Below are 57,671 nucleotides of genomic sequence, written 5' to 3' on the forward strand. Positions count from 1 at the left end.
GACGGAAACGGGTTAAAGACCATTCCTAGTGAATAGGATAAGCGCGGTATTTGTAATCTAAACCTCAGAACACGAAACTCGAACCTCGAGCCTCGATTCCACAACTCATAATTCATAACTTATAATTTATAATTCGTCTCCTCTCCTAGCCCTGATAGAAATGGTTACCCCGCAACTTGCGTGGAAGAACCAGTGGATTTGAGCTAGGGAAAGCCGGGCGTGAGGAGTAGGAATGGATAGCAGGTAAAAGCTTCTAAGAAAGTATAGGGGTTTGAAGGTTTAAGAAAGCTTGAATTTTCTGTATAGAAAAAAGATGGGAATGAAATGGTGCTCTTACAAGGTATGGTTAAAAGAAACGTTTGATTAACACCTTATATATATAGTATCCTAATAGACATCCGATAGTATCTGCTACGATATCCAATGTTTCCATAGATCTACCGAGTCCCATCTCTTCCTGTAGAATTTCTGTAAGGAAAGCATAAAGAAGAATGATCTGAAAAAAGTATGAGAATTTTATTTTGGGGAAAGCCGCAATGAAAGCGAATCCCAGAGCTCCAAATATGCTTAGATGCAATACCTTGTCGATACCGCTGAACATAAACCAATATTCATGGTTCTCTTCTCCGGGCTTGAGAAGCATATAAGTAAGAAATGCCCAATAAATGGGCAATATCTTACTAAATATTTTTGAAATCTTATCCAATGATAGCTTTGTAATCATCTGCAGAAAGTAATTCAGACTGATCTGCCCCATCAGCAATTTCCAATTTGATAATCCATCCGTCTCCATAAGGATCTGTATTTAACAGTTCAGGCTGAGCTTCCAATTCTGAATTGAACTCGATAACCTTTCCAGCAATAGGCAAGAATAGATCTGAAACAGTCTTCACCGCTTCTACACTTCCGAAAACATCTCCTCCATTAAGATCATCATCTACAGTATCTATGTCTACATAAACGATGTCTCCAAGTTCTCCCTGAGCGAAGTCTGTAATACCGATTGTAGCAACGTTACCTTCGATCTTGATCCATTCGTGATCTTTGGTGTACTTTAATTCTGATGGTGTGTTCATTTTTTAATTTTTATTTTGTACAAATGTATTCAAAAATACAGTAGCTTCAAATATTGGATATAAAAAAAGTCCTTCAAAACTGAAGGACTTTTAAGTTTGTATCATTTTTAGAATCCGCCTCCGGACTCTCCGAATGTAAATGTGGCAGAAATACCGGCTCTCACTGTAGACAGCGGGAATGCTGTGGAGATCTTATACTTTGAGGTCATCTGTTCATAGAATACTCTCAAATTCAGATTCTCGGAAACATTATAGTCTGCGGAAAGTTTGATATTCATCAGTCTTTGTCCTCCGGTAACCTGAGCATCATTCAACAGGATATTCATAATGGAGGTTTTACTGTCTCTTAATGAAATATCTCCTCTGATGTTAAGGTCACTTCCTTTTCCTCTTGTTCCTCTACCTCTGATGTTGGCTGTTCCCAATCTGAAGTTTCTGATAATATATCCAAGTCTTACTACATATTCTGTGTTGGCATCTTCGGTAAGAGTTTGATTTACTAATCCCAATACCATCATTCTTGTTTTATTGTACTGGATCCCAAACTGCATATTATTTCTCATGGTAACATCTACCCCGATAAGTGGTGAGAAAGATTCTACATATCCTACCTGTGCAAATGTATATGGATTGATCTTGTCACCATCGTTTTTGATTACAGTTCCTGCATCATTGACTGTCTGATAGTATCCATCCGGATTACCGTGATAATCCACATTGCTTTGAATACCTGTTGCTGTATATGTTGCTGTATAACCATGTAAAATATCAAATTTGGTGAACTGCCCACTGATTATAGGAATATTTTTTAATCCCGAATACGTAATTCTCCAGTTTGGTAACGGGAATCCTGTTTTCTTAGGACTGCTCATAGGAGACACAGATTTCCCTTCCATAGCTGCTCTAAAGGCAGGAATCAAAACATACGCATTTCCGATGCTGTAATGCTTGGCAAACCCATTGTTGTCCAATACCGCTCCCGGACCTCCCAACTGTTGTGAAAGTGCTCTTGCATTTTCTCTGATAGACTGGTAAACCGCCTGTCCATCCTTAAATGATGTGCTAAGAAGTACTGCAGAGTTGGAATACGTTATCATTTCGCTGGCAAATGTAAAGTTAGGATCTGAAACTCCATTATTTGTATAATTAAATCCTGTGTGTGAAAAATTACTGTTGTAATTGTGCAACACATTAAGATCAACTCTTAAATCATTCATTGGCATCACCTGTAAGTCTGCCCTCAATTCTTTGGTAGACATTCTTACATACGGATCTGTCATATAGTTGGAACCACTCACCCATCCGTTTTCCATTACTGTTCTTCTGATGTCAGCCTGTGATCCAAAAAGGAATCCTAATGTTGGTCCTCCCAATGTCTGTCCGTATCCATAAAAGTTTGGAGCTGATATTAGACCTGGAAGTACTGTTCCATTCGTTTCGTTATAACTTACGTTCAACTGTTTGAAAGAAGTAAGGAAGAATGCAGCACTTTGAAGTGGAGTAAGTTTATTTTTAAACTTATACTTCTTGTATCTGTATCTGTTTTTCTCCCATTGCTTCGTATAAACATTGTTTAGAGAATCCATCTCCTGTCTGCGTTTTTGCAGTTTTGCGTTGATGTTTTTAAAGTAATTAAACTGTCCAAAGAACTTAGGTAGATCCGCTGAAGCTGTTGCCTGAATAACGTTGGTATTCTGTCCTACAGATCCCAAACTTGCAGGCTGATTCGTATTAGGATCCACAAACCCAAGCAATGAAGTAGATCTTGCAGCCCAGTTATAAGTAAATCCATATCCTACTTCTGCATCAATGAAATCCAGATAAGGCAGATATTGGAATGGCAGTTTATAGTTCAGCTGTGCTCTGTGGTTATACAACACTGGTCTTCCGGCTCTGAATACATTTCCGAAGATCGATTTGTTATCCATTGAATTTACATCCAGATTATCATTAAGGGTTCTGGTTGCTGAATTGATTTCCAGTTTTAATGATTTCGTGAAATTGAATCCTAACCCGTACTGCCATCCAAAGAAGAAGTTTCTGTTTCTGATGGCATCAAAGTCACTATTCATATTCCCATTCAGGATCGCTTCCACGTTTCTGAACTCAAGTTCGTTGTAATTTCTATCAATTTCAGTTCTGAAAGATATTCTTGTAGGAATCGGATTAAAATTGAATTCTTTAACCCATCTTAAATATTTCGTCGACTTCGCAGTATCACTGATCATTTTATTGAAAGGCTTGACTACCCATGGCTTAAATGTGTAGTTATAATCAACATATCCTCTCAGATACTGTCTGTAATTTCTCTTGGTATAAATATCCCTGAAATAATCATCGTTATAAACAGCCGTTACCGAAACGTTTTCGATGTCATAAAACTTAGGCTTTTTATTCGGATTTACTCTTTCTTTATGCATATTTACGACTCCTATACTTCTTTGCTGAGTATAGGTTCTCGCTACTTTTTTCAATTGCTCCCTGTTTGGCGCCTTACTGAATTCTACGTCGGTATCCAGAGGATTGTATTTCGGATCTTCAATAGTTTGTGAGTAAGAATAATTTAAAGGAATCTTCACCCCTGTTTTTTCAGGAAGGAATTTATCTACATTGATCGCCGTATTAATACTAAACGCTGATTGAGTAGACTGAGTTCTTTCCGCAGGTTTTGAATCTATATTTCCGAAACCAACAGATGTATAAGAAGCATTGGCATTAACCGTTGCCAAATCACCCATATTAAAGTTTAAGCTGGCATTTCCTGCATATCCTCCATCATTCTCAATTTCAGAAAGTCGGATTTCGTTTACCCAAAGAACTCTTGTTATGGTGGATGCATCTCTTGGATCAGAATTTCTTACCCCAATCATAATGGTGGTAATATTTCCTAAACTAGGTCTACCTTTGATATAAATATTTTTAAAAGGCTGCTGATATCCCGGGTCAACTGTTCTATTGGTAATAACAACCCCTGATTTGTCTCTTCTTATTTTAGCATCTACAAAATTCTGAACATCAAAATCTACCTCATTTTCCATTGGCCAGATCTCCATAGGAGCTGTCGCTGTGGTAGGAGTCAAATTTAATGATGATTCATACTCATAATAGTTATCGGTAGCATCACTTCCGAAACGGATAAAGAATTTAGTTTTCTCATCCATTCCTATTACTCTGTTCAATGGATCATGAGCGTGTACAAACAACTTAAGCTTTTTGTACCTTCTCATATCCAAAGTCGTGTTTTTGAAAACTCCTCTTGCCTCAGTTTTAAGGTTTGTTACTTTCATGTAAAGTGAAGCTTCATTCTGTCTTTGTGCCCCTGCATTTCCACTTAATACCTGTCTGTCAATTCCCGGAGGCAATACATATGGAGGCTGGTTCAGTGCATTTTCTTCAATGTTTACGCTTCCTACTTCAAAATTCGGATCTGTCACAGAACCTACTCCTTCGTCAGAACCAGGAACATCATTACTGGCAATTTTACTATCATACTTTCTCCAGTCTGATCTTACAAGATCCATTGTTCCGAATCTTAGAGTAGAGGTCTGATCAAATCCTGCCAACATTAATCTTGCAAACCTTACATTGTTCAATACAGATGGATCTGCAGTACCTTCAGCTAGATCATAATTCGCCACAGGAATTCTGAACAAGTACCATTTTACATCTGCAGACTGCCCGTTCTGGAAACTTGCTTTTACTGTTTTTACATCTACGATATTGTTTCCTCCCAATGCTAAACTTGGCTGATCAAGCTTGATTACATACTGATTATAGTTTTCAGTCTGATCAAGGTTATAATCTTTATTGATATCTTCGGCATCCGGAGTTTGTGAAGCCACATTCAGAGAATTTGCTTCTGAGTTTCCTTCCGGATTTCTGAAATATTTGTATCTCTCTACCACTGAAGCAGCCTGGCTTCCTGTAAATTTATCTGAAAGATAGAATACGAAGTCATCCACTGCAGGGTCAGCAATATTGGTAACCGGATTTACAAAAGTATTTCCGAATCTCATTGCTTCCTGATCAGAAGTAAGACCGTCATATCCGGCATCCTGTACTTTTCTGTCTTCTCCTTCCGTAGAGAATGCATAAAGAATTGGGGGTTGTTTTGGCTGTATTCCCCAGTTTGAATTTGTGGTAGAAGATGGAGTACCAGGAGTTGGTAATCCGTTTTCATACTGCATTTTTCCATCCTTCAATACATCTTCAGAAACGTTTCCTAAGTGAAGTAATAATTTTGGATCAGTACCCAGTGTTTTACCATCTGCGTATGGATCCATCATCCAGAATTCCACATATTCAATGTTTGAAGTAACAAAGTTCGGAACGCTGATTGATCTCATGATCCCCGCCCATCTGCTTTGCGCCTGTTCTGTTACCGGGTTTACGTTATAAGGTCCTTTTTCTTTAGGGAAATAAGAGATATCGAAAGTATTGGTGAAAGTTTGTTCTCCTGCTACGAAATCTCTGTTGTTGTAAATCTCAGAATACTGTACTCTTCTGGAAGCATGGTTGGATACAGACTGCGGTGTAATTCCTGCAGGTGCTTTACCTCCAACACCCCAGAATCTAGGGTCAATATTATACCATGTTAATAGTCCTCTTCCATATCCACTTGTTATATCGTCATTTCCTGGTACTGTATTAAATGGCGGTAATTTATTTTTTTCCGGTTTTGAAGCTAAGCTCCATGCTGCCGGTTCTTTTAATGATATCTTAGAAGTTGTCTGTTCAAAATCGTCAATATAAGACTGATTATTTGTTCCCTTATTCAATCCAGGGATCAGATACGCAGCTTCCATCTTAAAGTTTAAGTTGGATGGTGCTTCGGTTTTTACCATTGGAAGCTTATTGGTAAGCCTTGTCAGATAAGGAGCCTGATTGTTGTACATCAAGTTGATCCCTGCCATGGTATTGTTTACCGCTTCTTGTCCGAAGTTTACTTTCTGGGTAAGTGGGGACTCTGAATAATTGATCACAGTACCTCCCAAGATAAAGTTTTCGCTGAATCTTCTTTCTAAATTTAACCCTAAGAATCTTTTTCTTTGGGTATTAAATGTCAATTGGTTTTCAAGTGAAATATTGATAGCCTGTCCGGACTGTTTTACATTTTCGTTGATAATGGTAACGGTACCCAGCATATAATCTACGGTGTAGTCTACCCCTTCTGTAAGCTGTACTCCATTTGCTGCAACTTTCACAGATCCCTGAGGCACGTTTACTGCACCTAAAGAAATACCTTGTCCCTGAGTTCCTTTATAACGGCCTTCCATTGTATACCTCTGTGCAAGGTTACTGGAAAGAGCCTGTTGTTTTTGCTTGGTATAAAGATCCTGGAAAACGTATTGAGGATCAAATGTCCCTCCTAAAACCTTTTGCATATAGCTACCAAAAGGCTGTACTTTGGTAAAGATTATTCTTCCGGTTTCCGGTCTGATGGTAATCCCGTTGACAAAGTCGAAAATACCATCTCCTTTGCTTCCGTCTTTATTATTCTGGATATCTCCGTTCATGTTAAGACGATCCCAGTTGAATAATTTCAGTAAGTTCTGATCTTTTACAGGAGTATCCGGAAGATAATTGACTTTACCTCCTGTTTTTGGGTCTCTGTAGTATGCGTTAAGTATAAATCCATCCTGTGCTACCTGTCCTGCATCTATCGAATAGATATTCTTCATCATCAGGTCCCACATTGGAGATTGAGTGTTTACTTTATTGTTCACTCTCAGTACTTTAGTAACTAGTACAGGACTTTCTTCAGAAAATTCCCCTACTTTGTATACTTTGTTACTTCCGTTAACCGTATAAGAGTATGAAACAGCCAAAAGCTGTTGGTCATTCAATTTTTGATTTAATGAGATATATCCTAATTGCGGCTGAAAGGTAAATTCGTTAGCATTCAGCTTTCTCGCTTTTGTGGCAAGAAGAAATTCTTCTCCGTTATCGTAGGGAGAGGGTGTGCCTGGGAAGACATGCCCCTGAAAAAGAGTATTGTAATTTTTCCCTGCTTCTCTCGTTCCGGCAACTGTAGACACAGCATCATATAACCCATTCAGAGAGTTATCTGGCAAAGTAATTCCTCCTGCAGCTTCTCCCAAATCTCTTATCCCAATAATACTTTTCTGGTAAGCCAGATTACTGTTCCCTTGATCAAGTACCCATACTTCCATTCTGGTAATATTGATCGTTGAGTTGATCTGTGGATAATTAAGTAAGGCATCATCATATTTGTTCAGGAAATAGTGTCCTAAAAAGTAGTGCTGGTTTTCTTCATAGTCAATGGCGTTAACTTTAAAATTGTTCATAACACCACCACCCTGTACTACAATATTTCGGGCCTCACCCTGTTGTTGGGAAAGGACAACAGTTCCAAATGTTTTTCCAAGCTGGAATTCTGTTTTCACCCCAAACAGTGATTGTGAACCACGGATCAAACTGGTTGAAAGCGGCATATTTACGTTACCAAATTCAACTCTTTTAATGATTTTATCTTCTCCTCCTTCGTTGGGTTTATCAACATTTCCAAGGCCTTTGCTTTGGAGGTCTTTCCAACTTCCTTTTGCCTGCCAAACGAGATTCATTCGGTTTTCAAAGGCAAAACCACTTTGGGTATCATAATTGGCTTTTAGCTGCAGGTTTTCTCCTACTTTTCCCAATAGTCCCAACTGAATTCTCTGATCAATATCAAAAGTAAAACTGGTCCTGTTTTGTGGCAGGATCAATGGGTTGTCTATTTTCTGGTACAATCCGGCAAAATCCAGAGATGCATACCCTGAAGGAATGATTTCAATTTTATTACCTCCGAAAATCGTTTCGAAAAGCCTGTTATTAATCAACAATGAAGGGATAAGTCCCTTCTTCCTTGCATCTGATCTGTCCCTTCTGAAAAGAAGATTATATTTATCAGACTTCTCCTTGTAATAAGCTTTTGTCTGGGTAGCAAGCATATATTCTTTATACTCTTGCGGAGACATGGCTGTAGGAGGGCCTGTAATGGTATTTCCGATTTTAGGATATACATAGTACATCCCGGTTTTTATATCGTAATAGGCTTCGTACCTCGTAGGGTCGGCCACTTCATATTGTTTTCTTATGATCGCCGTATCTTTCTGCACCTGTGCAAAAGCACCGACAGACATACACAGGAACGACAGGAACAAAAATATGTTAAGATGCTTAATATTCGCCACCAAATGTTAAATGTTTTTTAAGATTTGTTTAACCAATTCTTCTACCGAGATGTTTGGATTTTGTTTTATAATTTTATCCGCAATCTTCTCGCTCGCTCGTTTAGGAATCCCTAAAACTTCTAATGCAGATAACGATTCTTCCTTAATTTTATTATCTACCATCACAGAAATATTCGCGTTTGGATCGCTGTATTTCTGTACTTTATCTTTAAGATCTACGATAATTCTTTCAGCAGTTTTTGCACCGATTCCTTTTGCTTTTTGAATCAGCGCACTGTTTCCAGAAAGTATTGCAGAAGCAATTTCATCAAGAGTCAATGTTGACAGCAGAATCAATGCAGAAACAGCACCCACTCCATTAACACTTATTAACAGATTGAACATTTCTTTTTCTGAACGTGTGTTAAATCCGAAGAGAAGATGGGCATCTTCACGGATGATCTGTTGGATAAATAAAAAAGTCTGCTGATTCAAAACCAGCGTCTGTGAGGTCATCAAACTGATTCCCACGTAGTAACCAACCCCTTGTACATTGATAACAGCGTAGGTAGGCGTAAGTTCTTGAACGTTGCCTTGTAAAGAAAATATCATTATTAATTTTTAAAACTCCCAAATATAGCAATTTAAACTAATTAATGTTTTCATTTAACGTGCGAATGATTTTTAACTTAAATTTCAAATAAGAATTCAATGAATTAACACAAAAGCAAAAGACTCCAAAATATGGAGTCTTTTATTATCTCAACACGGTTTAAAGTGTCATTTTTTAATAAGAAAATCTGATCAGAGGTTAGGATTACTAATCACGATCTTAATTTTTAGTTTGATTTCTTTTCTCTTCTCTGAGCATCAAGAACAGCAATCGTAGCAAGATTTACGATCTCATCTACGCTTGAACGCATTTGAAGAACGTGTACCGGTTGTTTTAATCCCATTAGGATAGGTCCGATAACCTGTGCTACTTTCATTCCTCTTAGAATTTTGTAAGAAAGGTTGGCACTTTCCAGATTCGGGAAGATGAATGTGTTCGCGGGTGTTGTTCCTAATTTGGAGAATGGGTAATCGCTCAAATGATCTGCATTCATTGCAAAATCCGGCTGAATCTCCCCATCTACAATCATTTTAGGGTATTTCTCATGAAGGATACTTACTGCTTTAGCTACTTTCTTGGAAGTTTCAGAAATAGCAGCAAAGTTTTCAAAACCAAGCATTGCAATTCTTGGTTCTATAGCAAAAGATTTTACTGTAAATTCTGCCATTTTAGCAATATTCACAAGATCTTCTGAAGTAGGATTCTGGTTAATGGAAGTATCTGCGAAGAAAATAGGTTTCTTTTCAGATAGAATCATCATCATTGCTGCTACTTTGTCTACTCCTTTATCTTTTTCAATAACTTCCAAAACAGGACGTAAAACTGAAGTATAGTTTTTAGAGAATCCTACGATAAGACCATCGGTATCACCATGTCTCAACATAAGAGGCCCGAAATAATCTCTCTGACGAACATATCTCTTCGCTTTGTACTCATTCATCCCTTTTCTCTGACGGAGTTTCCAAAGAGTTTCTCTGTATTTTTTTCTGTTTTCTTTCTGATCATCATCACTTGGATCAATGATTGGAACATCCAGAGTAATTCCGTAACGCTCCATCTGCTCCTTGATGTATTTTTTATCTCCTAAAAGACTTGGAAAAGCAATTCCTTCTTCATAAAGGATTTGAGCTGCTTTCAATACGTTATATTCTTCAGCATTTCCAAGGGTAATTCTTTTCGGATTAGATTTAGCACGGCTCTGCATCATTCTTACCAATCTCTCATCTCGTCCCATTCTGTCTAAAAGCTGGTGCTCATATTCTTCAAAATCCGTAATGGTTTTTCTGGCAACACCACTTTCAATAGCTGCTTTTGCTACAGCGCTTGATACTTTTGTGATCAATCTGTTATCAAATGGCTTCGGAATGAAATAATCTCTTCCAAACTGCAGATTCTGAACATTGTATGCTAGAATTACAGCTTCCGGCACTGGTTCTTTTGCTAAATCAGCAATCGCGTGTACGGCAGCCAGTTTCATTTCTTCATTAATTCCTGTAGACTGTACATCTAATGCACCACGGAAGATATATGGGAAACCTAATACGTTGTTTACCTGGTTAGGATAATCACTTCTTCCTGTCGCTAAAATAACATCTTTACGAGTTTCAATAGCAAGATCGTAAGCAATTTCCGGATCAGGGTTCGCTAGAGCGAATACGATAGGATTTTCGTTCATGCTTAAAAGCATTTCCGGAGTCATTACGTTTCCTTTAGAGAGTCCAACGAAAACATCAGAGCCTTTTACAGCCTCTTCTAATGTTTCGATATCTGTCTGAGCAATGAAGTCTAATTTTTCAGGAGTAAGGTTTTCTCTTTTATGGTTGATCACCCCTTTACTGTCACACATCAGGACGTTTTCTTTTTTCAATCCCAATGAAATATAAAGCTTGGTACATGCAATAGCTGCAGCACCTGCTCCATTGACCACCATTTTCACTTTATCAATATCTTTATTGGCAATCTGCAAAGAGTTGATCAATGCTGCTGCTGAGATAATGGCTGTTCCGTGCTGATCGTCATGCATCAAAGGAATATTCAATTCCTCTTTCAGTTTTTGTTCTATATAAAAAGCTTCAGGAGCTTTAATATCTTCAAGGTTGATTCCTCCAAAAGTAGGAGCAATTCCTTTTACGATTTCAATAAATTTATCCGGATCTTTTTCGTCAATCTCAATATCAAATACGTTGATATCTGCAAAGATTTTGAATAAAAGTCCTTTCCCCTCCATTACCGGTTTTGAAGCTTCAGCACCGATGTCTCCCAGTCCAAGTACGGCAGTACCGTTAGAAATTACTGCTACCAGGTTTCCTTTTCCTGTATAATCATATACAGTTTCAGGTTTATCATGAATTTCCATACAAGGAACAGCTACTCCCGGAGAATACGCCAATGATAAGTCTCTTTGAGAAGAGTGTGGCTTTGATGGGATTACTTCAATTTTTCCCTTTGGTTCTGCTTTATGATAATCCAGCGCTGCCTGGCTAAAGTTCTTTTCGTCACGATTGTTGTTACTTGACATAAAATTTTGTTTTTTGTTAAAGTATATATTTAATGTGGTAATCTACTAAGCTTTCAATTGGTTTCTGAACAACATGTCCCACATTTAAATTAAGTTCTGTAGCTACAGAACGTAGTACGTTTTCATAATAATAAGCGATAGATCCGATAAAATTGATTTCAACGTCTTTAGCTTCTTCATAAGGGATTACCTGGTATTCAAAGAAGTTTTTCATTTCTTCAAAAACCATATCCCTGAAATAAGGATGATCTTTTCTTTCGATCACAAATTTGGTAAAGTCGGCCAAATAAGCATTTGGTCTTGTAGTATGATACATATTTTGCAATGCATCTTCTACGGTAAGCAGATAGTTTGCTTCAAATTCGGCGCGAAGGTCTGAAGGCAGTTTTTTCATGAAATATCTGCGCAGCAATTGTTTTCCTATAGCGCTGCCACTTCCTTCGTCTCCAATAATAAATCCTAATGAAGGTAATTCTATCTTTATATTTTCACCGTCGAAATAACAAGAATTTGATCCTGTGCCAAGAATGCACACGATAGCAGGTTTTCCGCTGTATGCTGCATAGGCTGCAGCCATCAGATCTTCCTTCACAATAAATTCTGCTTTTACAAAAACCTTCTTCAGCTCTTCCTCTATGGTTTCACAGTTTTTTTTCACTCCACATCCGGAACCATAAAAATAAACCTTGGTAATTGAATTTTTAAGGGACATCAGATTGCTATTTTTCTGCACCTCAGGAGCGATAAGTTCTCTGTTGATAAAATTCGGATTGAAACCGATTGTTTCTGTTTTCAGAAAAACTTTCTTAAAGTCATCAAGTATTACCCAATCCGATTTAGTAGAACCACTATCTACAATAGCAACCATATTTTAGATTTTAATTTAAGGGTGCTAAATTAGGAATTTATCTTCAATTAGCGTTTATAAACAACCTGGAAGCTGTCTAAAATCATTAATGTTTAATCTCTGTTTTTTTTTCGTTGAACTGTATTAGCCAATCTTCTATTTCATCTTCCAGATAGGAAGTCTGTAATACCATTGCATTGATAAAATCATCAGGCACTGGTTCTCCTTTGGAGTTTTCGAGATTCCATAATTCGTTTGACATATTTTCATATTCAGAATACACTCTTTTGAAGCGGGAATTTTCTTTCTCAAGAGCTTCAATATTTTTCTGTTGAAGCTGGAATTTTCTGTATTTGTTTTGACTTTTCATACAAATATTATTAATAATTGGGTCATAAAATGTTGGAGTATATGCGCTTAACCGCGCACTACAAGATAGAAAAAACCATCAACACAAGAAGTTGAAAATGAATTTATTATCAGGTCGTTATTACATCATTCTGAATATTAAAATTAGAAATAATTTTTATTAAAAAAAATATTTTAACAACTTTTTTCAGTGTTTAACATATAGTTATAAATTTGCATATTCATATTGTGAAGTTCTGACATTATTGGTATTTCAAAATGGTTATTAACAGCCGGAATACAGTAAAGTCTTTATTTTCTGAGATATAAATCATTTCAGCTCTTATACAATACGGACTTATATTTAGTTTTATAATCATTAAATGAAAGAAATACTCATACGCCAGAAACAGGTTCTGTTCTTCATCATTGCAGGAGGACTGAGTGCCATTGTAGAAATAGGCAGCTTTAAGATTTTCAGCACCTATCTTCCGCATTTCTTTGCAAAGGAAATTAACTTCCATGGTATACATTATCCTTTAAGTAACATTTTTTCCACCAGCTGCGGGATCATTACCAATTATTTTCTGAGTATCTGGTTTGTATTCGAAAGAGGAAAACATTCGAAGAGAAAGGAGTTCGTTTATTTTATGGTGGTATCCTTCTTTTCAACATTACTCAGTCTTGGTTTTTTCCAGATATTTTATAGTTTCATATTTAAAGATAATATCAACTTATTTTTTTATACCTTGAGCCCGGAAATGATCAGCAAAATTGCAGCAATATTACTGGTTTCCATTCTGAATTATTCGGTAAAAAAGAAAGTAATTTTTAACGGTTAAACTGTGACAAAAATTTTAAATTATCTCTGGAGATTCTGGCTGCTGCTGTTAGCATTTTTTCTAACAGTTACTATTGGGATCCCTGTTTATATTTTATCTTTTAACAAAAAGCATTATAAGTACGGTTATAAACTTGTCAGGCTCTGGTGTTTCGGAATGTTTTACGGAATGGGTTTCAGGTATGATCTCATTAAACTTTCGGAGCAGGAGAAGGACAAAAATATCCCTTATGTTTTTATATCCAATCATACATCCATCATGGATATTATGCTTACCTGCATTGTATTTCCGGATCACCCGATATGTTTTGTAGGAAAGAAAGAACTGGTAAAGATTCCTATTTTCGGAACCATTTATAAAAGGATATGTGTCATGGTAGACAGAACGAGCGCCAAAAGCCGTGCTGATGTTTACCGAAGGTGTGCTGAAAAGATGGAGGAAGGCAACAGCATTGCCATTTTTCCTGAAGGCGGTGTACCGGATGACACTTCTATCATCCTGGATGACTTTAAGGACGGAGCGTTCATGCTGTCCTCAAAACATAACTCTCCTATCGCTGTTTATACCTTTATCGGACTCAAGGAAATGTTCCCTTTTGAAAACTCAAAAGGCTATCCTGGAAGAGTAAAGGTGTATTTCAACGGAATCATTGAGCCTACCGATTCGCCAAAAGACTTAAAGGCAGAGGCTTACGAGAAAATAAAAAAAACCTTAATCAGCTATTCCGTTGAAAGGAAATAGTTATATTTGTTTGTGAAATCTATAATAAATATGTCAAATTATTCTAAACAAACCAATTGGGCCCAATTCATTCCATTGGTTACTGTATTCTTCTTTTGGGGATTTGTAGCAGCCAGTAATGATATTCTGATCCCCGTTTTTCAAAAAGCCTTCAATCTATCTCAAACTGAAAGTATGCTGGTACAGATATGCTTTTATGTAGCGTATACTGTAGGTTCTTTAATTTATATGATTGTATCAAAGAGCCTGAAACAGGATTTGATCAATAAAATAGGGTACAAAAACGGCCTTATTGTGGGGCTTCTTATTTCAGCAATGGGAACCTTGTTGTTTTACCCGGCTGCCAACATGCATTCTTTCCCTTTAATGATCTCAGGATTATTTATTGTAGGTTTAGGCTTCTCTCTCCAGCAGATTGTTGCCAATCCGCTTGCTATTGAGGTAGGTCCTACAGAAACAGGATCTCAGAGGTTAACAATGGCTGGTGGAATCAATAACTTAGGAACTACAATAGGACCGCTTATTGTTGCATTTGCTATTTTTGGTTCTGCAGGTGCAGGCAACACGGAAGCAAGTATAGAAAGTGTAAAAATACCTTATCTGATATTAGGAGCAGCCTTTGCCCTTGTAGCTTTAATGCTTAAATTCTCTTCCCTTCCTGCTATAACTCCAACCAATACTGAAGACACAGACGATTCAACTCCTGGAGAGCACAGAAAATCAGCATTTCAATACCCTCAATTGGTAATGGGAATGATTGCAATCTTCGTGTATGTAGGAGTAGAAGTTTCCACAGCCAGTAACCTTCCGGCTTATATGGAAAAAAACTTAGGCTTTGAAACAAAAGATGTAGCCCCTTATATCTCTTTATACTGGGCATCATTGATGATTGGCCGTTGGACAGGTGCTGTAGAAGCATTTGATGTGAATGCCGGATTCAAAAAGATCTTAAGATTCTTAGCTCCTTATCTTGCATTCGGTGTATTTTTACTTGTGAATGCTATCGCGAAGCATGATCTGTCTCCGTTCTATGTATATGGATTTATCATTATTGCTATGATTATCTGTGATATCTTAAGTAAAGGAAACCCGGCAAGAATGCTTTTAATCTTTTCTTTAGCAGGGATTACAGCTTTACTTGTAGGGATGTTTACTACAGGAATGGTATCTGTATATGCATTTACCAGTGTAGGACTTTTCTGCTCAACTTTATGGCCATGTATTTTTGCACTTGCCATCAATGGACTTGGAAAACACACCAATCAAGGTTCAGGATATCTTATTATGATGATTATGGGTGGAGGTATCGTAAGCTTTATACAAGGTTATATCGCAGATATTACAAATATTCATTTCAGTTATATCGTAGGGGTTATTTGTTTTGCTTATCTTGCATTCTATGCGATCCGTGTGAGTGGGATTCTAAAAGCCCAAGGCATTGATCTGGATAAAGTATCTAAAGGCAATGGTCATTAATATTACGAAAACAATATATAAAAAGAAAAGGTTTTGGGCAGGTGTATTACTTGCCCAATTTCTTTTGTTTTATATCTGCTCAAAATCCGGACTGATGATCTCGTTTTTTGAACGTTTTTTTGAACTTCAAAAAGGAACGCATCAGGCGTTATTCAGCTGGATTCCATTTTCTATGGGAGACCTTATTTATATTGTACTGGGTACTTTCCTTTTGTATTATTTCATCATGCTATTCAGAAAGCAACGAAGACAGGATTCTATGCTCAGGATTCTGATCATCATCAATATTTTTTATTTTATTTATCAGATCTTTTGGGGAATGCTGTATTTCCAAACTCCTATTATCAAGAAACTTTCAAGCCAGAAAGAACCGGATGTGGAAAAAGCAAAAAAACTGGCTCTTGATTATCTTGAAAAATGTAAAATAACCAGGCAGTCTGTCCATGAAGACGGCAAAGGAATATTTATTATTACGAACCTTACTTCTATACAACAGGAGATCCTGCATCAACAAACAAAACTACCTTCTCAGATTTCGAATAAAAAAGCGCCTCAGATTCTGGATATTAAACCCAGTTTATTCAAAAATGTAATGAGTTTTACCGGCATTCTGGGATATTACAATCCTTTTACCGCTGAAGCTCAATATAACGCTGAATTACCTTCTACATTCATCCCTTTTACAACAGCCCATGAAAGTTCGCATCAGCTGGGTTTTGCCAGAGAACAGGAAGCTAATTTTGTGGGGTATTTAATAGGCATTCATTCCAGTAATACTGAGTTGAGATACAGCACTGAGTTTTTCACTTTAAAAAGCCTTTTAAGGTTCATTGTGGAGGAAGATTCGGAGTTCGTTAAGAATGTACTTCACCAATATTCACCTGCTATGAAAAGAGACCGTGCCTATGAAAAGAATTTTGTAATGAGCCACCAGGGCTGGTTGGATGATTTTTTTGGATACACCAACAATCTGTTTCTGAAAAGCAACCAACAGGAAGGCTCAGTCACCTATTCTTACTTTATAGATCTACTCTTAAACTATGAAAAATAGATAAAAAAAGAATCGTATCAGGCGATACGATTCTAAAAACACAAATGATGAAAAAAAATTTATTACCTTGACTTGTTCCCTCATTCAAGGCGATGTAAAAGTACGACATATTTTATAAATACAAAAACATTTACATCCTTTTTTAAAACTTTATGAAAACTTTATGATTTTTTAAGTTTTTTTGAGTTCAAACCACTTTCTTTCAAATCGCAACCAACACTTGTATTTAATATGAAAAACACCATTTAACCCCGTATAGCCTATTAAATTACCATAGAATCAAACCATTGTTTAAATAAAAAACATTCCATTTTTACCCTTTTTTCATTGTTTTAAAAATTGGAGTTATCCGCCCTATTTTATGGTATATTTCTAACATTTGCTCTATAAAAATTTCAAGATATTCTGATCAAAAATATTAGACTTTATTATTCTATTTTGTTCGTTTTTTTAACAGGAATTTCTATACAATTGTCATTATATCATTTCTCAAGTGATCTACGCTCCTTGTTTTATTCTTCTTTTACCTAAAAATCTTCTTTCTTTTCAAAATATAGAACCTTCCAGGTTATTTAATCTACTCTCTTAAAACCATTCTTTTAAAAATTCGGCATTCTCAGCCAAAGCTCTTGTTTTATTGAATAATAAAAAGAACAAATTCTTCATTAAAAGGACGATAAAACCAACAATTTTTAATAGAATATCATATTCTAGGATTTACTTCGGAGCTTCAATTTTGTAAAATAAAATATTGAAAGTCAAATCTAATCTACTAATAGCCGTTTATATCTCACTAATAAAAGAAAAAAACTTTTGTATATTTAAAACATCTGTGTATTTTAGATAAAAATATTAATATGATTTTTGACAAACTAATTAACCACCTAAAACTCGATAAACAGGAATTCATTTTCCAGTTCAACTCACATCCCAATTACCCATCTGCACTGGCTTTCAGTGACACACTTAATTTTATGGGGGTAAAAAATGATGCTTATGAACTTGACAAAGAATATTGGGACGAACTTCCGGAAGAATTTATTGCCATTGTTGAAAATTCATTTTCTCTCGTAAAGAAGTCAGGAAGCAACTATTCAGTATATTCAGAAAAAGCAAAAACTCTCGGCAAAGAAGAGCTTTATACCAAATCAACTGATTTTGTATTGTTGTTTGAAAAGACTGAAAATGCAGAAAATAAACTGGCATTCAATTTCAAGCCGGTTCTTTATTTAATTTTCGCAGCTGTTCTTGCCTATTCATTGATAAGCCAGACCATTTATGAAGCTATATTCAATCTTCTTTCTTTGGCTGGAGTATACATTTCACTGGAAATCTTCAATCAGAAATTCGGGAATACATCTACCGTAATCGGAAGTATATGTGGCGGCGGAGGTGCTGCTGCCAACCAGACAACTAACTCATGTGATAAAATTATAAAACAGGATAAAACCAGTATCTTAGGTTTAAAGTTTGCAGACTTTTCTCTAATCTATTTTGCAGGACTTGCAGTGCTGGGATTATTTTTACCCGCTACAGCTTATATTGTAAAAGGATTTACCTTCGTTTCTGTATTGGCAATAGGATATTCTCTATACATTCAAGCTTTTGTAGAAAAGACATTTTGTAGAGTATGCCTTTTGATTATTTCTATTCTTGTAGGACAAATAGTAGTAAGCAGTTTATTTTTTGAGAATCTGTCTTTCAGTGTGGGAACACTTTTATTAACGGTTATTCTATGGGCACTGGTATTTTCCGCTGTTATTTATTTCAATACTCTTCTTGAGCAAAAAGAATCTCTTCAAAAGTCGAATGCAAAAAACCTTAGATTCAAAAGAAATTATGAGCTTTTCAAAAACCAGATGGAACAGAATCAAAAAATCGAATTTCAGGATACAGAAACTTTTGCTGTTGGGAAAAGAGATGCTAAACTTCGTATTTCTATCGTTTCCAATCCATATTGTGGATTCTGTAAAGATGCTCATAAGCTGGCAGAAGGTCTTTTGGAAAAATACCCTGATAATATCTCTTTACAGATGAGATTCAATTACAGTCCTGAAAGAGCTCCTGAAAAATACACACAGCTTATTTCAGATCTGACTCATATTTACCACAACAAACCTGAAAAAGAATTTTTACACGCTGTAGAAGAATGGTTTGAAACTAAGGACGAAAGCAAAATCAATATCCTTTCCGGAGGAAATGCTACATCGGAAAACCTGAACCCACTGGTAGAAATGTCTAATGAAAACAGTAACGCAGGATTAAACTTCACTCCAATCTTTATCATCAACGGATATCAGTTCCCTGATAAATACGATCGTGAAGACATTTTATTCTTTATTGATGAATTAATAGAAGATGATGAGATTTAGTAAATAAATATCATTCATTTGAAAATTTCACTATCTTAGGAAAAACAAAAACAACACCTGAAAAGGTGTGAAAGAGCAGAAAAACAGTGACCAATGGAACTATTTCCGGTTTACCATTTCATTGAATTATAATTGAATTAAAGTAAAAATGTCGTCATCCGCTGACGGCATTTTATAATGAGTAGTAGTTTTGAAAAAAAAATTCCCCTTTTATAAGCAACCAGACACTAAAGACTGCGGCCCTACATGTCTTAGGATCGTAAGTAAGTACTACGGTAAAAGCATATCTCTGCAGCAAATTCGTAACCTTTCCGAAACAACACGTGAAGGAAGCAGCCTTCTTGGGCTGAGTGATGCTTCAGAGAACCTGGGATTCCGGTCAATGGGAGTCCAAATCGATTTCAATACCCTCACAGAAGAAGTTTCTTTCCCGTGTATTGCACACTGGAATAAAAACCATTTTGTTGTTGTTTATAAAATTGACAAAAACAACAAAGTATATATTTCAGATCCAAGTTATGGACTGATTACCTATACCCGCGAGGAATTCATCAAATCCTGGATCGGAGAAAATGCCAACGAAAATACAGAAGAAGGCATTATTCTTATTCTTGAAACAACACCGGCATTTTTCCAGACCGAATTTGATTCTGAAGAAAGTAAAGCCAGTTTTTCTTTTCTTTCCAAATATCTCCTTAAGTATAAAACACTTGTTATCCAACTGGCCATAGGACTTCTGGGAGGAAGTTTACTATCCCTTATATTCCCGTTTCTTACCCAGAGTATTGTAGACGTCGGCATCCAGAATCAGGATATTAATTTTATCTATGTGGTTTTGCTTGCACAGATCATGCTATTCCTTGGAAGAATGGGAATTGAAACCATACGAAGCTGGATTCTTCTTCACCTTTCTGCAAGAATTAATATTTCCATCATCTCAGATTTCTTTATCAAGCTCATGAGGCTTCCGATAAGTTTCTTTGATACGAGAATGACCGGAGATATCATGCAAAGAATAAATGACCACCACAGAATAGAGCAGCTTCTTACAAGTTCATCATTAAATACGCTGTTCTCACTGGTGAATCTTATCATATTCAGTATTGTTTTGCTGTTTTATGATTACAGATTATTCATTGTTTATCTTGTTGGAGCGGTATTGTATATTGGCTGGATCAGTTTTTTCCTGAAAAAAAGAAAAGAGCTTGACTACAAAAGGTTCTCTCAGGTATCTCAGGAACAGAGTAAAGTAATTGAGCTTATCAACGGTATGCAGGAAATTAAAATGCATAACGCTGAAAAACAGAAACGATGGGATTGGGAATTTCTTCAGGTAAAACTGTTTAAAATCAGAATAAAATCGCTTTCATTAGAACAATGGCAGTCCGTTGGAGGTAACTTTATCAACCAGATGAAAGATATTCTGGTAAGTTTCCTTTCTGCAAAGCTGGTGTTAAGTGGAAACCTTACTTTAGGAATGATGCTTTCTGTACAGTATATCATTGGACAGCTAAACAGTCCTCTTCTTCAGCTTATCGATTTCATCAAGCAGACTCAGGATGCTAAGATTTCCCTTGAAAGATTAGGGGAAATTCATGATAAAGATGATGAGGAAGATAAAAATGAGCAGTATGCCACAGATGTTCCAAAGAAAGACATCGAGATCAAAGATATGTCATTCCGTTATATCGGTTCTGATGTTCCGGTTTTTGAAAACTTAAGCCTTACAATCCCTTATCAGCAGACTACGGCTATTGTAGGAGCCAGCGGAAGTGGAAAAACGACCCTGTTGAAACTGTTGATGAAGTTTTATGACCCTGATCAGGGTGAAATCAGAATCGGGAGTACCAATATGAAAAATATTTCTCCAAGATACTGGAGAGATCATTGTGGAGTGGTAATGCAGGAAGGCTATGTATTCAACGATACTATTGCCAATAACATTGCTGTAGGTGAAGATCATATTGACAAACAAAAGCTGAGACGTGCTGTAGAAATAGCCAATATCAAAGAATTTATTGAAAGTCTTCCGTTAAGTTATAATACGAAAATCGGAAATGAAGGTGTGGGTGTCAGCGGCGGTCAGAAACAGAGACTCTTCATAGCAAGAGCTGTTTACAAATCTCCTGAATATATTTTGTTTGATGAAGCTACATCAGCATTGGATGCCAATAATGAGAAAGTGATCATGGAAAACCTGGAGCAGTTCTTCAAAGGAAAAACAGCTGTGGTTATTGCCCACAGGCTTTCCACGGTAAGACATGCGGATAAAATCATCGTACTGGATCAGGGGAAAGTAGTAGAAGAAGGCAGTCATGCTGACCTTGTAGATTTAAGAGGAGAATATTACAGACTTGTAAGAAATCAACTTGAATTAGGAAGCTAGCAAACCTATAGCGGAACCGAAAAGCTTATAGAGTAGGAAAAATAAAAACTATAATTAATCATGAAAAATCTCAAAAAACTATCGAGAAAAGATCTGACATTTGTCAGCGGAGGTGTAGTTATTCCGGACAACAACTGTTGTGGTTCTTGGTGTCTTGGCAGCTGGATGCCATGCCGTCTCCACCATATTGCATGTCCGCCGGATGCAGATACTTCACCACCATCGTGGTATGACGGGAATTGCCCATTTGGTTAAATTATATTCCCCCTGAAACATTGGGGGAAATTTTATCTTAGAAAAATGAAAGAAGACGTTTTAGACAATATTGAACTCCGCTCAGAAAGCGTACAGGATATTCTTACCCAGCCGCCTCATTGGATGATCCGCTGGGGAAATACCGTTATATTTATTATTCTCCTCCTGATTCTCTTGATGAGTTACATTATAAAATATCCGGAATTTGTACCGGCTCCTATTATTGTGACTTCTCAGAATCCTCCGGAGAAGATTGAAGCAAGGACAAGTTCCAAAATTGAAAAAATATTTATAAAAGATCATCAGGAAGTTAAAAAGAATGATGTTCTGATGGTAATGCAGTCAGCAGCTAACTATAAAGATATTTTAGAGCTTAAAAAACTGATAGATTCTATTACTCCTGATAAGCTGTATTCCTTCCCTCTTGCCCAGGCTTCAAGATTTAAATTGGGCGAATTACAGGGTGAATATAATAGTTTTGCAAAGGCATTTCAGGATGAAGCCCTTTTCACAAGATTGCAGCCTTATGCGCCGGAAAACCTGGCAGCCAATCAGAGTATTTCTGAATACCGCGTAAGAATAGCTACCTTAAAACAACAGAAGAGCCTGGAATCAATAAAATATGATCTGACCAAGAAAAACTTCAACAGATCTCAGGAACTTTTCAATCAGGGAGTTATTTCGGCTATGGAACTTGAAAATGAAAAGATCAAATATCTTCAGGCCCAGCAAAATCTTGAAAATCTTAAAATCTCTATCTCACAAATGGATGAAGGTATTTCCAATCTTAATAAAACGAAAAGCGGAACTGCCATTAACACAGAAAAAGACAGAATTACCTACTCTTCACAAACTTTACAGCTTCTTGAGCAACTGAGAAAATCTTTAAAACAGTGGGAACTGAATTATCTTGTTATATCATCTACAGATGGTCTCGCCAGCTTCCAGCAGTTTTTTGGTGAAAATCAGTTTGTAAAGGTTGGTGAACCCATCCTTTCTATTCTTCCTAAAAATAAAGAGCAGCTGGTAGGCAGAATGTCTGTTCCTACAATAAATTCAGGAAAAATAATTCCGGGTGAAAAAGTACTGATTAAACTTGACAACTACAGATTCCAGGAATATGGTATCATTGAAGGAAAAGTACAGAATATCTCTCTTATTCCTGATGATAAAGGAAATTATTATGTAGATGTTGTTTTGCCGAAAGGATTAAAAACAAGCTATAATAAAACACTTACATTCGATAAAGAACTTAGGGGCAGCGCAGAGATTGTAACACAAGATCTTCGATTGATTGAAAGATTCTTCTATCAAATCAGAAAGCTTCTTGGATATCAGGTCTGATAAAGAACCCTTACAAAAAATAAAAGCCGTTTTGCATATTGTAAAACGGCTTTTTTTATAATGGTATTTTAGATTGGCGCCTCATAATTCATTTTACCTGAAAACTGATTAGTGTTATTCCTTTATTAAAGGCTTTATTCTGTGAAGAAAGGTTCTTGATCATAAATAAACAGATCGGTCAAAAAAAGGCCATAAGAAAGCGAATTCAAGGGAAGTAATGTACATCTATCCTAATCATTTTGATAAGAGAATATAATAAGATCGAAATCGGGGTACTTCCCCTAATTTTCTACTGAAAGGTGATAATTTCTAAAAAAGAAAAGATTGAGAAGAAATGAAAAGATAAATTCACGGTTATTATAAAATTAAAAACCGCAATCATTAAATCAATGATTGCGGTTTTTTGTAGCGAAGACGGGAATTGAACCCGTGACCTCAGGGTTATGAATCCTGCGCTCTAACCAACTGAGCTACCTCGCCTTTTTGGTGGTGCAAATATAGAAAATATTTCTTTACCTCCAAAATTATTTTAGCTTAAAATATTCTAAAACATCTCCAACATGATCTGGTTTGTTGATAATCTTATTGTTAGCATCTAAAATAAAATACGTTGGTGTTGCATGAATATTGTACATATCCGTATAACTGCTGTTCCACCCTCTCAATTCTGAGTCATTCACCCAAGGAAATGCAGCTATCTTTTTAGTATAAGAATTTTTATCCACATCTAAAGAGAATCCTACAACCTGAATATTTTTTGATTTCAGATCATTATATTTTTCCAAAAGTTTCGGAAGTTCACTTTCACAGTGAGAACATGTGGATGACCAGAACACAATAACTTTCTTATCAGCCTTTATATCGTATAATGACTTGGCAGTAGTATTTACAGGTGACTGAAACTTATAATTAGGGAAAGCAGCTCCCATTTCAATATTCGCGTTCGATTTCAGTGTAGAAGCAAGTCTGTCATTGATGGTACACTTAAGATTTTTGGCAAGCGACAAATATTTGCTCTTGTACTCACTCATCTCATATACATCAAAAATATCAATCAATTCTGATAAGACAGTCTGTCCTCTTGGAGTTTCCACTTTTAATCGGTCTAACAGTTTATCAACAGAAGCAGTGACATTAGTATTTCCTCCAGAGTTCAGATAAGATACTAATACAGGTCTTAATAATGACGAGCTTTCAAGCATATCACTTGATTTGTCCAGAAAGTTGATTATTTCCTCCTGATCTACTTTTTTGGATGAATCTTGTGAAGTTGAAATAAACTTACTATAATTAGTGTTATAATAGGTAATAAAAGGGTGTTGAGCCGCATCTATAGAACTGGAAGTACCGGAAAGTCTGTCAATCTCTGTTTTCAGAGCTTTTCCAAAGTCTGTGTTGTCTTTATAATATTCTTTGATCTGTGCCAAAGCTGGCAAAATAAGTTCTTTCTTTTGAGAACCTTCCTGCTGCTTACTCATCAGATTGTTCGCTTCATCCAGATAGATAACATCTTTAACTTTATTATTTTGGATATCCAGTTTAAAGTTGACGTTTTTATTTTCAGAAATAAAGCTTACGGTATTATTAGAACCCGGGAAATAGACTTTCATCATTCCCATATAGTTGCTCGGGTATTTAAAAGTCCATGTACTATTCTTACTTTGTTCTTTAGTAACAATAATATCTTTCGAACCGTTAAGTGTATATAGAATAGCGTCCTGATCTTTAAAATCTGCCGGAGTCTGAATAGTAACTGTAAACTGAGCCTGCAGAGCAAATGCGGCTAAAACCGCAGATAGCGTATAAATCTTTTTCATAAGGTAAAAATAAAAAAACTCTCTGACTAATCAGAGAGTTTAATATTATTTTAATAAAATTTTATGCTTTTACGCTCTTATACTTTTTTGTAAAGTAAACAATAAATCCAATTGCTACAATACCAAGTACATATACATACATATCAATGGGTGCAGGTGCTCCGGTACCATTCCCTCCATTTCCGCTTCCTGTTGGAGCTGGTTGTGGTGGGGCTGCATTTGCTAAAGTTATAGCAAAAAGAAAAAGAGCTAATACTAGTTTATTAATAGTTTTCATGTGGTTTATTTTAAGATTTTAGTGTTAACAGTTTCTCCCTTGTCAGAAACGATTTTTACAACGTATGAATTTTTAACTGAGCTATCAAGCTCGATTACAAAATCTCTGGATGCATCAACCGCTTTTTTAGAGATTACTAGTTTACCACTCATATCATAAACTTGAATATCTGCTTTTTTCCATTTTGGATCAAATCTTACAATGTAATTTGTAATAGATGGATCATACACTACAAGTGTTCTTGATGCAGTAGGTTTATTTTCTACTGCTAAAGTAATATTACTTGGTTCTCCATAATACAAATTAGCTTCCTCATTTGTTACCGCAACAACATCTCCTTGTTTAGCTTCTATTACATTTCCGTTTTCGGCTTTATAATAGAACCCAATTCCTGAAGATAACTGGTGTGCACCAGCCGGGATTAGTGCTGCATTTTCTCTGATCTCGAATTTATAAGATTTCACCTGATCAAGGTAATAGTTAACTAACTTAACATTTTTACCTTGGAAGTTATTCTCATTAGCTTCGTTAATATATAACCAATAGTTAGTATTATTATTGTCATACCCACCATTCAATGATTCTTCAAAAGTACCGATGATATTTTTACCAGCTGAAGACTGAACTGAAGTTGCTGCAGAAATCTGGTGTCCTGTTGTTAATCCTGGAGAAACAACGTAGTATGTTCTGGAAAGTTCTTTTCCATTAGCATCCAGACCGATTACACCAAGCTGTTTTACAGTATTGGTTGTCTTACCAGTAGACATTTTAGCTGCTGTTACATCATAGTTGATACCTGCTGTTCTTGCAGTTGATTTAAATCTTCTCAGTGTATTAAAATTTAAAGTCTGAGCTGTATTGTCTCTTAACTTTATTTTAAATGACTGCATAGGTTTGATTACAAGTAAGTCTACGTCACCAATAGCTGGAGCTACTCCGTCACCAGTTGGTAAGAAAGTAACTACCTTAGCAGCTGTAGCATAAGTAGAACCACTTGGAAGAGTAACAATGGTACCTGGATCATATTCAATTCCCCAGATATTTTTCACTGCATTTCCGTCAGATCCTGTAACACTTTCAGTATATCCAATGTTAGCTAAATCTAAATTGGTAAGGAAAGGGTTTCCGAATTGGTAGAAATTTTGACCGAATGAACCAGACCATGGGTTTGTCGTAAACTCAAAACTATCATCAAGATAAGTATTGTACTTCTCGTTGTATTGGTTCAGAGCATTACCATTCGTTCCGAATACAACATTAGAGGCACCCACATTAGATTTCCCTGCGTTCTGTAATGATACAGCACCCGCATATGGAGCATAGGGTTTCCCGTTAATATTGAATACGTTACCTGATGCAGGAGCACTTGGATTCCAGTCGTTATTTTTAACTTTTAGCATATAATAACCTGAAGCATCCCAAGTAGTCGAGGTAGGAGCTAGATTCAATGTGGTAATAGAAACAGCATTAGCATTATCCCACTTTAGAATTGGGTTATCATACCTTCCGGTATTGAAAGTTTTACCAACTTCAGTAGATAATGAATTATAAGCTTTACCAGAGAAAGGCAAAGCAACTTGTTGGAAATAATTACCAGTACCTTGGTTTGTAACTCTGTATTCTTTAGTTACAATACCAGAAATGTTGGATTGGGATAATCCATCAATGTACAGCTGACCATACGTGGAAGTAGCAAAAGAACCAGGAGTATTAAGTCTTAAGATGATATTTCCACCGTCAGTTTTATCAGCACCGCCAGCATCAATTGTCTTAAAACTATCTGTAGCAGATCCTACAACCATAATATTTCCATGTACGTCCAAAAGACCATTACCTTTTGTCTGTACACCGCCACCACTATAAACTAGGGTGCCTTCGCTCACATACATATTAGCATTAGTGTCAACATGACATAGTATCTGCGCCTGAACAGAGTAACTAATTGCTAAAAGACCTATAGCAAATAAACTTTTTCTCATTGTATAAATTATTTGTGTGTTAATACAATCTTCACCCGCAAAGGTATTATTATTTTTCTTAAAAAAAAAATATTTTATCTATTAATCAAAACATTATCCTCCGTCAAGATGATCTCTTTGTCCTCTCCTATTGAAAACATATAGTCTTCTAGAACTTTTTCGGTAGTACCTCTCAACCCTCTTGCACCTAATCCTTTTTCAATAGTTTCCTCTACGATTCTTTCAATTGCACCATCTGTTATTACCAAATTTGTACCATCCATTTTGAAAAGTTCCACAAATTGATTCACAATTGAATTTTTTGGTTCTTTCATAATTCTTACCAGGGTCTCTTTCGTGAGTTTATCGAGGTAAGTGATGATTGGAAATCTTCCTAAAAGTTCAGGAATTAATCCGAAAGTACGAAGATCAATTGCATTAATATTTGTTAATATATATTCGTCTTCGCCTGTTTTATTGATTTTCTCAGAACTAAAACCTATCGCCTGCTTGTTCATTCTTCTTTCGATAATCTCTTTGATTCCGTCAAAAGCACCACCGGCAATAAACAAGATGTTCTGAGTATTGACCTGGATATATTTCTGATCCGGATGTTTTCTACCTCCCTGCGGCGGAACATTCACGATACTTCCTTCCAGCAGTTTCAGTAATCCCTGTTGTACTCCTTCTCCGGAAACGTCTCTTGTAATACTTGGATTGTCTGATTTTCTTGCAATCTTATCAATCTCATCAATAAAAACAATTCCTTTCTCAGCTTTTTCCACATCATAATCTGCAACCATCAGAAGTCTAGACAGAATGCTTTCTACATCTTCTCCTACATATCCTGCTTCTGTTAAAATAGTAGCATCTACGATACAGAAAGGAACGTTCAGTTCTCTAGCAATCGTTTTTGCCAAAAGAGTTTTACCTGTTCCTGTCTCTCCTATCATAATGATATTCGATTTTTCAAGTTCCACTTCTCTGTTTTCGTCTTTAGCGTGGAGTAATCTCTTGTAATGATTATATACAGCAACAGAAAGCTGTTTTTTTGCCTGATCCTGACCAATCACATACTGATCAAGAAATTCTTTGATCTCTTTTGGCTTTTTAAGTTCGGCCATACTGTCGGCAGGTGAATATCCTGTTTGGGGTGCACCATCTTTTACAATAGCATGCGCCTGCTCTATACAATTTTCACAAATAAAACCATTCTGGCCAGAAATCAGCATCTGCACTTCATTTCTTTTTCTGCCACAGAAAGAACATTGGTTTGAGTTCATATGATATAATATATATGTATATGTTAAAGAAAATCGTAAAAAATTACTTTTTTACGATTTTCTGTTTTTTAAGAATTAATAATTGAGTTTTGAATCTCTGTATATTCTTCGTTTGTTAATTTTAATCTTTCATTTCTGAAGTTCATGTCTTCCACCTTGTTTAAAGGAATCAGATGGATGTGTGCATGAGGAACTTCAAGTCCTACCACCGCTACTCCTACTCTTACACATGGAATTGCAGTTTTGATCTTCTTGGCTACCTCTTGGGTGAATCCCCAAAGGTTTTTGTATTCTTCACTTTCAAGATCAAAAATCAAATCCACTTCTTTTTTCGGAACTACTAAAGTATGTCCTTTCACCAAAGGCATTGCGTCTAAGAAAGCAATAAAGTCTTCATTTTCTGCAATCTTATAAGAGGGAATCTCACCATTGATGATCTTTGTGAATATAGTGCTCATTTTATCAGAAGTTGGGGTTAGATATTAGAAGTTTAGAAATAGAAACTGTATCAGACTATAAAGAAATGTCTAATACTTCAAAAGACAGTTTGTTTCCGTTCGGTAAAGTAATTTCGGCAGTTTCGCCAATAACTTTTCCTAACAAACCTTTTGCTATAGGAGTGTTCACAGAGATCTTCCCCGTCTTCAAGTCGCTTTCGTTATCCGGTACCAATGTAAATACCTGCTCTTGCTTGGTAGCATTATTTTTAAGTTTCACTGTTGTCAAGATGGAAACTTTTGAAGTATCTAATTGGCTTTCGTCTATAATTTTAGAAGTAGAGACAACATCTTTCAGCTTTGAAATTCTCATTTCAAGCATTCCCTGAGCCTCTTTAGCCGCATCGTATTCTGCATTTTCTGACAAATCTCCTTTGTCTCTTGCTTCTGCGATCTGCTGAGTAATTTTTGGTCTCTCCACAGTTTCCAACTGCTCCAGCTCAGCTTTCATTTTCTCTAGGCCCTCTTTAGTTACATAGCTTGCCATAATTTTCGAAATTTAGTTTTAGTATAAAAAAATAATCCGACATTTGCCGGACAATGTTTTCGTGTTGTAATCGTTTAATTTTTACAAATATATAAAAATTTAAATTGAAATGAAAAAAACTTTTTCAATCATATCCATTTTCAGTTTATTGATTTTCAGTAACTTAACTATAAACTCTTGTGGAAGCAGAGAAGATACCGTGAGCTGTTTCCCCAATAACCCTATTAATGTATCTCTTAATCTAAACCTGCCTGCCTACTATGCTTTGAACAATATTAACGGCTGGATTTATGTGAATGAGCAGCAGTCCGGAACAAGAGGACTGATCATCGTCCGAACGGCAAGCGGATTCAAGGTATATGACAGAAATGCTCCTCATATATGCCCTGATAATAATACAACCCTGGAGGTAAAGGATAATATTGCTATTATTTGCCCGCAGGACAACACAAGATGGATCTTAAGTACGGGACAGCCAGAGTCTGGAGCTAAAACTTCTCTGCCGCCTAAAACTTATCCTTACAATTATGATGCGCCAAGCAAAACTTTAAATATTTACTATTAGAATATAAAAATGAAAATCGTTATACAAAGAGTCTCTGAAGCCAGTGTGAAAGTAGACGGAAAAATTGTTGGTGAAATCGGAAAGGGATTAATGCTGCTGGCAGGTGTGGATGAAAATGATGAAAAAGCAGATGCAGACTGGCTTGTACAGAAGATTTTAAACCTAAGAATCTTTGGAGATGAAGAAGGTAAGCTTAATCTTTCTGTAAAGGATATTTCAGGAGAAATCCTTTGCATCAGCCAATTTACATTGATTGCTGATTACAAAAAAGGCAACAGACCGTCTTTCATAAAAGCAGCAAAACCTGATAAAGCAATCCCTCTTTTCGATTATTTTAAAGAAGAAATAGCTAAATCCGGGTTAAAGACAGAAAGCGGAATCTTCGGAGCAGATATGAAAGTGTCTCTTATCAATGACGGGCCTGTCACTATTGTAATGGACTCGGTTACTAAGGGCTAAATTACAGAAGATGAATAGCAAAAATATAGCCATTGCCTATCTGGCAGTGACTTTAATTTTCCTTTTTGGAATAGTACTAAGCCTGAACAACTATAGTTTTGCCGGATATTATCTTGATAGATAATTAACTGGCTCTGGCTGTTGATGACCATTTTTATCATTATCCGGTTTTGGAAGAAAAAAGTGATTAAAATATACTTTGGTCTTTTGATATCAGGAATCATTCTTAGTATTTTACCCTTGATGATACCATTTTATAATATTCTCCTTTATTTTTCTACTTTGGGCAACAACCAGCGAATTCAATTGGATGATATTTATAGAATGGAGAGAGGGCGACCGGTTGTATTTTCTAATCCCCTCATTACCATTTATAAAAAGGAAGGTATTTTTGAAAAACAAATCTCAAGAATTCCCTATTCAGACATTACTGATAAGGTAATAGAACCTTCTTTTGAAACTTTATATGACAAAACACGGCCAATCCAGGAAGCAAAACTTATTAATGTCAATCAGGACAGCATTGGTATTGAATATCGGATCATGAATAAGCAGAAAGTAATCTACCACAAGAACAAATTAAACTGGTATGATGATTTTTAAAAATTAAAACCTATATACCTCAACAAAACCATTCAGTGATCCTGGATGGTTTTGTTGTAATCATACAAAGTATATTTTCAAAACCTCACAGTCTTTTGAAACCTGTAAGGTTTATTGTAAAAATTGATGAAAGTCTTTATACATAAGGAAGGAATAAAAAAACAAAAAAATAAATTCACAAAAATGTGATTTGTTTTTATTTTATTATTATTTTTGGTGTAAATCAGTTTTGATTTACAACCATTTAACAAAATCGTATGAAAACAAAAATCAACCTTTTCGCATTGTTTGCGTTTTGCTCTTCCCTGTCTTTTGGTCAGGACAGCCAGCCCAAACTGAATCAGGATCAAAATTCCATCATCTATGTATGCTTTTCAAAAGGCATTAATTCTGAAAAAATGGCATTCAGCAGAAATACTGATCTGGAGAGATTTTCAAGAGAAAACAACATTTCATTCAAGTACGATCTGGATTTTACAGACGGTAAACTTGATGAAATGGCCAGAAGCAGTAAAGCAATCGGAAACTCCTCAGAATCTGTAGAAAAACTGAAAAGAATTTATAAGGCTGATCTGCCTCTTCAAAACGAAGAATACACTCAGAAAATCATTCACAGTCTTGAAAGATTTCCTGAAATAGAATATGTATCTGTAATGAGTGCTGCTCCTATTGAACCTCCGTTGGTAAATGCTTTTGTAGCAACTCCTGATTTGGAAAGTCTGCAGACTTATCTGAATGACAATCCGGGAATCAATGCAAAATATGCATGGTCAAGAGGAATCACCGGGCAGAATATTCGTGTAAGGGATGTTGAATATGGTTTTTACAAAACTCATGAGATGCTTACCAACCAAAACTCTATACAGCTTGAACCGGGATATTCTCCGAATGCAGGGTTAGCCAATAATAACTACCGTGACCACGGAACTGCTGTGGTGAGTATTTTAGGTTCAATAAAAGATAATATCGGTCTTACAGGAGCCGCGTATAGTACTTCTGAAATAAAAGGATATATGGAATGGACCACTGTGGGATACAACAGAGCTTCTGCTGTGAGCAGATCTATCAATGCTTCGCAGGCAGGTGACATTATTCTGTATGAAATGCAGACTGGCGGAAAAGACGGCCAGTATTGTCCTGCGGAGTATGATAAAGTCATCTGGGATCTTACGAAAGCAGCTACTGATTCAGGAATTATAATCATTGCAGCGGCAGGTAACGGAAATCAGAATCTTGATGATCCGTTTTATGCCACTTATCTTGCCAGAGGAAATAGCGGTGCCATTATTGTAGGAGCAGGATCTCCCAATACTACGCATTCAAAATTGAGTTTCAGTACTTATGGAAACAGAGTGGATGTTCAGGGCTGGGGAAGCAGTGTTATGGCAGCAGGTTACGGATCGTATGCTAAATATGATAATGATAACAACAGAACGTATAATTATTTCAGTGGTACAAGTTCTGCAACACCTGTAGTATCTTCAGCAGCAATATTGATTCAGTCTTTCTATCGACAGACTACAGGCCAGTATTTAACACCAACGGCTATGAAAAACCTTTTAATTTCTACGGGAATTCCTCAGGGAGGCACGGTAACCGGTCAGAAGATTGGCCCGCTTCCTAATGTAAAAAATGCAATTGTACAATTGGAAAGTAAATTTGCAACCCCTGTAAAAACATTATCTGCACTGGAGGTAAAAATCTACCCTAATCCATCCAGCAGTACTATTGCCATTCAAAGCAATGAAAATAAAAAACTGGATTTTGAAATCATCAACCTACAGGGACGTACTGTGATTAAAAGTTCTGTTTTGTCTGACGAAAAAATTGACATTTCACAACTGCCAACGGGTCAATATATCATCAACATCAATGAAGGCCAAAGAAGAGTTGTTGAAAAATTCACAAAACTTTAATAAGATTTTTATACATTTTACTTCACATCAAACCCTCTTTCAGAATACTGGAAGAGGGTTTTTATTATTAATTTTTATCCGGTTATTTCGCAGGAACGCTGCTGAAATTCAGGGCTACTTTAATGTTCATGTCTGAAGAGGTTTGATTCTTCAGTTCATAGACTGTTCTTACGGTTAATCCTGAACTTTTTACAATTTCATCAAGAAATCCTGTATCGTTCAGGTCCAGATTTAAACTGGAAGAGTTGGTAGATATATTGGAGCGTGATGCGATCAGCCTTTCTCCTGTTCCGTTGGATGAAACGTATATTTTAACGGTTTTGAATGCACTCAGATTTCCTCCTGAAGGGGATGCAACAGAAATTTTAGCATCTGAAATTCTTACGTCTTTAATCTTTGCATTGTTATTTCCTCCGAACCATGTCTGCACATTGGTAGCTGTTGCAGTGGAAGAAACTTCTTTATCTGCAGGAACACCTGTAGACACTAAAACATTCGTGGTATAGGGAAATGTATTCTGAACCAGCGACTGTACGGTTCCGCAACTTACGAGTACAGCTGAAGCGGCCATTGCTGTTAGAACTATATTTTTCATAATTTTAAATTTTAAATTTTAAACTTAGAGTTTAGTTTGCAGAAATTGTACCAAATTGATTTGGACTTATTCTACCGTTATGGTAAAACTTCCTTTGGTATTTCCTGAAGCCATATTGCTTTTACCAATAATCAGCCATACTTCACCTTTCCCGGGAGTATCATAAGTAATTTCTCTTCCGAAAGGTCCGTCATAGTCTCCATTGGGAAGTTTGATCTGATTGAAACGGATATTGAAATCTTTCTCCTTGGTTGAAATTTTTGCTTTGATATTCGGGCGGTCGTAATGCGTTAATTTTAAAACCAACTCCTGATCCTCTTTTTTAAATTCTTCTCCCAAAGTAAAAGGAAGCTGGGTAGCATCGGCTGTTCTTATAATCTGTCCTTCTTTTTCAGTTCTCATTACGCCTTTACGCAAAACTTCTTTGGTAGCCGGAGCATTGTTAATGATTGAATCTCTTTTTCTCAATGCAGCAGAATCTGCTTTTACAACGGAATCCGGCATTTCTGTAACAACGGTAGAATCCTTATCCTGAACGCTAGTTACAGCAGGATCTTTCTTACATGAAATAATAATCAATGGAATCAACAATAAGCTTTTTTTCATAATAATTAAGTTTAAGAATGTACCAATATCATTCTGGTGAGCTCTATTAAATGCTAAAACTGTTCCAATCCTAATATAATGATTTATTTTTCCATCTTCAATTCTCTATCATTATTTGTTTCAACCCATTTAAATGTAAAATACATAAAATTGAGCATAATTCCCATCAAAACAGTGACACCCCACGTCTTGGTATATTCCAGCGGATAGATAAACCGTACTACAATATCAGAGAAAAGACCAAAAGGATTATTGAGCACATCCCAGCTGTTCCATCTTAAAAACCTTCCCAGGTACACTCCAAAACTGCTCATGAAAAGAAAGAATACAATTATTGCGTTGATACTGTTTCTCTTACCATATTCGGAAAGACTTTTTTCAATATCATTAAGACTGATAAAACCACAGATAAGTCCTGTCCAGGCATAGGAAAGAATAACAATCAAGTCATACCATATCGGTACTGAATTCCTCGCTCTCAGATGAAAAAGGTCCGTGAGAATATAAGGTGAATTGGGAAAGAACAAAATCCAGACGACAATAATAAAGATCAGTGAGATTTTACTTTTGATATTAAAGGTAAGAATAAAGGAACTTAGTAATAAAGGAATCCAGGCCAGAAACAGGTTCCAATTGAGAAACAAAAACACTTTTGTATCACTGATATAATATCTGAAGGCAGAGAGGCTGAAACAGAATACAGTCATCAATATCAGCAGCATATTGATTTTAAACCTTGAAGATGCAACGAGCTTTTTCATGATCTATTATTGAATGGTTTGATAGTAGATAATTTTTGAAAGGAATGCTTTGGAGGTTTCTTTTTTTACTTTTGCCTGCACTGTTTTTTTAAGCTTTTGGTCATTTTTTTCGTCCGCATATTTCAACAGTGCTTTTTCGCTGAAGTTGATAGAAGTTAAATGATAGTTGACCGCAAAATCTTTTCGTTTCATGTTCTGGGAAGTAATAAAGCCTCCCCAATTGAAGTAGCTGCATACTAAAACGGTTCCATAAAAATACCAAACCATTGTATTGACAAGAAATATATTTCTTTTCTTCTTTTGAATTTTAATAAAGGTCAAAGCAAGACCCACTATTGATAAGATGAGGAAAGCAAAAACCCCTAATCTTTTATAAGTGAATGCATAATTCACGATATACTCATAATTTTTAACAGCAGCCGACACAACAAGGATAACATTGAGAAAAATCCAGATTTTAGCTAAGATTTTCAGTAATCCAGCTTTCGGATCAAAATTAAATCCTGATTTAAAGTAAAACATGATGACCAGAATAGCCATTATGATAGACATGATGACAGCATTTACTCTTTCATGGGTTTCTTCTGAAAGCTGAATGGGTGTTTTTACTGCTTCATAAAACTGTTCATAATTGTAAGTAATAATAAAGAAGATCAGCAAGATATTCAGCAAAACAAAAGAGATGACCCCGCTCATTCTTTCGGCACTGAGATCAAGAAAAGAATAGGTAGCCTTTGGTATCCGGGAATCTTTTTGAAACTCATTATCCAACACATGGTTATTTTTGTAGATGAGTTTTTCCACAGCGTAATTCCAGTAATTAAAAGCAATAAAAAAACCTAATGCAAAGAGACAGAATACCTGCCACAGATTAATATCCAATTCATAATCTGTGAAAAGAGCGGCAAAATGGTCACTTCCAGCTGAATAAATCCCAAAGAAAACGGAAACCAATACCAGCGGAATCAAAATGAAAGCTAATGTCTTTTGCCATAATCCGGGAACATTCTTTTTAGGCAGCCATTCATCAAAACTGAAAAAACGACAGAATGAAGTGCAGCAGTTTATAATAAAAACCGGAATCAAAAATAGAATTTTCAATCTCCTGTTTTTCGACTTATAACCCAACAAAAGCAGTGAGCTTACCACCGCAATAAAGGAAGGAAAATCTCCATACCATGCAAATGCCATACTGGATAAAATGCTTGTTGCAAAAAGAATATACAGGGTTTTGGTTTTATTTTTCTCAGGAGTTTTAAACAGGGTTAATACTGCATAAATGATTCCCAGAATTCCAAGGTTCAAGCCAATATCCTGATCGTAGAAGACAATGACAAACAGGATGGTGGTAAGAAATATATAGTGATGTGTTTTCATGAGATTTGAATATTTAAAAGATTAAAAGAATTAAATTTTGAGAACCTCAGCGATCCAGGTGAACTGTGTCATTATATAGAGGTATAAGATGGTTATCGGAATATTAACAAGCAAAAGGAGAACTGAATTGCCAGATGCCTTCTGGTCTGAAACGTCAGTAAGATAGATAATAAGCTCATGCAGAAGAATAAACATATTGATCACGGCGGTTACAAGTACATAATAAAAGCCAAGCTCAATAAAAAAATCTGCTCTTATCAACCAAAATGCAACCAACAGAAGCGTTCCCAACAGAAACGAAAGGATGAAGGACCTTTTCCCAAGCGGACTGAATTTTATTTTTCCCATCATATCCATATTTTAATGAAGAACAATGGTTTCTTTCTGCTGAATAAAATCAATTACATGTTCATACTTCTGGCTCAACAGTCCTTCAAAATCCCAATGATGGAAAGCACGCATATTCTGCCCCTTTTTATAGGCTTTGATATAAATTTTCACATATTCATGCAGAATAATTGTTCCTAAAACGATTGCCGCCAAAAGATGTGCATTGAGCTTACCGTTTCCTAAAAGAAGATACTGCATGGCAATTTCATCTTCGAAGTTGGTTCCACAGCCAGTGATCAGATGGTGTACATCATGATTTTCCATTTTAGGGATCATTGAAAATCCATGCTTTCTGTAGAATTCTCCAAGCTTTCTCCCGAGAGAGTCTTCCTGAAATTCCAGCAGCTGTTTCTCATTGAACTGCCATTGTCTTTTTTTCTTTTTAAAATATTTCCTGTATAATTTTTGAGTTTTATCGTACACAAAAAGTAAAAACTGAACGCGTATTTTTTTCATAATCGTATTGATTTTAATGTAGATTATTAAGTCCTATGGCTGTATAGAGAATGGCAATGGGTATATTGATCAAAAGGATACCAATAGCTTTCAGACATTCATTCAATCTTGATCTGTATACGAAACCATAGATCAACAGCCCTATTATCGCCAGTAAGTTAAAAAAAGCTCCAAAAATCAGCAGCATATATCCTCCTATGGCAAATTCTTCCATCCTTGTTGTCAAATACCCGATAAGACAGATGCTCCCCAACACCAAACACACCGCAAACAGAGACTTTCCGAAGTATAGAATTTCCTGACCTTTTACCATTCTTTGATTTATTATTTCTGAATCTTTCATCATTATTTAGATTTAGTTAGTAAGCAAACGAATTTTAGCTTCCGGCAAATGGACTTCCGAAAATCCCTACCGCCAGTTCGATCCAGATCAGTGCAAGAGCCAGCAAAATGAAAATGCAGATCAAAACTTTCTGACTTTGCTTTTTGATTTTGTTTCTGACCAGATTGATGAAAAAAGCTGTTGTAAAGAGTAAAGCTCCTGCTATCAGAAAATCGGAAGCCGACCAGTTTACTTCTTTAGAAATTAAATTTCCCAGCAATGGAATACACAGTAAAGCCAATGGAAGGGCATAAATTGTGACTGTTTTTTGTTTTTGTGTTATCATTTTATTTAAATTTTAAATTATAAAGTACTTTGTAATTCAAAGTTAATTTTCAAAAAAATATAGAACTATCGTCCCAATAATTTTTCAAGAGCATCCAAATGTTCTGTAAACGCCTGTCGTCCATTTTGCGTAACACGGTAAGATGTCTTAGGCTTTTTCCCGACAAATTCTTTTTTCACTTCAATATATCCTGCTTTCTCCAACGCATTGCTGTGACTGGCCAGATTTCCATCTGTAATTCCAAGCAAGCCTTTCATTTCTGAAAAATCAACCCAGTCGTTGACCATAAGAACGGACATGATGCCCAGTCTTACACGGCTTTCGAATTCTTTATTGAGTTGATTTATTTTAATCATTTTATTTTATCTTAATTATTTTGAAACAGTTGCAGCTCATTATTTTCTTTAGTTCTACCCAAAAACAGAATGAAAGTTGTTCAATTTTCCTTTGCTTAAAAAAACGGTGCAAAAATAAGGGTTAAAAAAATTCTTTTTTCACGGAACGTTTTATTTATAATGAATGACGCGACTTTCTCTTATTAAAAAATTAATATCATTTTCCAAATATATACTGCCCCAATACTGATAATGAGAGATATAAATCCTATCAATAGGGGCCAATAGCCCATAATATCATTTTTCTTTTCTGAATAAAACTCAGTTGTATCTGCCAGATTGAGTTTCCTGCCTGCATATAAACCTATCAATTCTTTCTCTGTATGAAAAGTTTTTACCTCATCTGTTTTTGTATTCACTACAAAATATTCATTATCAAAAGTTTTTCCAAAAATCTGATTACCATACTCTTCCACTTTTGTCACTCCTGAGACCAATGTAGGTCCATTTTCTTTATTAATGCTCGCTTGTTCCGGTAAGTCGATAAATAGTAACTCATAGTCATTTTTCAAAGGAACATACCACGCATCGCCAATACCGATATCAACTTTCTTATTATTTGATATAATGGATAAACCAATAATCCCAGCAATATAAAAAGTATAGAATCCAACAAATGGAGCTATAAATGCCAATAATATTTTCCTTTTCCTTCTTTCTTTTTTACTGACAAAATAAGTAATTATACAAACTACAACCGCACAGATAAAGCTTAAAATAAATAAGAAGAAAAGGTGTATGAATATGACAAAGCCAATTCCCATTATTTATATTTTTTATGCATGATCAATCCATAGACGATATGCAAAACTCCGAAACCAATAGCCCAGAACACTAATCCCCAACCTAAAACGAATAAAGAAACAAGTCCTAAGACAATCTCAAAATATCCCAGATATTTTACATCCGTTAATGTATATCGTTCTGCTGAAACTAGTGCGAGCCCATAAAAAATCAATGTTGCCGGAGCTATGAAAACAAAAAGATGATGATAAAGAAGTGCCAGGCAAAAAACTCCCCCTGCTATCAAAGGAACTGCAAAGGTAATCAAAAGCCGTTTTGTAGTGGCATCCCAGATCTTCAACCCTTTCTTTTTACTTTTATGAGCGGTAAAAATGTAACCACTAAGAATAGCAACCACTAAAATAACTATTCCAATCACAACAAGTTCTTTAACCAAGGCAGGGCCGAGAATATTTCTATCTCCATCAAAATAACTGATTCCCTCCCTCTGAAAAACAAAATACACATATATAGCCCCAATAATTGCGGTTAACCCGGCAACAACACCGGATAATCCACTTAAAGAAATGAATCTGGAAGATCGCTCCATCATGGAACGGATATGGGATAAGTCTTCGTGATAGTTTTTTGTCTCCATAAAAAGAACTTTGAATTACAAAGTTATAATTTATTTTGAATCTGCCAATTATTTATTTTAAATTTTAATAATATTTTTTCATCTTCCATTCCAGCAATTCTTAACTTTAATAAAATATAAATTAATTGACTTTATATGTCAGACATTCAAACAGATTATCCGCAGTTACAATTGGAGGAGAATATTCCGCTAAGTGATGAGGAAATACAAAAAGTTGAAACAGATCAAAGAAAAATCACGCAGGTAGCACCTGCTATTCTTGGCGGTTGTACACTTTTTGTGATGGCTTTGTCTGCTTTCTTTATTAAAGACGATTTCAGCAAATTCAAATATTATGATTATATCCTGTTTGCAGGAGCGGGATTGATACTGCTTGGTTTTGCTTATTTAATGTATCTTCTAGTAACCGGATATGATCGTCGGAACTGGAAAAAAGATAAAATCAGTGGCAAGAACAAATTATCAAGCATCGTGATTGGTTCAGATACAACAGAGTATGGCGAATACCTGACATTTGCCGGTCCAGCAAAAAATAAAAAGATAAGACTGCGGGTTACTCAGGAAGATTATTCCCGATATAAAACCGGAACCAAAGTCGTTGTCACGTATTTAAAGTACAGCAAATCGGTTATTTCTATGAGGGAACTATGATAATGATTTCCTGTTTATGAAAAAAGAAAACCCCGCTAAAAGCGAGGTTCTCAAAGATATATTAAAATTTGTTTTTTTATAACGGATTCTGAACAATCAATGGGTTGGCATTGATCTCAGTTCTTGGGATAAGGAATTCCCAACGTAAATCTGTGTTAGCAACTGTCATTACGTTATTGGTAACTATTGACTGATGATTCGCACCCGTTCTATCCAGCCCTTGATTTAATCTCTTAAGATCTAAGAACCTGAAACCTTCACCCCATAGCTCAAGCCTTCTGGTGTTAAGTACTTCTGTAAGATATGCAGCTCCTGTAGCTGAAGTTCCTACATAATTATTAACATCAAGGTCAGTAAATCTTTTCTTACCCAATGTATTCAACGCTGCTTTTGATCCTGTCTCGTCACCTAATTTTGCTAAAGCTTCTGCTTCTATAAGATACATTTCAGCAGCCCTCATATATGGTACATCCACTCTACTGTCGGCCTGGCTTGCCGCTAAAAATTTCTGACTTGTATATGGAAATTTAGAATATGTTGAAGGCAAAGCAAGAGCCGTGTGCGCTCCTGCCGGATCAAAATTATCAATTCTCACATCTTTTTTATTAAGAAACAGTTGATACAATTTACTATTGATTGCCTTTGGAGCCTGACGAATATTGGTTGAATTAAAGTTTCTTGACATATAAGCACCAAAGTTTGAGAATGAATCTCCCTGATCTGCTATTATTGTAGCACCCCACATCCACTCACTGTTTCCTGCCAGGTTGTTGAATCCTGCAGTATAAGCAGTTTTATCCATCAAATCGAATCCTACGCGGGCAGACTGAGCAGCAGTTACAGCAACAGCATAATTCCCTTGTGTCAATGCAATTCTCGCTTTTAATCCTAAAATCACTTTGTCATTAAAATGCGATTTTGTTGCTCTGGTAACTCCCGTAAGCCTTGTTGCTGCCTCATTAAGATCTTTCCCTATCTGCATATATACTTCTTCTACCGTATTTCTTGCCAAAGGGATTTCATCTGCCACCAACCTGATTGGAACACCAAGTTGAGTATTATTTGCACCCGGAACATATCGTTTACCATAAATCTGAACCAACATATAATAACAGAAAGCTCTGAATGCATAAGCTTCGCCAATGGCTGCTTTGATAGTAACAGCATCAGCTGCCGTAGGCGCAGGAACTGAAGGGCCATTCGCTATAACGAGATTTGCATTTCTGATCAATGCATAGTAAAGCTGATAGGGGTAAAAAGTATTAGATGCACTATCATTTACCTGATCCTGCCATCTCACCGTTGAAACATACCATCCGTTTCCTGTAGATGGAAATACAAGATCATCTGCCAAAGCATCCATCATAATCATAACTCCTCCCTGACCATTCTGCCCCTGGTTATCATTCTGCCTGTAATACATATCTCGATGCATTCCGTTGATGATTGCCATCAGATTGGATGCGCTTGAATAAGCCGCTTCTTCTGAAGCTGCAGTAGTAGGATCTGTCTCCAGATAATCACTCTGACATGAAGTCATTCCTGTAAGGACTGAAAGAACAACAGCCCATTTTATATATTGTTTTGCGATATTTTTCATAATTAATTTTTTAAAAAGATACATTAAATCCAATAGTCACTACTCTCGCCGGAGTATATCTGTTTGATGCAGTACCGTTAAATGCCTGTGATGGCTCCAGTCCCTTTCTTGCCGTCTTACTCCATAAATTCTCTCCTGATACAAGAATTCTTAATCCTGACACACCAAGCTGAGATAAAGTTTCAGGACTGAAACTGTAGCTTAAAGTAGCCTGTCTGAAAGTAATAAAATCTGAACTCACTAACCATCTTGATGAAGCTGCATTAGAACTTGTGTATGTTATAGAGTTCAATGCCGGAACATCGGTAATCTGCCCTGGAGTTGTCCATCTGTCCAGAATATCTGTACTTAAAGCTCCCCCCTGTGAGTAACTGGACATTAATGCTGCATAATTGGAATCATACGTTTCCCCCCCTAACTGATAAGTAAATAATGCTGATAATGACCATTGCTTATAGGTAATGGATGTTCCAAAGCTTCCAAATAAATCAGGAATTGCAGTTCCAGAGTAATCGAATTTGGCTTTACTGGAATTGGTTGTCACTTTAGTACCATTTACCGTTCTGATATCAGCTGCTGTTGTATTGACATATGCATCAGCTACCAGGAATAAAGGAGAACCATCGGCAGGATCTACCCCATACCATTGTCTTAACCAATAATCATATATTGAATGTCCTACAGAAATTTTCTTGGTTCCGTTGATAATTTCAGTGATCCCATTGGAAAGATCTGTGATCTGATTTTTAAGCGTAGATGCATTCGCAGTGATATTCCATGTGAAATTTTGTGTTTTAATAACATCAGCATTAACAGTGAATTCAAATCCGCGGTTATACATTGTTCCAACATTTCTGCTGATCGTATTATCAGGAACACCTGCAGAAACTGGAAGAGGAACCGGAAAAATCAAATCTTCAGTCACTCTGTTATAGTATTCTACAGAACCTGTAATTCTGTTATTTAAAAATCCAAAATCAATCCCTACATCACTTTGTTTATTTGCTTCCCAGGTAATTGAAGGATCTGCTAAAAAGCCAAATAAGATTCCAGGCTCCTGCGCGTTATTATACCCTAAAGTATAAGTACTCTTGTACATAAAATAACTATTTGTTCCATCATTTCCAACTTCTCCGTAAGAACCTCTCAGTTTTAATTCACTAACAAGATTAGAATTACTTAAGAACTCTTCTCCTTTCAGCCTCCATCCAGCACCAACTGACCAGAATGAATCCCATCTTACATCTTTTGCGAATCTTGATGAACCATCCCAACGGATAGATCCTGAAAGCAAGTATTTTGATTTATAATCATAATTTAATCGGGAAAACACCCCTTCTTTTCTGTAGTTATCCGTACGTGAAGTAAGTGATGCTGGAGTTACAAAGTTGATCAATTCATCATTATCATCAACAATCTGTCCTTTTTTATATCCATACAGATACTCATATGTGTATTTATAATTTTCATGTCCTAAAAGGAATTCAAAATTATGATCACCAAATTTTCTTTTGTAGTTCAGGAGCTGATTCCAGGTAAAGGTTTGTTCTGTAAAACTGTATTTCTCAGCCGAACCTCCCGGAGCGGCATCTCCTATAATTTTATTCCCATAGGTACTCCTTCTATTATTTCTGATATCATACCCTGCATTTGTGGATAAAGTAAGATAAGGATCTACCTTAATTTCAGCATAAGCTCTCGATATGATATAATAGTTTTTAGAAAGATCTTTATTTAAAAGTGTTTCCTGAATTACGTTTCTTCCTGCCGCGGCATCAGCTCCTCTTCCACTTCCTGCATCATATATCACATTCCCATTATTATCATAAAGGGTTGCAAAAGTATTAGGATCATGAGCATATGGACTATAGATAGGCGCCATTGTTCTTGTCCATCTATATGGATTGATATATGCAGAATTATTATCAACTCCATCTACGGAATTATTCCCGCTAGAAGACACTCCACTGATACTTGTTCCTAATTTTAACCAGCTTTTAACCTGAGAATCTACTTTTAATCTTGCTGTAAATCTCTCAAAATCTGATTTGATAAGATATCCAGTTTCATTAGTGTATCCTACTGAAGAAAAATAAGTTGTTGAATTACTTCCTCCACTATAATTCAATTCATAATTCTGCCTGAACCCAGTATTCATCAAAGGCTTCTGCCAGTCTAAATCTGTATACTTGAGTTTTGCATCTGGGTTTAAAACTCCATTAACAACCAATTGAGTATTAGGAACATTAAAAACATTAGTTTTCAAGACACCAGAAATCAATTGTGCTGTTGCATAATTATTAGCATCAGCAATCGTTGAACCTGGCATCGAAGTCATTCTACCATTTCTTATTGACTCCCAGATAAGAGGATAATATTGATAAACATCCACTCTATTGTATTCAGGAATTGATCTTCCCACCGCTCCGGTACTCATACTAAAGTTGAAGGCATCTTTTCCTTTTCTCCCTGATTTTGTAGTAATCAAAACAACACCATTAGCAGCTGCAGAGCCATACAATGAGGTGGAAGCAGCATCTTTAAGAATATTGAATGATGCAATATCATTAGGATTAATCGCTGCTAGAGATCCGGTATATATAGTTCCATCCACTACATATAAAGGGGAAGTTGAAATTCCATAAGAACCTATCCCACGGATTTGAATACTTGGTGAACTTCCCGGCTGTCCTGTTCCGGTACTTACTTTTACCCCAGCACTCGCTCCGTCTAAAGCCTGCCCGATACTCGTTATCGGTCGGTCTGCAAATTGTTTTGCTTTAACTTCTGTATTGGAGCCTACCATAGTCTCCCTTTTCTGACTTCCATAAGCCACTACAACGATTTCATCAATCTTAGTATCTTGTGGTATTGTGTCACGTTTTGTCTTTTGGGCTTCTACCATATGTCCTCCTACAAAGAACAGCACAGCAGTACTCAATATTAGCTTCATTTTCATATTTAACATATTTTAACAGTGTGAATGCAAATATATGCAACAAAAAATGATAAAAACACAACAAAAAAGATATTTAATTAAATTAAATATAATTAATTAATATTTTTAATCAATTATTCAATATTAATTAAAGAATTAAATCAAAATGATGTTAAATTAGTTTTAAAAAAATCAAACAATTATTTAAAATTTGTTAAAATAATATAAATACACAATCAAAACGACCATTTATTTACCAGAAATAAACAATAACATGAAATAAAATAAAAATAACGCAATTCAATATTAAAAAAACTTTAAGGCATAAAAAAATCCGGCGAAACAAATGTTTCGTCGGATCATATATAGATTAAAATTCTATTGCTTTTTAAGAAGTGACAAAGAAAATTATTTCGCTCTCAACTTTTCTTTAATAGACTCAATATTTTTCTTTGCCGAATCTTCCAGGATAAGACTTGCACTCATATGAATTCTTGCTGGCATCAATTCATTAAAGTGATCCGTACCTTCCCATGAAACTTTTTTAATTAACGCTAAAGCATCACTGCTTCTGGACGCCAAAGTCTGTAAAAACTTATCCAGTTTCTCATCCATCTCCTGAATAGAATCTGATACAGAATGGTAGACATTATGCTGCTCAGCCCATTCAGCAGATCTGAAGTCTGCATCAATTGCCATAGCAGAGAATTGTGACTTTCCTATTTTTCTTTCTACATAAGGTCCTATTACAAAAGGTCCTATTCCAAGATTGATTTCAGTAAGTGCTAAAGCTGAATCTTTTGTTGCAAAACAATAATCTGCTCCACAAGCAATTCCAACTCCTCCTCCAGTTGTTTTTCCCTGAACTCTTACCACTACAATTTTCCCACAGTTTCTCATAGCATTCAAAACTTTTGCAAAACCACCAAAAAATTGTGTGGAAGCTGCCAGTTCTTCAATAGCTAAGAGCTCATCAAAACTAGCTCCCGCGCAGAAGGCTTTCTCACCTGCACTTTTAACTAAAATAGCCTTCACCTCATCTTTCGCCCCCTCTTCAAGGATGGTTTCTGCCAGCTTTTCTAAAATTGCTCCCGGAAGAGAGTTACTTTTGGGTGTTCCGAAACTGATCTCAGCAATATTATTTTTAATTTCTGATGCTACAAATTCGCTCATTTTTATTTTTATTGGGTTCTTACAAAAGTACGAAATACAGCTCTTTCAGAGAAACTTAAAGATAATAATTTCCATTAAGACATCCTTTTATAAGATTTCCTTTACGTAGAAATACGCAATCTTCAATTTGGTATTTTCTACTCTAGTACTCCCTGCGTATTAGTTGTTCCTTTGGCTTAGAAATAATAACCAAAGGCGGAATCTGAAAAGCCCATAAAAAGAGTAAGAGAATTTAAAACTAAAAAATCATTACCATGGAAGAGTACATTGGAATTGTAAAATTATTTGCAGGAAATTTCGCACCTAGAGGTTGGATGTTTTGCGACGGAAGTTTAATAGCTATTTCAAGAAATTCAGCTTTATTCTCTATTTTAGGAACAACTTATGGTGGAGACGGTATTACCACCTTTGCTTTACCTAATTTAAAAGGACGTATGGCTTTGGGAGCTGGAAATGTAAATGCTAACCAGTTTTATCCTTTGGGAGTGGTATCCGGTACTACACAGAATACCCTTTTAACTTCAAATCTTCCAAGCATTGGAGGCGGGTTTCAACTGAAAGTAGCTAATAAAAATGCCAACTCATCAACTCCTACTGCTGCATCGTCTATTGCTATCTCAGGAACACAGGTAGGAAGAGATTTCAATGTGGTATCCAGCTTTGTAAATGATTCTAATCCTGATACCGTGATTAACGGGCAAAGTATTTCTTTTGTAGGACAAAATTTACCAGTGAATAATATGCCTCCTTATCTGGGTTTAAATTATATCATCTGCGTTGAAGGTATTTATCCTCCTAGGGATTAATATTCACAATAACCTAATATTTAAAACAAAAAAAACATCATGAAAAGCACTACTTTTTTAACAATTTGTAGTCTGCTCATTTCAATTATCTCATTCGGGCAGACCAGTACAGAACAATTTGAAACGGAATCGAACGGAAGTACAAGCTTCACTGACAATGGAGTTATTTTCAACATCATTTCACATGTAAGTGTTTTTGACATTCAGGGAAATTACCCGGGAACAGGCTGGAGCGGAACAGGAAATGATAACAGATATATTGATAATTCCAATGACACTCAGACTCCGCCATCATTCAGCATTAAAACTACTTCAAATTTATTTAAAGTAAACAGATTCTGGATGTATCTTTCAGCATTGAACCTTGATCTTAATGTATCAGGAACTCTGACTGTAACCGGAAAACTAAGTGGAGTAACAAAATTTACCCAAACAAAAACTACAGGCTTTGCAACAAGCTTAGGGACTACAAACGGATATACTCTGATTGATCTTACCAACTTAAACGGTCAAAATTATTCCAACATCGTGATTGACGAACTGCAGATCACTGCGAGCGGAGCATTCCGATATGTAGGCTTAGATGCCTTCACCTGGGTAAAAGACAGTAACATTGTATTGGGCACTTCAGAAGTCAAAAGCACTCAAAAAAACCTGACTGTTTATCCTAACCCAACCAATGGACCTCTTTCTATTACTACAGAAAAAGCCACGGAAGCTAAAATCTACAGTGTAGATGGTAAAATGCTGAAAACTGTACAAACTCAAAGAGGAAATAATGAAATCAATATTTCAGAGCTTCCAAAAGGAGTTTATATTATCAGAACAGCAACAGAATCAACTAAGGTTATTAAAGATTAATATCAGGAAATCTCACATAAGTTCCACATTCTCATAAAGATTCTAATTCATGAATGACAAATCCCTTGATTATTTATCAAGGGATATGTTTTTTCAATGACAGAATATACTTGTCTATATAAAGCTGCTTCTCTTTTGATTTGTACTGCTGAATATATCTGGGATGTTCCAGAACAGTCATCACATCAAACAGTTTTGCTTCTTTGTTTAGTTTTGAAATAAAGTCAGCATTTTTTTTACCCAGGACAAATACCTCCGAGGTATCCAGATTGAGACTGATATGTTTCTTCAGAGATTCAATCATAAAGCTTTTTACAGCTTCGAACAGTTCTTTATCATCATAATAATTGGCGTTGAGCCATCCGTTTTTTGTTTTTCTTACGATAGCCAACGGAAACGGGGAGTTGATATAAACATCTTTATAGAAAAGATCAGCACCGCCGTATTCTTCAATCATATCATACATAAAAACGGAAGAAACTTCATGGGTACGGGCAGATTCCATTTTTATTTCACAAACACTTTCGAGTCTTTTAGTATCGGTAAACGGAACGCCTGTGACACCTGCCCCGTGGCGGCTTGGGTTAATTCCAATCATGAATTTTCTCTGAGAAGAATCATTATAATATTTATGATAAAACTTCTGCATAACTATCAATGTTTCGGGATTATCCAAATAGGGGTTCAGAACTTCAAAGCCATCGGGAAGATTTCCTGTATAGCTAAGATTTTTATTGAACTCAATGACATGGTCCGCAAAAGTTGTATTCATATTTAGTTTTTAAGGAAAACAAAATTTTCAGCTTGATCGTCATCACCATCCTCGTCTTCATCCTCATCTTCGTCACTTAAAGCCAATTCAATATCGATAAATTGAATGTACAAACCACAAATTTCTTCGTTAGCATCATACGCAAAGTAAACAGGATAAGTACCATCACCAAAACCACTTGCAAACATTGGAATCTGATAACTGGTACCAGGAATCGTCCAATTGATCCAGTCTCCTGCTTCTCTCTGATTGTTGGGATTAGCTTTGTAGCTTTGTGAGAAAAGGTCAGCGAAATAATCATCATAAACATTGTCAACATCTATTTCACCTACAAATTTATCTACAAAAGGAAGTACTTCTTTATCAGTAATACATCCCAAACCTGCATCTACAGCGAAACCAAAATAATCATCTTCAGCTACGCCCTCCAATTCTTCAATTCCCACCAAAGCTTCTCTGTAAATAACCGGTTTTTCTTGGGTAAATTCAACTTTTACAACAGCATATCTGTCTCCCCAATCTTCGGATTTTACTACAGCAATAGTCACAGGAAAATTTCCTTTCGGAGCCTGAATAAAATAAGGTGATTGGTTCGCATTCAGGGAAACCAGCGGATCTCTTACCACCACTTTTCCAGAAGGAAGGGAAACACTTCCGATTTCCATCGTCTCCATTTTCTGTCCCAGAATTTCATCCGAAGTAAAATAGGTCTCCAGATCCGTAGGACAAACCATAATATTTTTCACTTCTTCCCATTTTTGCATCCAGCTTTGGTTCATAGTATTCTATTTTTTGAATTAATTTTAAGTTTGAAAATAATAAATAAATCCAAGGACATCAAACAGGACAGGATTTTTAACAAAAGATTATAAAAATAAAGCCACAAATCACAGTGAATTGCAGCTTTATATATTGTTTTAAATTTAAAAAATTAATTATAAGAGCTAAGAATCGGCACATATATAACATGCTCTTGCAATATCAGGCCATCTTCCAGGGAGGCAACAGCTTCCGGGAGGACAAGGATTAAGGACACAAGACCAGTTTGGCCCGGCTCCTTTAAGAGATCTCAACTCGTGTCTTGAAAGTTTTTTTAAGTTTTTCATTGTAATCAGTTTTGATATTCTCTCCTACTCTATATGCTTTTCGGATTTCGCCTATTAAAGTTAATCATTTTTAAGCAAAAGGAATATAACTAACTGAAATAATGAGCATTCCCATCTATATAAAATAAACCTATTAATATTCTAAAGGTTTGTAATTTCTAAAAGTCTTATAAAAGTCTTCATCATTTCCTTTGAATATTTTTTCTTCAATAATTTTAAACTTACCTGTAGAATCTTTTTCTTCCACCACTATTTTATCAGAAACATCTACTCTTGCAAATTCATATAAAGAATCTTTTTTAATTTTTAGAAATGCCGTTGTGGTAGAACCTGTTAAAATCAATGAATTGATACAGTTTAGTTTTGAATTAAAACTTAGGTTTGGATAATTATCTGAATTTTTGATGTGAATAAAATCTTTATTCTTTGGATTATATACAAACAAAGTCATCACTATATTTCCTCCTCTTCCAGCAACTCCGCTTTGATAAGTCACATCATTGAAGCCATCATTATTGAAATCACTTATCTGAACATCCAAACCGGTTATTCCATCTTTATCAAATTTAAAACTATTTGTAAGAAACCAGAGATCAACATCTGTTTCCTGACCTTTCACCCATTTCTTTTTTGATTTATAAAAATTAATTGAAACAAATACATCTCCATTGCCTGTGTGTCTATACTTCTCAAATTCTACTTTGGTTTTTCCTTTTGTTCCAGCATTTAAACTATCAACAAATTTCTCTTCAGAAAAATATCCTTCTTTGTCTGGTTTAGGATTTCCCGAGCAGGAAAAAAAGAGTAAAATTGAAAAAGTCCAAAGGACAATGGTAACAAAGATTTTTAAAGATTTCATGATTAAAAAAATATTTCTGAATTTATATCTTTCCGGTTATATTTAAAATAAAAATCCCTTCCAATTTAAAACTGAAAGGGAAATTTTATCATTATTTTGAATTAAATCAATCCAAACTGCAGGAAGTGATGAGTAAAATGTTTTTTATGCATTAGTTCCCACATTTCTTTATTCAGTTTTCCGAATACATAATTCATATGTTCTGCCTGTGGATTTTCTTTGTAATAGATTACAAATTTCTTCAGGTTATCCATAAACGATTGTTTTGCAACTTCCAGATTTCTGTGTGTTGGTTCTGGAAGTGAGCCATCCTGTGGAAGGAACGGAGCCGTAAATTCTTTCGGCATTGCTCTGTGATTGTAAAGAGAATCCTGCCATTTTTCAAGATGTTCTTCAGGAGTAAAACATTTCTCTGCTTCTGGTTCTCCAAAACTCACCAAGACCGCCTTTTCTAAATGTTCAATCATTTGTTGTGGAGACATTTTCCCCCAAAGTGCAGGTGTACTTTCCGTTAATCCATTCAACATTTTCTGAACATTTTTCACATTCAGATCGATAAAAGGAGATTGTTTTGCCACCAATGTCAGGATCGTTGCCACGCAAACTACCTCATCTCTTTGGTTTACAACTTCAACCAGCCATTTTACAACCCCTGAAGGAATGTTTCTTCCTTTTACTCCTCTGTTAATTTTTTCTTTTGCAGTTAAATAAACAGTGATAGTATCTCCGGCATATACTGGTTTGAAGAAGCTACAGTCTTCCAATCCATAATTGGCAATAACAGGTCCTTTTTTCCCGGAAACAAATAATCCTGCTGCTGCTGAAAGGATGAAATATCCGTGAGCTACCGTTTTATCAAAGATTGTTCCTGATAAACTTGTGGCATCAGTGTGGGCATAGAAATGATCCCATGAAACATTGGAGAAATTAACGATATCTGCATCGGTAACTGTTCTTCCTGCTGTTTCTAAAGAGTCTCCTACTTCTACCTCCTCAAAATATTTCTGGAAAGGATGTTTGTCCGAGAATTTTTTCTCTGCTCCTTGCTGGTAAATTTTAGTAATCGCCTTCAATACATCTGGTGATCCCTGAATGGCTGTTTTCTGTAGGAAGAAATGAAGACCGCTCAGACCTCCCATTTCCTCACCACCACCTGCTCTACCAGGACCTCCGTGCATTAATGTAGGAAGTGGAGAACCGTGACCTGTGCTTTCTTTAGCGTTATCCCTGTTCAGTACAAAGATTCTTCCGTGTTGGGAAGCCATTTTCCATGAAGTTTCAGCGATAAAGTTTTCGTCATGAGAAATGATAGATCCTACTAAACTTCCTTTTCCTCTTTTTGCCAAAGCCGCTGCTTCTTCAGCATCTTTATATGGCATTAATGTAGATACCGGCCCGAAAGCTTCTACATCGTGAGAGATATTTTTTTCGAAAGGCTTGTCGTTCAGGAATAATTTCGGGCTCATAAATGCACCGTTTTCATAGTTTGCATCTACCAGTTCGTGCTTCCCGTCATAGACAAGTTCTGTTTCTGATTTTAATAGGTCTACTTTTCTCAGAACTTCTTCATATTGCTGTCTTCCCACCAAAGATCCCATTTTGGTTTCTCTGCTTAATGGGTTTCCGATTTTAGTCTGATCCAAAGCTTTAGACAAAGCATTTTGAACGTCACCTATTAAATGTTCAGGAACAATAATTCTTCTGATCGCTGTACATTTCTGTCCTGCTTTCGTGGTCATTTCGTTACGAACTTCTTTGATAAATAGGTCAAATTCAGGAGTTCCCGGTTTTGCTTCCAATCCAAGGATAGAACAGTTCAATGAATCTGCTTCCATGTTGAAACGAACAGCATTTCCAGCGATAGAAGGCATTGATTTCAATTTTCTTCCTGTGTGGGCAGATCCTGTGAATAATACAGAGTCTCCGTCTTGTATATAATCCAGAATATTTCCCGGTTCACCACAGACTAACTGCACGGCACCTTCAGGTAATACTCCACTTTCAATCATATCCTGGAATACAGCATTCGTAAGATAAGATCCGAAAGGAGATGGCTTCACAATGGAAGGTACTCCTGCCAATAAGGAAGTTGAAAGTTTTTCCAACATTCCCCACACCGGAAAGTTATAGGCGTTAATCTGTACAGAAACCCCTTCACTAGGCGTTAAAATATGAGTTCCTAAGAAAGTTCCGTTAGCTGAAATTTTCTGAGTGTCTCCGTCTACCCAAAATGAAGTATTAGGAAGCATTCTTTTTGCCAATCCGGAATAGGTAAAGAAAGTTCCGAAACCTCCTTCAATATCCACCCATGAATCAACGTGTGTAGCTCCGGTTTTATATGATAAGTCGTAATATTTTTTCTTTCTTTCCAACAGGTAAAGAGCCACTTTTTTCAACATTTCTCCACGGTCGTAGAAAGTCATTGAAGAAAGGTTTTTGTATCCTACCGTTCTTCCGTAGTCAAGAGCCTGCTCAAAATTAAGCCCTTCAGTATCAGAAACAGCTACCTGCTCTCCTGTAACGGCATTGTATAAAGGAACTCCGCTTCCGGTACCTTCTACCCATTCTCCGTAGATATAGTTTTTTAGTTTTTCCATATAGTTTTTTACTTTTTGCTTAGATTAATCTTTTTAATAAAGTTTCTAATAATCAAAGAAGGAATAAAAAGCGCCAGCCAACCATCTAAAATGATGACAATTTCAACAAATAATGTATAGAAATAATCTTTACGCTTTAGCTTAGCAATTACCTCATCTGATTCAACATGTTCCAAAGCATCTGAAATTCCTATTGACTCTTTTACCAGATAGAACCCTACAGCATTCATAATGATTATAAAAATCAATATTCCGATCCAATATTTTTTCAGAATGTTCATCAAATGAAACTGATTTATTTAGGTTCCTGATAGGGAAACATCTTCACCAATCCTTCATATAAGCTTCTGTGAAGAATGGTTGCATGATTATCTGTTTCCATCATTTTATATTCCAATGTCCAGTTTTTCTTTCCTGCTTTTTTCAAAACATCATAGAAAGCTTCGGCATCTTTTACCATCACCGGATGTTCTCCTTTCCCAACAGAAACATAGACAAATTTCTTGGTATCCGAAGATTTTGAAAGTAATTGAGGAGCCTGTTTTAAAAGACTTTCATCATCCCACCATAAACTTGGGCTAATGATAAAATAATTGTTGAACATTTCCGGTTTCTTCAGCAGTATTTCTGTTGCAAGAAGCCCTCCCAAAGATTGGCCAAAAAGGTATTTATCGGTTGTTTTAAACTGACTTTCCACATAAGGTTTTAATTCTTTTTCAAGGAAAGTAATAAACTTATCAGAATGTCCTGTCGTAGGATAATCTTTCTGTAAGTCTTTTAAATCTGTATGAAAGGTAAAATCCCTCTTCCTGTCTACATTAGCAATTCCCACAACAATAGCTTCCGGCATGGAATACATTTGATTAAAGAATTGTACTAATCCTGTCACGTGAATAAAATCTTCATTCATGCTTCCATCTAACAAATAGATCACTGGATATGTTTTTGTTTTGTCATATCCCTGTGGAAGATAAATATTCAGCGTTCTTTCCTCATTTAAGGTTTTGGACTTAATGGTCCTCACTTCTCCTATTGTAAGCGGTTTTGTCGTAACAGTCTGTGCTGACACTACACTATTCATCGCCAACACCATGCTGCATATAAGTGCAATTTTTTTAATCATATTTAATTTTAAATGGTCATTATTTTATATCATCCCAGATGCTGTAATCAACAATTTTCGTTGGGATCTGCTTAATATATTCTGTAAAAGGCTCACAAGGCAGAATGGCTTCTTTTCCTTCTCTTGCCAGTTCCTGATATAGTTTTGTTCCTTCTGTTTTCCAGTGAATCATTTCGTCAGATACATCACGGATCACTTTTGCTGGGCTTCCAACGATCAGTTTTCTGGGTTCACATCTGAAATTGGCAGGTACAAAAGCTAATGCTCCAACGATACTTTCGTCACCGATATACGCTTTGTCCATTACCACAGAATTCATTCCGATTAAGCAGTTTTTACCAATATGCCCGGAATGAATGATCGCTCCATGCCCGATGTGTGCAGATTCTTCCAGTATGGTTTCTATATTGGGGAAGACATGAAGAGTACAGTTTTCCTGCACATTGGCTCCGTCTTTAATGATAATTTTCCCCCAGTCCCCACGGATTACCGCATTGGGACCAATATATACTTCCTCACCTATTTCTACATTCCCGATAATGACTGCCTGCGGATGAATGTAAGCAGAGGGTTTTATAATGGGACGAATCCCGTGGTATGAGTAGATGTTCATAATTTTTTAATTAAAAAAAATAATTTATCAATGTATCAATCTAACAGTTTACCAATAGATGCTTCGACAAGCTCAGCATGACAATGGAATTGTTACATTGATACATTTTTATATTGTTACATTATTGAAAAAGTTACACTTTTTCAATTACCATTGCATATCCTTGTCCTACACCGATACATAGGGCACACAATGCATATTTTTTATCCTGTTTTTGAAGTTCCATTGCTGCAGAACCAATAATTCTGGCTCCTGAAACTCCCAGTGGGTGACCAATTGCAATTGCTCCACCATTAGGATTTATTCTTGAGTCATCATCGTTTAATCCCAGACTTCTTGTTACCGCAAGTGCCTGAGCTGCGAATGCTTCGTTTAGTTCAATAATATCCATATCTTCCAGAGAAAGATTCAGTCTCTTCAATAGTTTCTGAGTAGCTTCTACTGGGCCGATTCCCATAATTCTTGGCTCTACTCCTGCTACGGATGATCCTAAAATTCTGGCTTTTGGTTTTAATCCATATTTTTTCACGGCTTCTTCACTTGCTAAAATCAAAGCTGCTGCACCATCATTCATTCCTGAAGCGTTTCCTGCAGTTACCGTTCCTTCTTTTCTGAAAGCAGGACGAAGTTTTGCAAGACCTTCCATAGAAGATGTTGCCTTAATGAATTCATCTTTTTCGAAAATAATAGGATCTCCTTTTCTCTGAGGAATTTCAACTTTTACAATTTCTTCTGCCAGTCTTCCGCTTTCCTGAGCTTTTGTAGCTTTCTGCTGGGACCAAAGGGCAAATTTATCCTGATCTTCTCTGTTGATCTGGTGGATATCTGCCAAATTTTCAGCGGTTTCTCCCATTCCGTCAACACCATACATTTCCTTCATTTTAGGATTGATAAAACGCCATCCGAAAGTGGTATCAAACATCTGACTGTCTCTTCCGAAAGCAGCCCCAGGTTTTGACATCACATAAGGAGAACGCGTCATATGCTCTACCCCTCCTGCAATATAAATTTCTCCTTCTCCGGCGGCAATGGAACGGAATGCATTTGCTACTGCAGACATTCCTGAAGCACAAAGTCTATTTACTGTCTCTCCTCCAATTTTATAAGGAAGACCAGCCAATAAAAGTCCCATTCTTGCTACGTTTCTGTTATCTTCCCCCGCCTGATTAGCACATCCGAAAATAACATCTTCAATTTCTTCTACAGGAACTTCAGGGTTTCTTGCCACTACTTCTTTAATAACAATAGCAGCCAGATCATCGGCTCTTACTTCTGATAATCCTCCCTGCAGTTTTGAGATGGGAGTTCTGACATAGTCTATGATGTATACGTTGTTCATAATTTTAATTTGAAAATAGGATAATGCAATAATTTAAAATTATCAAATTCCTCTTTTCTATTTATTTGTTTTTATTTCTTAGTTCTAAAGCCTGTTTTAAAGTATAGGGTTCATATTTGAAGTCTGGCCCATATATTCTTTTGACATTTTCTTCAAAAGTAGAATCGAAACCTGCTTCTTTTCTTCTTTTATTAACATTTTTAAGATCTTTTACAGGCCAAATAAAATTGACAAAGATTTGTTTTCCGTCCTTATCTTTGGTCATTTCACCTTTTCCCTGTGTACCGTAGATCTGCTCTCTATTTTCATTCATCAGATATCGGTCTTCCATCATGGCAACCAAGGTAAACGGAATTTCCTTCTTTTCCCCGGCTTCCTTAATGAGAGGCAAATATTTTCCTATTTTGACTGAATGCTGAATTACGTACCACGCAGCATGGTTTGTAGGTTCTCCCACAAGTGTTTTTCCTGGATAGCCATGTTGAGCAATAATACGTTCGATTGTCTTCATATTCAAACTATCATGTTCTGCCACCATTTCCCATCCTCTCTTCTCAAATTCTTTTTGATCAATATTTAAATCTTTCAGGATCTCATTTCGTTTCTCAGGTGTTGTATCAGAAGTATAAAGCATTCTGAAGCCCTGATCCTCCTTCATGATTTCATCCAGCTCTTTTTTCAAAGCTTCATTTACTTTCTGCTGGGCATTCATCAGAAAAGCTGAAATCCCGAAAAGCAATAGAAATATTTTTCTCATTTTGTTTAATCTGGTGTATGGTTTTAGTTTTTTACAAGTCGGTGACTTTTTTTCCGATTTTATAGACTGTTCCTACAAATTTTGCAATCAGCTCCTGATTTTGATTGGTAATCTGAATGTCATAAACCGCAGTTTTTCTGGTATCATTCACCAAAATACTTTCGGCTCTGAAAACATCGCCTTCTTTCCCAGCTTTGGTAAAATTGATGATACAGTTCAATGCTACTGCAGCATCACCTGTATTGTTGGAAGAAAATGCCAGCGCTGAGTCTGCAAAAGCAAAGGTAACTCCACCGTGAACTGTTTTAAGCCCATTAATCATATCTTTCTTGATAGGCATTTCTATTAAACAGTAATTTTCTTTTACTTCAATCATTTTGATATTCATCCACTGGGAAAAATAATCCTGATTGAACATATAATCTGCTACTTGTCTTGGATTCATTTCTATTATATGTTTGTTATTTCTTCATACAGCTCATCAGATAACCTGTCGTACACACTCATTGTTTTACCCAGAATGATTTGTTCGTATGAAAGATTTTCTGAGTCTGATGAATTTTCAGAGGGATAGGATTCATTTACATCAATTCCATTTTCGTTGGCTAATCTTTTGATCAGTTCTTTATATTTCTCATTAAACTTTCCCAAAAGCTCAAGTCTTTCCTCAGCATTGACAGAGGAAGCTTCCTGAATTAAGTATTGTTTCTCAATTAAAAGTCTGGTTTCCAGCTCAGCTCTGAATTCATCTATATTCATGAAGTTTTTTTGATATAATAATCTACTTGAGAGATGCTTCGACTTTGCTCAGCATGACAATTCACTAGCAGATTTAACTATTTTTATAGTTTTCTCAGTAAAGGGCTTTGTCTGTATCTTTCTTCCTGATACTCTTCATAAAGATTTTGTAAGGTTTCGGAGATTTTTGCGTATCCGATTTCTTT

At 36.0% G+C, this 57,671-nt stretch carries 55 protein-coding genes and 1 tRNA gene (1 of these 56 running past the window's edge); 15 read left to right on the forward strand and 41 right to left on the reverse strand.

The window, feature by feature from the left end; all coding sequences use genetic code 11:
* Positions 1–346: 346 nt before the first annotated feature.
* From AC57AW_RS01210 to AC57AW_RS01240, 7 genes are all read right to left on the reverse strand, one after another.
* Positions 347–724, reverse strand: coding sequence for a VanZ family protein (locus AC57AW_RS01210; protein WP_318849177.1), 378 nt, complete (start codon positions 722–724; stop codon positions 347–349).
* Positions 699–1,076, reverse strand: a complete 378-nt coding sequence (gene gcvH / locus AC57AW_RS01215; protein ID WP_047373847.1) for a glycine cleavage system protein GcvH — start codon at positions 1,074–1,076, stop codon at positions 699–701. Before gcvH ends, AC57AW_RS01210 begins: the two co-directional genes overlap by 26 nt.
* 107 nt (positions 1,077–1,183) lie before the next feature.
* The gene (sov, locus tag AC57AW_RS01220; RefSeq protein WP_496350620.1) at positions 1,184–8,218 is read right to left on the reverse strand and encodes a T9SS outer membrane translocon Sov/SprA; all 7,035 of its coding nucleotides are present in this window, start codon (positions 8,216–8,218) and stop codon (positions 1,184–1,186) included.
* A 57-nt stretch (positions 8,219–8,275) separates the two neighbouring features.
* Positions 8,276–8,860 carry a Holliday junction branch migration protein RuvA gene (ruvA, locus tag AC57AW_RS01225; RefSeq protein WP_496350538.1) on the reverse strand — a complete coding sequence of 195 codons (585 nt, stop codon included), beginning with the start codon at positions 8,858–8,860 and terminating at the stop codon, positions 8,276–8,278.
* A 227-nt stretch (positions 8,861–9,087) separates the two neighbouring features.
* Positions 9,088–11,379 (reverse strand): NADP-dependent malic enzyme, encoded by a 2,292-nt coding sequence (locus tag AC57AW_RS01230; RefSeq protein WP_318849179.1) that lies wholly within the window; start codon positions 11,377–11,379, stop codon positions 9,088–9,090.
* 16 nt (positions 11,380–11,395) lie between these two features.
* Positions 11,396–12,247: a BadF/BadG/BcrA/BcrD ATPase family protein gene (locus tag AC57AW_RS01235; protein WP_318849180.1), complete on the reverse strand. Its 852-nt coding sequence runs from the start codon at positions 12,245–12,247 to the stop codon at positions 11,396–11,398.
* Between the two features lie 85 nt (positions 12,248–12,332).
* Positions 12,333–12,596 carry a hypothetical protein gene (locus AC57AW_RS01240; protein ID WP_318849181.1) on the reverse strand — a complete coding sequence of 88 codons (264 nt, stop codon included), beginning with the start codon at positions 12,594–12,596 and terminating at the stop codon, positions 12,333–12,335.
* A 361-nt stretch (positions 12,597–12,957) separates the two neighbouring features.
* Between AC57AW_RS01240 and AC57AW_RS01245 the strand changes: the two genes are divergently transcribed.
* From AC57AW_RS01245 to AC57AW_RS01280, 8 genes are all read left to right on the forward strand, one after another.
* Positions 12,958–13,416, forward strand: coding sequence for a GtrA family protein (locus AC57AW_RS01245; protein ID WP_318849182.1), 459 nt, complete (start codon positions 12,958–12,960; stop codon positions 13,414–13,416).
* Positions 13,417–13,419: 3 nt separating this feature from the next.
* Positions 13,420–14,157 (forward strand): lysophospholipid acyltransferase family protein, encoded by a 738-nt coding sequence (locus AC57AW_RS01250; protein WP_496350539.1) that lies wholly within the window; start codon positions 13,420–13,422, stop codon positions 14,155–14,157.
* Between the two features lie 30 nt (positions 14,158–14,187).
* Positions 14,188–15,633 (forward strand): MFS transporter, encoded by a 1,446-nt coding sequence (locus AC57AW_RS01255; RefSeq protein ID WP_318849184.1) that lies wholly within the window; start codon positions 14,188–14,190, stop codon positions 15,631–15,633.
* 94 nt (positions 15,634–15,727) lie between these two features.
* Positions 15,728–16,684 carry a DUF3810 domain-containing protein gene (locus AC57AW_RS01260; RefSeq protein ID WP_496350540.1) on the forward strand — a complete coding sequence of 319 codons (957 nt, stop codon included), beginning with the start codon at positions 15,728–15,730 and terminating at the stop codon, positions 16,682–16,684.
* 857 nt (positions 16,685–17,541) lie between these two features.
* Positions 17,542–19,056 (forward strand): thioredoxin domain-containing protein, encoded by a 1,515-nt coding sequence (locus AC57AW_RS01265; RefSeq protein ID WP_496350541.1) that lies wholly within the window; start codon positions 17,542–17,544, stop codon positions 19,054–19,056.
* A gap of 190 nt (positions 19,057–19,246) precedes the next feature.
* Entirely contained in the window at positions 19,247–21,442 is a 2,196-nt protein-coding gene (locus tag AC57AW_RS01270) for a peptidase domain-containing ABC transporter (RefSeq protein WP_496350542.1), read from the forward strand.
* 60 nt (positions 21,443–21,502) lie between these two features.
* Complete coding sequence (locus tag AC57AW_RS01275; RefSeq protein ID WP_496350543.1) at positions 21,503–21,697, forward strand: hypothetical protein; 195 nt, start codon at positions 21,503–21,505, stop codon at positions 21,695–21,697.
* A gap of 45 nt (positions 21,698–21,742) precedes the next feature.
* Entirely contained in the window at positions 21,743–23,041 is a 1,299-nt protein-coding gene (locus tag AC57AW_RS01280) for an HlyD family secretion protein (RefSeq protein WP_496350544.1), read from the forward strand.
* A gap of 406 nt (positions 23,042–23,447) precedes the next feature.
* On the opposite strand, the gene AC57AW_RS01285 is transcribed toward AC57AW_RS01280, so the two are convergent.
* From AC57AW_RS01285 to greA, 7 genes are all read right to left on the reverse strand, one after another.
* Positions 23,448–23,521 (reverse strand) — tRNA-Met (locus AC57AW_RS01285).
* A 44-nt stretch (positions 23,522–23,565) separates the two neighbouring features.
* Positions 23,566–24,858 (reverse strand): TlpA family protein disulfide reductase, encoded by a 1,293-nt coding sequence (locus AC57AW_RS01290; protein WP_496350545.1) that lies wholly within the window; start codon positions 24,856–24,858, stop codon positions 23,566–23,568.
* A gap of 61 nt (positions 24,859–24,919) precedes the next feature.
* Positions 24,920–25,135, reverse strand: coding sequence for a signal peptidase (locus AC57AW_RS01295; protein ID WP_318849191.1), 216 nt, complete (start codon positions 25,133–25,135; stop codon positions 24,920–24,922).
* A 5-nt stretch (positions 25,136–25,140) separates the two neighbouring features.
* Complete coding sequence (locus AC57AW_RS01300; protein ID WP_496350546.1) at positions 25,141–27,114, reverse strand: T9SS type A sorting domain-containing protein; 1,974 nt, start codon at positions 27,112–27,114, stop codon at positions 25,141–25,143.
* A 74-nt stretch (positions 27,115–27,188) separates the two neighbouring features.
* Positions 27,189–28,376 carry an ATP-dependent Clp protease ATP-binding subunit ClpX gene (clpX, locus tag AC57AW_RS01305; RefSeq protein WP_496350547.1) on the reverse strand — a complete coding sequence of 396 codons (1,188 nt, stop codon included), beginning with the start codon at positions 28,374–28,376 and terminating at the stop codon, positions 27,189–27,191.
* A 68-nt stretch (positions 28,377–28,444) separates the two neighbouring features.
* The gene (locus AC57AW_RS01310) at positions 28,445–28,834 is read right to left on the reverse strand and encodes an HIT family protein (RefSeq protein ID WP_318849194.1); all 390 of its coding nucleotides are present in this window, start codon (positions 28,832–28,834) and stop codon (positions 28,445–28,447) included.
* A 55-nt stretch (positions 28,835–28,889) separates the two neighbouring features.
* Positions 28,890–29,360, reverse strand: a complete 471-nt coding sequence (gene greA, locus AC57AW_RS01315) for a transcription elongation factor GreA (RefSeq protein WP_318849195.1) — start codon at positions 29,358–29,360, stop codon at positions 28,890–28,892.
* A 109-nt stretch (positions 29,361–29,469) separates the two neighbouring features.
* Here greA and AC57AW_RS01320 point away from each other — a divergent pair, with 109 nt between their 5' ends.
* The 4 genes from AC57AW_RS01320 (at position 29,470) to AC57AW_RS01335 (ending at position 32,903) form a co-directional block, all read left to right on the forward strand.
* Positions 29,470–29,925, forward strand: a complete 456-nt coding sequence (locus AC57AW_RS01320; RefSeq protein ID WP_496350548.1) for a hypothetical protein — start codon at positions 29,470–29,472, stop codon at positions 29,923–29,925.
* Positions 29,926–29,934: 9 nt separating this feature from the next.
* Complete coding sequence (dtd, locus tag AC57AW_RS01325; RefSeq protein ID WP_496350549.1) at positions 29,935–30,384, forward strand: D-aminoacyl-tRNA deacylase; 450 nt, start codon at positions 29,935–29,937, stop codon at positions 30,382–30,384.
* A gap of 183 nt (positions 30,385–30,567) precedes the next feature.
* Positions 30,568–30,987 carry a hypothetical protein gene (locus AC57AW_RS01330; protein WP_496350550.1) on the forward strand — a complete coding sequence of 140 codons (420 nt, stop codon included), beginning with the start codon at positions 30,568–30,570 and terminating at the stop codon, positions 30,985–30,987.
* A 257-nt stretch (positions 30,988–31,244) separates the two neighbouring features.
* Positions 31,245–32,903 (forward strand): S8/S53 family peptidase, encoded by a 1,659-nt coding sequence (locus AC57AW_RS01335; protein WP_496350551.1) that lies wholly within the window; start codon positions 31,245–31,247, stop codon positions 32,901–32,903.
* A gap of 82 nt (positions 32,904–32,985) precedes the next feature.
* Here the strand turns inward: AC57AW_RS01335 and AC57AW_RS01340 are convergent, their stop codons facing one another.
* The 11 genes from AC57AW_RS01340 to AC57AW_RS01390 form a co-directional block, all read right to left on the reverse strand.
* Positions 32,986–33,498 (reverse strand): hypothetical protein, encoded by a 513-nt coding sequence (locus AC57AW_RS01340; RefSeq protein ID WP_047383035.1) that lies wholly within the window; start codon positions 33,496–33,498, stop codon positions 32,986–32,988.
* Positions 33,499–33,564: 66 nt separating this feature from the next.
* A complete protein-coding gene (locus AC57AW_RS01345; protein WP_496350552.1) occupies positions 33,565–34,104 on the reverse strand; it encodes a hypothetical protein in 540 nt (179 codons plus the stop codon).
* 83 nt (positions 34,105–34,187) lie between these two features.
* Positions 34,188–34,865 carry a DUF1361 domain-containing protein gene (locus AC57AW_RS01350; RefSeq protein ID WP_496350553.1) on the reverse strand — a complete coding sequence of 226 codons (678 nt, stop codon included), beginning with the start codon at positions 34,863–34,865 and terminating at the stop codon, positions 34,188–34,190.
* Positions 34,866–34,871: 6 nt separating this feature from the next.
* Positions 34,872–36,242 (reverse strand): DUF4153 domain-containing protein, encoded by a 1,371-nt coding sequence (locus tag AC57AW_RS01355; protein ID WP_496350554.1) that lies wholly within the window; start codon positions 36,240–36,242, stop codon positions 34,872–34,874.
* 30 nt (positions 36,243–36,272) lie between these two features.
* A complete protein-coding gene (locus AC57AW_RS01360; RefSeq protein ID WP_496350555.1) occupies positions 36,273–36,593 on the reverse strand; it encodes a hypothetical protein in 321 nt (106 codons plus the stop codon).
* 9 nt (positions 36,594–36,602) lie between these two features.
* Positions 36,603–37,088, reverse strand: coding sequence for a Coq4 family protein (locus tag AC57AW_RS01365; protein ID WP_496350556.1), 486 nt, complete (start codon positions 37,086–37,088; stop codon positions 36,603–36,605).
* Between the two features lie 13 nt (positions 37,089–37,101).
* Positions 37,102–37,434 carry a hypothetical protein gene (locus AC57AW_RS01370; protein WP_496350557.1) on the reverse strand — a complete coding sequence of 111 codons (333 nt, stop codon included), beginning with the start codon at positions 37,432–37,434 and terminating at the stop codon, positions 37,102–37,104.
* Positions 37,435–37,465: 31 nt separating this feature from the next.
* Positions 37,466–37,756 carry a hypothetical protein gene (locus AC57AW_RS01375; RefSeq protein ID WP_496350558.1) on the reverse strand — a complete coding sequence of 97 codons (291 nt, stop codon included), beginning with the start codon at positions 37,754–37,756 and terminating at the stop codon, positions 37,466–37,468.
* Between the two features lie 65 nt (positions 37,757–37,821).
* A complete protein-coding gene (locus tag AC57AW_RS01380) occupies positions 37,822–38,112 on the reverse strand; it encodes a winged helix-turn-helix domain-containing protein (RefSeq protein ID WP_047420173.1) in 291 nt (96 codons plus the stop codon).
* A gap of 182 nt (positions 38,113–38,294) precedes the next feature.
* Entirely contained in the window at positions 38,295–38,915 is a 621-nt protein-coding gene (locus tag AC57AW_RS01385; RefSeq protein WP_496350559.1) for a hypothetical protein, read from the reverse strand.
* Entirely contained in the window at positions 38,915–39,532 is a 618-nt protein-coding gene (locus AC57AW_RS01390) for a hypothetical protein (RefSeq protein WP_496350560.1), read from the reverse strand. The genes AC57AW_RS01385 and AC57AW_RS01390 overlap by 1 nt, the downstream gene beginning before the upstream one ends.
* Positions 39,533–39,667: 135 nt before the next feature.
* On the opposite strand from AC57AW_RS01390, the gene AC57AW_RS01395 reads away from it, so the two are divergent.
* On the forward strand, positions 39,668–40,183 hold the full coding sequence (locus AC57AW_RS01395) for a hypothetical protein (RefSeq protein ID WP_496350561.1): 516 nt from the start codon (positions 39,668–39,670) through the stop codon (positions 40,181–40,183).
* Between the two features lie 76 nt (positions 40,184–40,259).
* On the opposite strand, the gene AC57AW_RS01400 is transcribed toward AC57AW_RS01395, so the two are convergent.
* The 3 genes from AC57AW_RS01400 to AC57AW_RS01410 all read right to left on the reverse strand — a co-directional run bounded on the left by AC57AW_RS01400 (position 40,260) and on the right by AC57AW_RS01410 (position 45,894).
* Positions 40,260–41,783 carry a RagB/SusD family nutrient uptake outer membrane protein gene (locus AC57AW_RS01400; protein ID WP_496350562.1) on the reverse strand — a complete coding sequence of 508 codons (1,524 nt, stop codon included), beginning with the start codon at positions 41,781–41,783 and terminating at the stop codon, positions 40,260–40,262.
* Positions 41,784–41,793: 10 nt separating this feature from the next.
* Positions 41,794–44,742: a SusC/RagA family TonB-linked outer membrane protein gene (locus AC57AW_RS01405; protein ID WP_496350563.1), complete on the reverse strand. Its 2,949-nt coding sequence runs from the start codon at positions 44,740–44,742 to the stop codon at positions 41,794–41,796.
* Between the two features lie 387 nt (positions 44,743–45,129).
* Positions 45,130–45,894 (reverse strand): enoyl-CoA hydratase/isomerase family protein, encoded by a 765-nt coding sequence (locus AC57AW_RS01410; protein ID WP_318849212.1) that lies wholly within the window; start codon positions 45,892–45,894, stop codon positions 45,130–45,132.
* Positions 45,895–46,148: 254 nt separating this feature from the next.
* Here AC57AW_RS01410 and AC57AW_RS01415 point away from each other — a divergent pair, with 254 nt between their 5' ends.
* Complete coding sequence (locus tag AC57AW_RS01415; RefSeq protein WP_496350564.1) at positions 46,149–46,700, forward strand: phage tail protein; 552 nt, start codon at positions 46,149–46,151, stop codon at positions 46,698–46,700.
* 39 nt (positions 46,701–46,739) lie between these two features.
* Positions 46,740–47,561: a T9SS type A sorting domain-containing protein gene (locus tag AC57AW_RS01420; RefSeq protein WP_496350565.1), complete on the forward strand. Its 822-nt coding sequence runs from the start codon at positions 46,740–46,742 to the stop codon at positions 47,559–47,561.
* A 76-nt stretch (positions 47,562–47,637) separates the two neighbouring features.
* Here AC57AW_RS01420 and AC57AW_RS01425 read toward each other — a convergent pair whose 3' ends face one another.
* From AC57AW_RS01425 to AC57AW_RS01485, 13 genes are all read right to left on the reverse strand, one after another.
* Positions 47,638–48,333, reverse strand: a complete 696-nt coding sequence (locus tag AC57AW_RS01425) for an SMUG2 DNA glycosylase family protein (RefSeq protein ID WP_496350566.1) — start codon at positions 48,331–48,333, stop codon at positions 47,638–47,640.
* A 2-nt stretch (positions 48,334–48,335) separates the two neighbouring features.
* Positions 48,336–49,112 (reverse strand): DUF4241 domain-containing protein, encoded by a 777-nt coding sequence (locus AC57AW_RS01430; RefSeq protein WP_496350567.1) that lies wholly within the window; start codon positions 49,110–49,112, stop codon positions 48,336–48,338.
* 165 nt (positions 49,113–49,277) lie between these two features.
* Positions 49,278–49,439: a bacteriocin-like protein gene (locus tag AC57AW_RS01435; protein ID WP_167497914.1), complete on the reverse strand. Its 162-nt coding sequence runs from the start codon at positions 49,437–49,439 to the stop codon at positions 49,278–49,280.
* Positions 49,440–49,572: 133 nt separating this feature from the next.
* Positions 49,573–50,298, reverse strand: coding sequence for an XAC2610-related protein (locus AC57AW_RS01440; RefSeq protein ID WP_496350568.1), 726 nt, complete (start codon positions 50,296–50,298; stop codon positions 49,573–49,575).
* A gap of 101 nt (positions 50,299–50,399) precedes the next feature.
* On the reverse strand, positions 50,400–52,895 hold the full coding sequence (paaZ, locus tag AC57AW_RS01445; RefSeq protein WP_496350569.1) for a phenylacetic acid degradation bifunctional protein PaaZ: 2,496 nt from the start codon (positions 52,893–52,895) through the stop codon (positions 50,400–50,402).
* Positions 52,896–52,903: 8 nt separating this feature from the next.
* On the reverse strand, positions 52,904–53,176 hold the full coding sequence (locus AC57AW_RS01450) for a hypothetical protein (protein ID WP_496350570.1): 273 nt from the start codon (positions 53,174–53,176) through the stop codon (positions 52,904–52,906).
* Positions 53,177–53,190: 14 nt separating this feature from the next.
* The gene (locus AC57AW_RS01455) at positions 53,191–54,018 is read right to left on the reverse strand and encodes an alpha/beta hydrolase (protein WP_496350571.1); all 828 of its coding nucleotides are present in this window, start codon (positions 54,016–54,018) and stop codon (positions 53,191–53,193) included.
* Between the two features lie 19 nt (positions 54,019–54,037).
* Positions 54,038–54,631 (reverse strand): acyltransferase, encoded by a 594-nt coding sequence (locus tag AC57AW_RS01460; RefSeq protein ID WP_318849221.1) that lies wholly within the window; start codon positions 54,629–54,631, stop codon positions 54,038–54,040.
* 133 nt (positions 54,632–54,764) lie between these two features.
* Positions 54,765–55,970, reverse strand: coding sequence for a 3-oxoadipyl-CoA thiolase (gene pcaF, locus AC57AW_RS01465; RefSeq protein ID WP_496350572.1), 1,206 nt, complete (start codon positions 55,968–55,970; stop codon positions 54,765–54,767).
* Between the two features lie 61 nt (positions 55,971–56,031).
* On the reverse strand, positions 56,032–56,727 hold the full coding sequence (locus AC57AW_RS01470) for a DUF6624 domain-containing protein (RefSeq protein WP_496350573.1): 696 nt from the start codon (positions 56,725–56,727) through the stop codon (positions 56,032–56,034).
* A 31-nt stretch (positions 56,728–56,758) separates the two neighbouring features.
* A complete protein-coding gene (locus AC57AW_RS01475; RefSeq protein WP_236851732.1) occupies positions 56,759–57,172 on the reverse strand; it encodes a PaaI family thioesterase in 414 nt (137 codons plus the stop codon).
* A gap of 5 nt (positions 57,173–57,177) precedes the next feature.
* Entirely contained in the window at positions 57,178–57,486 is a 309-nt protein-coding gene (locus AC57AW_RS01480; protein WP_496350574.1) for a hypothetical protein, read from the reverse strand.
* An 83-nt stretch (positions 57,487–57,569) separates the two neighbouring features.
* A protein-coding gene (locus AC57AW_RS01485; RefSeq protein ID WP_496350575.1) for a 3-hydroxyacyl-CoA dehydrogenase NAD-binding domain-containing protein crosses the window boundary here: on the reverse strand, positions 57,570–57,671 show its end. It continues 1,029 nt past the right edge of the window; the window shows 102 of its 1,131 coding nt (coding positions 1,030–1,131); its start codon lies beyond the right edge, outside the window; the stop codon is at positions 57,570–57,572.

The organism is Chryseobacterium sp. BGA-UO-ETr-SB22, assembly GCF_059567885.1.

Coding starts and splice junctions, on each gene's coding strand:
- AC57AW_RS01210 (WP_318849177.1), bottom strand. CDS start 724: ATGATTACAAAGCTATCATTGGATAAGATTTCAAAAATATTTAGTAAG.
- gcvH (WP_047373847.1), bottom strand. CDS start 1,076: ATGAACACACCATCAGAATTAAAGTACACCAAAGATCACGAATGGATC.
- sov (WP_496350620.1), bottom strand. CDS start 8,218: ATGTCTGTCGGTGCTTTTGCACAGGTGCAGAAAGATACGGCGATCATA.
- ruvA (WP_496350538.1), bottom strand. CDS start 8,860: ATGATATTTTCTTTACAAGGCAACGTTCAAGAACTTACGCCTACCTAC.
- AC57AW_RS01230 (WP_318849179.1), bottom strand. CDS start 11,379: ATGTCAAGTAACAACAATCGTGACGAAAAGAACTTTAGCCAGGCAGCG.
- AC57AW_RS01235 (WP_318849180.1), bottom strand. CDS start 12,247: ATGGTTGCTATTGTAGATAGTGGTTCTACTAAATCGGATTGGGTAATA.
- AC57AW_RS01240 (WP_318849181.1), bottom strand. CDS start 12,596: ATGAAAAGTCAAAACAAATACAGAAAATTCCAGCTTCAACAGAAAAAT.
- AC57AW_RS01245 (WP_318849182.1), top strand. CDS start 12,958: ATGAAAGAAATACTCATACGCCAGAAACAGGTTCTGTTCTTCATCATT.
- AC57AW_RS01255 (WP_318849184.1), top strand. CDS start 14,188: ATGTCAAATTATTCTAAACAAACCAATTGGGCCCAATTCATTCCATTG.
- AC57AW_RS01260 (WP_496350540.1), top strand. CDS start 15,728: ATGATCTCGTTTTTTGAACGTTTTTTTGAACTTCAAAAAGGAACGCAT.
- AC57AW_RS01265 (WP_496350541.1), top strand. CDS start 17,542: ATGATTTTTGACAAACTAATTAACCACCTAAAACTCGATAAACAGGAA.
- AC57AW_RS01275 (WP_496350543.1), top strand. CDS start 21,503: ATGAAAAATCTCAAAAAACTATCGAGAAAAGATCTGACATTTGTCAGC.
- AC57AW_RS01280 (WP_496350544.1), top strand. CDS start 21,743: ATGAAAGAAGACGTTTTAGACAATATTGAACTCCGCTCAGAAAGCGTA.
- AC57AW_RS01290 (WP_496350545.1), bottom strand. CDS start 24,858: ATGAAAAAGATTTATACGCTATCTGCGGTTTTAGCCGCATTTGCTCTG.
- AC57AW_RS01295 (WP_318849191.1), bottom strand. CDS start 25,135: ATGAAAACTATTAATAAACTAGTATTAGCTCTTTTTCTTTTTGCTATA.
- AC57AW_RS01300 (WP_496350546.1), bottom strand. CDS start 27,114: ATGAGAAAAAGTTTATTTGCTATAGGTCTTTTAGCAATTAGTTACTCT.
- clpX (WP_496350547.1), bottom strand. CDS start 28,376: ATGAACTCAAACCAATGTTCTTTCTGTGGCAGAAAAAGAAATGAAGTG.
- AC57AW_RS01310 (WP_318849194.1), bottom strand. CDS start 28,834: ATGAGCACTATATTCACAAAGATCATCAATGGTGAGATTCCCTCTTAT.
- greA (WP_318849195.1), bottom strand. CDS start 29,360: ATGGCAAGCTATGTAACTAAAGAGGGCCTAGAGAAAATGAAAGCTGAG.
- AC57AW_RS01320 (WP_496350548.1), top strand. CDS start 29,470: ATGAAAAAAACTTTTTCAATCATATCCATTTTCAGTTTATTGATTTTC.
- dtd (WP_496350549.1), top strand. CDS start 29,935: ATGAAAATCGTTATACAAAGAGTCTCTGAAGCCAGTGTGAAAGTAGAC.
- AC57AW_RS01335 (WP_496350551.1), top strand. CDS start 31,245: ATGAAAACAAAAATCAACCTTTTCGCATTGTTTGCGTTTTGCTCTTCC.
- AC57AW_RS01340 (WP_047383035.1), bottom strand. CDS start 33,498: ATGAAAAATATAGTTCTAACAGCAATGGCCGCTTCAGCTGTACTCGTA.
- AC57AW_RS01345 (WP_496350552.1), bottom strand. CDS start 34,104: ATGAAAAAAAGCTTATTGTTGATTCCATTGATTATTATTTCATGTAAG.
- AC57AW_RS01350 (WP_496350553.1), bottom strand. CDS start 34,865: ATGAAAAAGCTCGTTGCATCTTCAAGGTTTAAAATCAATATGCTGCTG.
- AC57AW_RS01355 (WP_496350554.1), bottom strand. CDS start 36,242: ATGAAAACACATCACTATATATTTCTTACCACCATCCTGTTTGTCATT.
- AC57AW_RS01360 (WP_496350555.1), bottom strand. CDS start 36,593: ATGATGGGAAAAATAAAATTCAGTCCGCTTGGGAAAAGGTCCTTCATC.
- AC57AW_RS01365 (WP_496350556.1), bottom strand. CDS start 37,088: ATGAAAAAAATACGCGTTCAGTTTTTACTTTTTGTGTACGATAAAACT.
- AC57AW_RS01370 (WP_496350557.1), bottom strand. CDS start 37,434: ATGATGAAAGATTCAGAAATAATAAATCAAAGAATGGTAAAAGGTCAG.
- AC57AW_RS01375 (WP_496350558.1), bottom strand. CDS start 37,756: ATGATAACACAAAAACAAAAAACAGTCACAATTTATGCCCTTCCATTG.
- AC57AW_RS01380 (WP_047420173.1), bottom strand. CDS start 38,112: ATGATTAAAATAAATCAACTCAATAAAGAATTCGAAAGCCGTGTAAGA.
- AC57AW_RS01385 (WP_496350559.1), bottom strand. CDS start 38,915: ATGGGAATTGGCTTTGTCATATTCATACACCTTTTCTTCTTATTTATT.
- AC57AW_RS01390 (WP_496350560.1), bottom strand. CDS start 39,532: ATGGAGACAAAAAACTATCACGAAGACTTATCCCATATCCGTTCCATG.
- AC57AW_RS01395 (WP_496350561.1), top strand. CDS start 39,668: ATGTCAGACATTCAAACAGATTATCCGCAGTTACAATTGGAGGAGAAT.
- AC57AW_RS01400 (WP_496350562.1), bottom strand. CDS start 41,783: ATGAAAAATATCGCAAAACAATATATAAAATGGGCTGTTGTTCTTTCA.
- AC57AW_RS01405 (WP_496350563.1), bottom strand. CDS start 44,742: ATGAAAATGAAGCTAATATTGAGTACTGCTGTGCTGTTCTTTGTAGGA.
- AC57AW_RS01410 (WP_318849212.1), bottom strand. CDS start 45,894: ATGAGCGAATTTGTAGCATCAGAAATTAAAAATAATATTGCTGAGATC.
- AC57AW_RS01415 (WP_496350564.1), top strand. CDS start 46,149: ATGGAAGAGTACATTGGAATTGTAAAATTATTTGCAGGAAATTTCGCA.
- AC57AW_RS01420 (WP_496350565.1), top strand. CDS start 46,740: ATGAAAAGCACTACTTTTTTAACAATTTGTAGTCTGCTCATTTCAATT.
- AC57AW_RS01425 (WP_496350566.1), bottom strand. CDS start 48,333: ATGAATACAACTTTTGCGGACCATGTCATTGAGTTCAATAAAAATCTT.
- AC57AW_RS01430 (WP_496350567.1), bottom strand. CDS start 49,112: ATGAACCAAAGCTGGATGCAAAAATGGGAAGAAGTGAAAAATATTATG.
- AC57AW_RS01435 (WP_167497914.1), bottom strand. CDS start 49,439: ATGAAAAACTTAAAAAAACTTTCAAGACACGAGTTGAGATCTCTTAAA.
- AC57AW_RS01440 (WP_496350568.1), bottom strand. CDS start 50,298: ATGAAATCTTTAAAAATCTTTGTTACCATTGTCCTTTGGACTTTTTCA.
- paaZ (WP_496350569.1), bottom strand. CDS start 52,895: ATGGAAAAACTAAAAAACTATATCTACGGAGAATGGGTAGAAGGTACC.
- AC57AW_RS01450 (WP_496350570.1), bottom strand. CDS start 53,176: ATGAACATTCTGAAAAAATATTGGATCGGAATATTGATTTTTATAATC.
- AC57AW_RS01455 (WP_496350571.1), bottom strand. CDS start 54,018: ATGATTAAAAAAATTGCACTTATATGCAGCATGGTGTTGGCGATGAAT.
- AC57AW_RS01460 (WP_318849221.1), bottom strand. CDS start 54,631: ATGAACATCTACTCATACCACGGGATTCGTCCCATTATAAAACCCTCT.
- pcaF (WP_496350572.1), bottom strand. CDS start 55,970: ATGAACAACGTATACATCATAGACTATGTCAGAACTCCCATCTCAAAA.
- AC57AW_RS01470 (WP_496350573.1), bottom strand. CDS start 56,727: ATGAGAAAAATATTTCTATTGCTTTTCGGGATTTCAGCTTTTCTGATG.
- AC57AW_RS01475 (WP_236851732.1), bottom strand. CDS start 57,172: ATGAATCCAAGACAAGTAGCAGATTATATGTTCAATCAGGATTATTTT.
- AC57AW_RS01480 (WP_496350574.1), bottom strand. CDS start 57,486: ATGAATATAGATGAATTCAGAGCTGAGCTGGAAACCAGACTTTTAATT.